Below are 56521 nucleotides of genomic sequence, written 5' to 3'. Positions count from 1 at the left end.
ATACAGGTTCATGATCTTGACGAGGCCGCGCGGCGTCACGCCTTCGCTCAGGCTGGTGAAGCCCTTCATGTCGCAGAACATCACCGTCATGATGCGGCGCTGGCCTTCGGTGGCGGCGATCGCCGGCTGATCGAGCAGGCCCTCGGCGATCCGCGGGTTGATGTAGCGGCCGAAGGTCTCGCGAATGCGCTGGTTGTGACGCAGCGTCTCGATCATGCGGTTGAAGGCGGCGGAGAGCTGGCCGATCTCGTCCTGGGTCGTGATCGCGATGGTGCCGTCGAGGCGGCCGGCCTCGACCTCGCGGGTCCCCTCCAACAGCCGCATCACCGGGCGCGTGATGCCGCTGCCGACCAGCATCGCGAACACGAAGCCGAGGATCGCGGCAATCGCAGTCACGACGCCGGAGATGATGATCGCCCGTTGCTGGGCACTCATCACCTTCGCGGCGGCCGAAGCGACCTGCGTCAGCATGTCGGTACGAATGCCTTCGATCTTGTTGCTGAAGTCGTCGCGCAGGACGTCGGCGCGGAGCGTGGTCGCTTTCGCGGCCGCAAAGTCCTGGGCGTCGAGCTGGTCGAGCAGCGTCTTGTTCTCGGCGTTCAGGCGCATCAAGAGGTCGTTGACGGCATTGTCGATGCGGTCATCGAGGCGCCCGAGGGCGGCATTGTCGGACGGGGTCGAGGGATCGGCGATGATCGAATCGATCAGCACGCGCGCCGCGTCGGCCTCGCGCTTGATCGTCGGCTCGATCTCGTCGAACGTCTTGCGCGCCGCGTCGTAGCCGCTGGCTTCCCCCGGCGCCTGCATCTTCGCCATCATCATCCGGCGCATCGCCAAGGATCGCTCCAGCGAGCGGATGTTGACGCGGGCGAGATGACCATAGGCGGGGATGTAGCGGTTGGTGAGCTCATCCAGGAGATGGCCGACCTGGCCCGCCATCACCATCGACAGCAACGAGGTGATCACCGCGAGGACGATGAGTCCCGCGGCGATGCCGACGATCTTCTGCCTGATCGAATTGCGAAACATGCCCAGCCCGGCCGCAGCTGCAATAAGCGGATCACCTCCGCCATGGCGGCGAAACAGCTAATAGAGTTCCGCGGCCCGCGGTGCAAGCGACCGGCGTGGTTGGTCTGGCCGCCGGACCGGGGCGGGCATCGCGGGCTAGCGCAGCCCTTCGTAGACCATCAGGCCGCGCGCGATGGCGAGCTTGCGCAGGGTCCGCGGCACCAGCCGCTCCTGGGGATGCAGGTAGCGCCACGAGGTCAGGACGAGGTCGTGCAGCCGGGTGACGTCATCCTCGAACGGGGCGAGCAGGCCGGTCAGGCTCGCCGGCATATGGACGCGGGCGGTGAAGGGCAGCAGCAGCAATTCAAGGTGCGCCTTGGAGCCGGTTTCGGTCGTGGCGGTGACACCGGCGATGGCCGGCAGGGTCTCTTCGACGACACAGGTGATGATGTCTTCGATCTCACCGCGGCTCTCGTCGGTGAAAAGGGCGGAAAAACTGCGGTTCTTGAGGTCGCAGCCGAGCAGGGCGGAGGTGCGGGTGCCGGCGACGCGGAACGGAAAGCGGGTCTCGCCGTCATAGGACAGCACGAAGATGTCGGACAGCAACTCGCGCACCGCGGACGGTTCGAATTCACTCCGGTCGGGTGCACGCGCAGTGCCGCGCTTCGCATTCCAATAGGCGAAGAAATCGCGGCTCGAGCTGTGTTTCATCTAAAGAACCTTGCCCGGCACCCGGCTCGGCGGGACACATCTGTCCCGGTTTTGCTCAGGCGCCTTCCCTTCTCTGTTGTGCAGGGAAGGCTGTGCAGCGTCCATGCCGTGGCCGCGGTTTGGGCGGCTTATCGGCAGCTTTGTGTTGTTAACGTAAATTTAACTATGTCCTTGGCGGCCGTGGAACCTGCGCGTAGGGTCCGCGCGTTCCCGTTCGCCGGCTGCCCCAAGCGCCGGCGTGGTTGGTACACAGGTGGCGTCAAACAGTTTGGTCACCGTGCGGGGAGGGGTGGGGATGTTCTCCCGATCCCTCTGGGGCACGAGAAGACCAGCCGAGCAGGGAGGGCGTTCTCAGCGCCCTCCCTATTCTTTTGTCCCGATCGCTTTGGTCTCGATCCCGTGCCGCGACACCCGGTGTCCGATTTCGGGATTGTGCACTTGCACAGCGGTGTGAAAGCCGCCTATCTCTGCTTCACAGCCGCATTCGAGGTCGTCGACCCCTTGGACTCACATTCCGAATCCCCGCTCGAGCCGCCGCCGGAGGCGCCGCGCGAGCCGATCCTGACCTTGCCGGCGGCGCTCACCGCCTACATCATCCTGATCGCGGTGATCCATCTGCGGGTGCTGTTGCCGCCGGAGATGGAAAACTGGACCATCGACGTCTTCGGCTTCATCCCGAAGCGCTACGATTCGACGCTGCTCGACATCACCTTCCCTGGCGGAGACGGCGCCAAGGTCTGGACCTTCGTCACCTATTCGCTGCTGCACGCCAACCTCACCCATATCGGCTTCAATGTGCTGTGGTTGCTGCCATTCGGCAGCGCGCTGGCGCGACGCTTCGGCGCGGTGCGCTTCTTTGTTTTCATGGCGGTGACGGCGGCCGCCGGCGCGCTCGCGCATCTGCTGACCCATGAGCACGCCATCGCGCCGATGATCGGCGCGTCGGCCTCGGTGTCGGGGACCATGGCGGCAGCGATCCGCTTCGCCTTCGTGAAGGGCAGCTTCCTGTCGTTCAGCCGGGGCGATGCCGATGCGGCCGCCAAGGTACCCGCGCTGTCGCTGTGGCGGGCGCTGCGCAACGGACGGGTGCTTGCGTTCCTGGCGATCTGGTTCGGCGTCAATATCCTGTTCGGCGCCACCTCGCTGACGCTTGGTGCTGAGGACGCGAGCGTCGCCTGGCAGGCGCATATCGGTGGCTTCCTCGCCGGGCTGTTGCTGTTCTCGCTGTTCGATCCTATCCCGCGCGCGCGAGACGATGCTGCGGATGCGTCGTCGATGGACCAGTCCGGCCGCGTCTGATCGCCGCTTGCGGCTCGGTTCGAATTCCTCCATCATCTTTGCGACACAGAACAAAGCGGGCCGACACATCGAGCCCAGCTACCGACCGCGCCCCGGAACCGAAATCGGCGCGGAACTGTTGATTGAAGACTCTGGCGAACAGGCTCGACTCCGCTGAAGCGGGCGCGAGCGGATTCAGGGAGGCGGCAATGACGGTACGTTCCATTCTCGATGCAAAAGGCCATCAGGTCATGAGCGTCGCGCCCGGCGCGAAGCTCTCGGCCGCGGTCAAACTGCTCGGCGAGCGCAAGATCGGCGCCGTGCTGGTGATGGAGCAGGGCCGGATGGAAGGCATCCTGTCGGAGCGCGACATCGTGCGCGTGCTCTCAGAGCGCGGCGCGGGCGCGCTGGACGAGCCGGTGAGCGCGGTGATGACCAGGAAGGTGGTGAGTTGCCGCGAGTCCGATACCGTCAGCGGCCTCATGGAGATGATGACCACCGGTAAGTTCCGCCATCTCCCTGTCGTCGAGGACGGCAAAGTGGTCGGACTGATCTCGATCGGCGACGTCGTCAAGCGCCGCGTGCAGGAATATGAGCACGAGCAGGAAGCGCTGCGCGATTACATCAAGACCGCCTGAGCAAGACCGCCTGAGCGCTACTTCCCGGTGGTGCCCGCGCCGTTGGGCGGCGGCGCCAGGATCTCGATCGCTTCCTCGATCGCGCCGATGGCGCGTTCGGCCGCGCGGATGCCGTGTGCGATCAGGTCGTCGGCGCGGTGGAAGTCGAACCAGCCGATCTGACCGACGCGCGGCGAGATCAGCATGTCAGGCGGATCGCCGGCGAGGCGCGCGCGGGTGATGCGGTCCTGCATGATGTTGAAGGCGTCGACCATGACGCTCGAGATCCCGGGCCGGCTGGCGCTGCCGAAAAACTCCCGCTTCACGGTCCGTTCGGCGGAGAAGAAGCGGCCGAACCGCCGCTTCGGAGCTTCCGGCTCAATCTCTGCCTCGGCGGTCACCGCGACCGTCACCTCGGGCGCGGCCGACGGCCCGTGATTGTAGATCGTGGTCGAATGCGCGAACACGTCGCTGGACAGGTTCGCCGCAATGACGATCTCGGCGCCGAGGGCGCGGGCGGCCGAAACCGGCACCGGATTGACCAGCGCGCCGTCGACCAGCCAGCGGTCGCCGATCAGCACCGGCGCGAAGATGCCGGGCAGGGCGTAGGAGGCGCGCATGGCGTCGACCACGCGGCCCTGGGTCAGCCAGATTTCGTGGCCGGTGCGCACTTCGGTTGCGACGCTGGCGAATTTGACCGCGAGGTCCTCGATCATGACCTGGCCCAGCGCCGCCTCGATCTCGGCGGCGAGCTTGGTGCCGCCGATCAGGCCGGAGCCGTTGAGGCGGATGTCGAGGTAGCCGAGCACGCTGCGCGGCTGCAGGCTGCGGGCCCACTGCTCCAGCTTGTCGATGTGGCCGGCCGCATAGGCGCCGCCGACCACGGAGCCGATCGAGGTGCCGACCACCACATTGGGGACGATGCCATGGGCGAGCAGGGTCTTGATGATGCCGATATGGGCAAAGCCGCGCGCGGCGCCGCCGCCAAGCGCAAGTCCGATCACCGGACGGCGAACCGGTCCCAGTCCTACCTTGTCGGGGCCGTCGGAGCTCTTTTGGCCTCGGCCCATCCAGCTATCCAACACGACAAATCTCCTGCCAGCACGAGACTAGGCCGCGCGGCACGGCTGCGCCAGCGTCGTCCGGTTTCATGGTTATTCCCCTCAAGGCATGATTCATGCCCCGGGTGGACCGCGGTAGGCAGGGAATGTGACTGGACCGCGACGACAGGGCTAACGCAGGGCTAACATCGGCTTGATCGAGCGGTTCCAAACCGGGATGACGCCTCCGGGACTGTGACAAAGCCTTGGAAGAAGGCTTGAATTTGCCGCGTTTTCGTTGAAAAGCATGATGATGACTTCGAGGGGCAACGGCATCGGCGGATGCGGACGGGGCATGCGGCTCCTTCCGCTATTGACGCTTGCGGCATTTTTGCTCGCCCTGGTCCCCACTTCCGTTTCTGCGCAGTTCTTCAGCGACCGGCCACCGCCAATCCCACCTGCCTCAGTGCCGGACGTACCGTCCGGCCCGGCGCTCAATTTGGCGCCGCCGTCCGGGCCCGGTTCGGGGCCCGTTCTGCCCGGTCCGCTGACCCAGCCGACCATCGTCCAGCCGTCGATCGCGACCGTGCCTCCGGTGACGCCACCGGCCGGCTCGCCGACCGCCGGGCAGGCGGTGCTGTCGCTGACGGCGCGATACGGCAAGGACCTGCCGGTGATCAATGCCGGGCTGGTCTGGCGGGTGTTCGCCGACAAGCCGGACGACAACGGCACCTACAAGCTGATCCGCGAGGAGCGCGGGGCGACGCCCAATGTGGTGCTGCCGCCCGGCAACTATGTCGTCCATGTCGCGCTCGGCCTCGTCAGCGCGGTCCGCGCCGTCAGCCTGAAGTCGGAGACCGATCGTGAGTCCTTCGTGCTGCCGGCCGGAGGCCTGCGGATCGAAGGCCGGGTCGGCACCAGCAAGATCCCGGCCAACCAGATTTCGTTCGCGATCTACAAGGGCAGCCAGTTCGACGGCTCGGACCGTGGCCCGCTGGTGCCCAACGTGTCCGCCGGCGACGTCGCGCTGCTGCCGGAGGGCACCTATTACATCGTCTCCAACTATGGTGACGCCAACTCGGTGGTGCGCTCCGACATTCGCGTCGGGGCGGGCAAGCTGACCGACGTCACAGTCACGCATCGCGCGGCCGTCATCACCCTTAAGCTGGTCAGCGAGAAGGGCGGCGAGGCACTCGCCAACACCGCATGGTCGGTGATCACGCCGGGCGGCGACGTCATCAAGGAATCGATCGGCGCGTTCCCGCGCGTCGTGCTCTCCGAAGGCGAGTATCGTGCGATCGCCAAGAACGAGGGCAAGGTGTTCGAGCGTCCCTTCAACGTCGTCAACGGCGTCGATGGCGAAGTCGAGGTCGTGGCGCGCTGACGTCGGACCGCGCTGCATTTCATGCAGCCGTCATAGTCTCTAACGTGAACTAACCATCGCGCGAATTTGAGCTGTCATAATCGCTGGCGGCGACGCACGGCATCGCTATTTTTACATGGCGTTAAGCCACGGCATGACTTGGATGCCACGGGGACTAAAGCGCGCTGAGTTCACGTCGTGTCGTCATCGCGCCTTGGCTTTTTGCCTGAGCATGATCTTTCGGAAACCGGCTTCGCACTTTTCCGGATCGTGCTCTGGCGTTTGCGTGAACGGGGCGTGCCATGATCATGGCCAACAACAAATCAGCAAAGACATCGGCCAAGTTCAATTCCGAGATGTTCGCCGACGTTCCGGTTCTGCAACGCAAGTGGCAGGCCGCGGTCCGTCCCGGTGAAAAGCTGCCGCATTATGAAGACGTGATGCTCGGCAGCCTCGGCCGGCTCGCCGATCACATCGTGCTGCTGCGCAACGTCGACGGCGTGCTCAGCGTCTCGCACACCGGCCGCTACGTCCAGACCTGGCTGAACGACGAGCGCTGGGACATTCCGCTCGGCGCGCTGCCGCCGGACTGCGCGACGGCATTGACCGAAGCTGCCGCGAATGCGCGCGAGAACTGCCGGCCCTATCTCGCGTCGGCGCATTGCGTGCGCGACGGTCTGGTGCGGACCTTTGACGTGCTGGCTCTGCCGACGCGATCGCGCTGGGGCGGCATCCTGGTGGGCGTCTATGTCAACGAGCGCAATGCGCAGTACAATCTTCTCGATACGATCTTCTCGGCCACCGACGAGGGCGTGCTGTCGCTCGCCGCGATCCGCGACGCGCGGGGCGAGGCGGCCGATTTCCAGATCGTGCATCTCAACCAGGGCGCCGCAAGGCTCCTGATGCAGCCCGCGACCGAATTGCTGTGGCGCCGGCTCAGCGCCGGCGGCAATCCGCTCGCGGCGCCGGCGGTGATGAACCGCCTGCGTGAATTCGTCGGAAGCGGTCCTGTCGGCCAATTCGAGATCGACAGCGGCGATCGCTGCCTGCGGCTCGGCGTCACGGCGTTCGGCGACATGCTGTCGCTGACCGTCTCCGACGTCACCGCGCTGAAGCAGCGCGAGCAGTCGTTCCGCCTGCTGTTCGAGAACAACCCGATGCCGATGTGGGTGTTCGACGCCGGCACGATGGAATTCCTCAGCGTCAACGACGCTGCCGTTCAGCACTATGGGTACAGCCGGGAGCGATTTCTCGGCATGACGCTGCGCGAGATCTGGCCACAGGATGAGTGGGCGATGCACAGCGCCGCCTTGCGCGAGGTCGGCGACGTCTATCAATCGAGCCGCGACTGGCGGCACATCAAGGCGGACGGCACCGAAATCCATGTGCTGACCTTCGGACGCAGGGTGGCCTTCGAGGGCCGCGACGGCTATCTGGTCGCGGTGGTCGACATCACCGAACGCCGTGCCGCCGAAGCGCGGATCGCGCACATGGCGCATCATGACGGTCTCACCAATCTGCCGAACCGCGACTTCTACCAGGAGCGTCTGCGCGAGGCGCTGGAGCGCAGCCGCTCCGGCAACAAGCGCGTCGCGGTGATGTGCATCGATCTCGATCTGTTCAAGAACGTCAACGACTCCTTCGGGCATCCGATGGGCGACCGGCTGCTCAAGCTGGTGGCGGAGCGGCTGCGCGAGGTGGTCCGCGACGACAATGTCGCGGCCCGTCTCGGTGGCGACGAGTTCGCGATCGTGCTTGCCGCGGACGTATCGCCGAACGAGGCGAGCGCTTTCGCGGAACGGCTGATCGACGCCCTGAGCGCGCCCTACAAGATCGACGGGCTCGAAGTCGTGGTCGGCGCCAGCGTCGGGATCGCGCTGTCGCCCGGCGACGGCACGACGTCGGAAGAATTGATGCGCAACGCCGACATGGCGTTGTATCGCGCCAAGTCCGAGGGCGGCGGTGTGCATCATTTCTTCGAGCCTGAGATGGATCAGCAGGCGCAGAAGCGCCGCGACATGGAGCGTGATCTGCGCGCGGCCTTCAGCAACGGCGAGTTCGAGCTGCACTACCAGCCGCTGGTCGATATTTCTGCCGACCGCATCAGTGGCTTCGAGTCGCTGCTGCGGTGGCAGCACCCGCAGAAGGGCATGATCTCGCCCGCGGAGTTCATCCCGGTTGCGGAAGACATCGGTCTGATCGTCGCGCTCGGCGAATGGGTGCTGCGCGAAGCCTGCGCCGAGGCGATGAAGTGGCCTGCCGACGTGAAGGTCGCGGTCAATCTGTCACCGGTGCAGTTCCGCAGCCGCAACCTGGTCCAGGCCGTGATCTCGGCGCTGGCGCATTCCGGCCTGTCGGCGCGCCGGCTCGAGCTCGAGATCACGGAATCGGTGTTTCTGGCAGAGACCGAAGCCAATCTCGCGATCCTGCATCAGCTGCGCGAACTCGGCGTCAGCATCTCGATGGACGATTTCGGCACCGGCTATTCCAGCCTGAGCTATCTGCGCAGCTTCCCGTTCGACAAGATCAAGATCGACCGCTCCTTCGTGAAGGACCTGGCGCGGCGCTCCGACTGCCTGGCGATCGTGCGTGCGATCTCGGGCCTTGGCCGCAGCCTCAAGATCACCACGACCGCGGAAGGGGTCGAGACGACGGACCAGCTCGACTGGCTGCGCGCCGAAGGCTGCAACGAGGTGCAGGGTTTCCTGTTCAGCGCGGCGCGGCCCGGGCACGAGATCGCAGCGTTGCTGACTGGTTTTGCGGCGCGCGCGTCGAAGGCGGCGTGAGCTTTGCCTGCTCGTCGTGGCCGGGCTTGACCCGGCCATCCATCCTCTTTCGAAAGAAATGATTTTTTCCTGATGGATTGCCGGGTCAAGCCCGGCAATGACAAGGTCTACGGTTTCAGAACCGCGTCACGATATCCGACAGCGCCGGACGCGGGCGGTCCTCGCTCGGCTTGGTGGGCGTCCCGATGTGAATGAGCCCGGCGAGCTTCTCGTCTGGTTTCAGGCCGAGACCGTCGAGCACGTCGCGGTCGAAGGCGAACCAGCCGGTCAGCCAGCAGGCGCCATAGCCGAGCGCGGTCGCCGCGGTGACGATGTTCATGGCGCTCGCGCCGGCCGACAGTTCCTGCTCCCACGGCGGCACCTTCGGGTGCGGCTTGGTAAAAGAGACCACGCCGATCACCAGCGGCGCATCGGTCAGGCGCTTCTTCTCGACCTCGATATCGGAGGCCGGCGCGCCGGGATTCTTGCGGGCAAACACCTTTGCGATCACGTCGCCGGCGCGGGCGCGGGCCTCACCCTCGAATACGATGAAGCGCCAGGGCGCCAGTTTGCCGTGGTCGGGTACGCGTGCGCCGATGGTCAGGATGGTCTCGAGCTCGGCCGCGGACGGGCCGGGGCCGGTCATCTCGCGCGGTTTCATCGAGCGGCGTGTCTTCAGGAGTTCAATGGCATCGGGCACAGAAATGTCCTTCAAGTGGAGTCGTGCCCCCAAGATGGGGGCACGACCAAGCCTGCGAAAGCCAGTTTAGACCGATTGTGAAGATCAGGCGACTGATCGCGCCCGCTTCACGTCCGGCGGCGTGGCCTCATCGACCAGCGCGGCGATCGCCTCATCGGTCGGCATCACGGTCTGGCGCTCGCTGCCGAGGCGGCGGACCGAGACCGAATGGGTCTCGGCTTCCTTCTTGCCGACGACGAGCAGGGCCGGGATCTTGGCCAGCGAGTGCTCGCGGACCTTGTAGTTGATCTTCTCGTTGCGCAGGTCGATCTCGACGCGGAGGCCAGCGCGGCGCGCCGCCGCCGCCACCACCTTGGCGTACTCGTCGCCTTCGGAGGTGATGGTCGTGACCACGAGCTGGGTCGGCGCCAGCCAGAGCGGGAAGTTGCCGGCGTAGTGCTCGATCAGGATGCCGATGAAGCGCTCCATCGAACCGCAGATCGCACGGTGCACCATGACCGGCGCCTTCTTCGAGCCGTCGTGGTCGATGTAGAACGCGCCGAAGCGTTCCGGCAGGTTGAAGTCGACCTGGGTCGTGCCGCACTGCCAGTCGCGGCCGATGGCATCGCGCAGCACGTACTCGAACTTCGGCCCGTAGAACGCGCCTTCACCCGGGTTGATCTCGGTCCGGATCCGGTTGCTGCCCTTGGCCTTGATCTCCGACAGCACGGTCGCCATCACGCGCTCGGCGTGATCCCACATCTCGTCGGTGCCGACCCGCTTCTCCGGCCGCGTCGAGAGTTTCACCGTGAGCTCGCCGTCGAAGCCGAAATCGGCGTAGGTCGACAGGATCAGCTCGTTGATCTTGAGACACTCATCGGCGAGCTGCTGTTCGGTGCAGAACACATGGGCGTCGTCCTGGGTGAAGCCACGCACCCGCATCAGGCCGTGCATCGCGCCCGACGGCTCGTAGCGATGCACGACGCCGAACTCGGCGAGCCGCAACGGCAGGTCGCGGTAGCTCTTCAGCCCGTGCTTGAAGATCTGCACATGGCCCGGGCAGTTCATCGGCTTCAGCGCGAACCAGCGCTTGTCCTCGGCCTCGTCGCCGGCGGACTGCGCCGCGAACATGTTCTCGCGGTACCAGTCCCAGTGGCCCGAGGTCTCCCACAGCACCTTGTCGAGGATCTGCGGCGCATTGACCTCACTGTAGTCGCCGAGCAGCCGGCGCCGCATATAGGCGATCAGCTGCTGGAAGATGGTCCAGCCCTTCGGGTGCCAGAACACCACGCCGGGGCCTTCTTCCTGGAAGTGGAACAGGTCGAGCTCGCGACCGAGCTTGCGGTGGTCGCGCTTCTCGGCTTCCTCGATCTGCTTGAGGTAAGCGTCGAGGTCTTCCTGCTTGGCGAACGCGGTGCCGTAGATGCGGGTCAGCATCGGATTGTTGGAATCGCCGCGCCAATAGGCGCCGGCCACCTTCATCAGCTTGAAGGCGTTGCCGATCTTGCCGGTCGAGGTCATGTGCGGGCCGCGGCAGAGATCGAACCAGTCGCCCTGGAAATAGATCTTGATCGGCTCGTTGCCGGGAATCGCGTCGACCAGCTCGACCTTGAAGGCCTCGCCCTTGTCGCGGAACACCTGCTTGGTCTTCTCGCGATCCCAGACTTCCTTGGTGAACGGCTTGTCGCGCGCGACGATCTCGCGCATCCGCTTCTCGATGGCGGCAAAATCTTCCGGGGTGAACGGCTCATTGCGGAAGAAGTCGTAGTAGAAGCCGTTCTCGATCACCGGGCCGATCGTGACCTGGGTGCCCGGCCACAGCGACTGCACGGCTTCGGCGAGCACATGCGCGGCATCGTGCCGGATCAGTTCCAGCGCGCGGGGGTCGTCGCGGCTGATCAACTCGATCTTGGCGTCGGTCTCGATCGGATCGTTGAGGTCGGCGAGCGTGCCGTCGAGCGCCATCGCGACGGTGCGCTTGGCGAGCGAGGGCGAAATGCCTTTGGCGATGTCGAGGCCGGTTGTCCCTCTCGGGAAATCGCGCCTCGCTCCATCAGGGAAGGTGAGGGCGATTTTGTTCACGGGTTCTGCGGGTTTGAGATTAGAGAGGCTGTACTGGAATCCGGATTCGGATTTAGGCGTTTCTGCCATCGATGTCTCCTGTAGCTCACTCCTGCGAACGAGCGCAGGTAAGCGGAAGCAGCGGTATAGCAGGGGATTTGACGCCTGCAATCCGGCAATATCAAGAAAATGGGCCTTCGGTCGCGCCGATTCGAGAGAAGCTCGCCTGCACCCGGCGGCACCAAGCGTTGCGACGCTGCCGATCATCGTTTAACGTCGAATGTCCACTTTCCCGCCATCGCGCTCCGCAAGGTTCATGTTTTCCCGTCTCCTGCTTTTCGTGGCGTTGCTTGTGATCCCGGGCATCTTGCGGGCGGAAGAAGCACCGGTCGAGAAGGCCGGGTTTGCGAAAAGGCTGACCATCTACCTCGCCAAGGGACCGGCGAATGCCTGCGGCGCCGGTTGCGATCGCTGGATCGCGATCGAAGGCGAGATCGACCGGAATGCCGCGTCGCGGATTCGCAGCTTCCTGCTTGCCGTCAAGGACCCGCAGCTTCCGATCTACCTCCATTCGCCGGGCGGAAACGTCGAGCAGTCCTATGCGATCGCGCGGTTCCTGCGCGCGCACAAGGCGATTGCCCGGGTCGGCCGCACCAGCGTGGGCGCCTGTTCCGCGGGCACGCAGATCGACGCCGCCTGCCTGAAGATCAAGGCTGCGAAGGGAGAGGTCGGGGCCGATCTCACCACGCGTAACGCGATGTGCGTTTCGGCCTGCGCCTATCTGTTCCTGGGCGCGACCAACCGCGAAGTGGCGCCCGACTCGGTGCTCGCGGTGCATAACTCCAAGCTGATGTTCGTGGTCCACGGCCATCCGCCGCCGCAGGTCATCGCCGACTTCAGGCGGCGCGAGATGGTCAGTGCCGATCGTGACCGCAACCTGTTCCTCGCGGCGATGGGAATCAGCCATGAGCTCAGCGAGCTGATCCGGACCGTGAAGTTCGAGAGCCTGCACGTGCTGACGCGGCCGGAGCTCTATCGATTTGGAATCGATACGCGGCCGTTGCCGGAGACGCTGTGGGCGGTGGAGAAGGAAACCCGGCCCTATGTCCGCAAGATCGCGCAGCAGAAGAAGGGCGACGGCAGCTCGTTCCGCATGATGGAGTGGCGCCTGTTCTGCGAGAACAGGGATCGCGGGCGGCTGATGTTCGTGCGCGAGTTCGACGAGGGCGCAGCCGGCAAGAGCACAGTGGTGATGATGGCCGGAGCCACCAGGGCGATCGCGTTCGGCAGGTTGCCCGCGCGGTTCGGCAAATACGAGGTCTGGAGCGACCCGGTGACCTCGGACATCGTCAAGGCGATGCTGGCGGTCCCGCATCTGCAGATCGGCGAAAGCACGCCGTCATCGGACGGCAAGTCCGATCCCAAAGCCGATCTCAAGCCTGACTTCGCGACATTCGATATCGATACGACCGGGCTGGAGCAGGGCTGGACGCAGCTATCGGCATCGTGTCCGGCAACAAGCGCCGGCCCGAAGCCTGCGAGCCCGCTGCCGGCCGCTGCGTCGCCGAGCGTCAACGCGGCGCCGGCCGCATCGCCATCGCCGTGAGCGCAAGCGGCGCCATCCGATCACGTGCTATGCATTTAGATGCAGTTGCATTGACTTCGGAGTCTGCTATCAACGCGGCGTGAAACGCTTCGCTCCCAGCGCATTGATGCTCGGCAACATCGTCACCGGCTGCTCGGTACTGGCGCCGGCCGGCATGCTGGTGGAGTTGTCGAACGGGCTCGGCGTCACGATCCACGCCGCCGGTCTGTTGATCACCTTCGGCGCCATCGTGCTGTGCGTCGGCTCGCCGGTGACGGCGTGGCTGACCAGCCGGTTCGAACGGCGCGCGCTGCTGACGGCGACGCTGCTGGTGCTGACGCTGACCAACGCGGCATCGGCCTTCTCGCCGGACTACGACAGTCTGTTGATCATCCGCCTGGTGATGCTCGCGGTCGGTGTCCTCTACACGCCGCAGGCGGCCGGTACCGCGGCGCTGATCGTGCCGGTGGAGAAGCGCGGCAGCACGATCGCCTATATTTTCCTCGGATGGTCGCTCGCCGCTGCGATCGGGCTGCCGTTGATCACCTTCATCGCAAGCCGCTACGGCTTTCGCGTGACCTATGGCGCGATCGCGCTGACCGGGCTCGCAAGCTGCCTGCTGCTGTGGTGGCGGCTGCCCGGCGGATTGCATGGCGCGCCGGTCGACTTGAGGACGTGGGCCGATCTCGGCCGCAATCCGACCGTCATCCTGCTGCTGTCGATCACGACGTTGCAGATGTCCGGCCAGTTCGTGGTGTTCACCTTCATGGGGCCGCTGCTCGGCAAATTGACCGGCGCCAACGCGGACGCCGTCGGCATCGTGTTCGCGCTCTATGGCATCTTCGGGTTCGTCGGTATTGCGATCGCGACTCGCATCGTGGATTCCTGGGGCGCCTGGAAGACGTCGGTGCTGTTCACCGTGTTGCTGCTCGCAGGCGTTGCCGGCTGGGCCCTGAGCGCCGGCGCCTATTCATTGATGGCGGCCTCGGTTGCGGTGTGGGGCCTCGGCTTTGCGTCGACCAATTCGATGCAGCAGGTGCGCCTGGTCGGCGCGGCGCCGACGCTCGCGTCGGCGTCGGTCTCGCTCAATACCTCGGTGCTGTATATCGGCCAGGCCATCGGCTCTGCGATCGGCGGGTTGCTGTTCGCGCGCGAATGGCTGTTTAGCGCGGGCTACGTCGCCACCGCCTTCGTCGCGGCGGCCCTTGCGGTCGTGGTCATGACGCGGCCGCGGCCGGCCGCGCGCGCTGCCGCCGAGTGAGTCAATCGGCGATCCGGGTCAGGAACGCCTTGAAGCTCACGCCCGGCAGCTGCAGTGCCTCACCCTCGAAATCGACCATGTCGCCGTTCGCGGTGCCCTTCAGCATCAGCGTGATCATGTCGGCCCCGAACAGCGGCCGGAAGGCAGGATCGGGATTGTGCCGCTGAGTCGAGACCTTGACGTGAATGCCGTCACCGCGGTCGGTGTAGTTGCCGACGAAGGCAAAGGCCGAGTTGCCGCCGCGCAGCTTGCCGCTGGTCGCGTAGAGCACACCGGTGCCGGTGCCGTGAACGGTATGAAATTCGAGCTTGTACAAGCCTTCCTGCAATGCCCATCTCCAAAAAATCTTTGTCTCAATGGCTGCAGCCTAAGGTGCAAGCGGAAGGCAGACAATGGCGAGCGCCGCCGATCGCCCGGTCGTCAACACCGCAATGCCTGCGGAACCGGGCGGAAGGTTCGCGCGCGATCGCCGGCCGGGCGGAGTTGGCAGGCCGGGCCACGGGTGCTGCGATGATCACGATCGCAATTTGCTACCTTTGATTGACGGGCACTGACCCCTATGCGAAACTGCTGGCGAAGATGTTTGCTCGGTCAGGGGTTACGATCGTGCATGTTGTTCTTTGCATCATATTGATTGTCTTTTTCATTACTTTTGACGGTTCGGCGGGCACCGCAAAGGCGGCCGAGACCCTGAAGGAGTGTTGGGTCTGTCCCACCATGGTCGTGCTGCCCCGTGGCAGTTTCCTGATGGGAACGAAGGAACCGGAGAGCAAAACGTCGGCAGGCAGCGACGCGGCCAATCGCCAGGACAAGAACGATGAGTTGCCCGACGAACACGGCGGGGATGAGCAGCCTCAGCACAAGGTGGAGTTCAAGAGGCCGTTCGCGATCGGACAATACGCGGTCACGCGCGGCGAGTTCGGTGCCTTTGTCAATGAAACCGGCTACCACCCTGCAGAATGCGCCAGTTTCAGCAGCGAGGACGTGCACAAGATCGACGTGTCCGGCATCAACTGGCGCAACCCGGGGTTCGCACAGACTGATCGCGATCCGGCGGTATGCGTGTCCTACGGTGACGCAAAGAAATATGCCGCATGGCTGAGCACGAAGACGGGCAAGCCGTACCGGCTGCCGACCGAGGCTGAATGGGAATATGCAGCCCGGGCCGGCACCAAGGCCCCACGCTATTGGGCCGGCAAACCGGCTGACGTCTGTGGTCACGCCAATGTCCTGGACCGGAGCGCGGCAAAACAATTCAAGGGGACAGGGGATTACGACGAGGTTTTCGTCGGATGCTCGGACGGTCACATCTTTACAGCGCCGTCCGGCTCATACCCACCGAATGCGTTCGGTCTCTACGACATGCTCGGGAATGTCTGGCAGTGGGTCGAGGATTGCTACATCGGGAGCTACGATAACGCGCCGGCCGACGGCAGGGCGGTGAAAACGGACAAGCGCGATGGTGGTTGCGAGCAGCGCGTCTTGCGCGGCGGTTCGTGGGCGTCCAACACGAGCAAGGCCCGCTCGGCCTACCGTCACGCCGACCGATTGCCGAACATCTATTACGGATTCCGGGTGGCCAGGCCGCTCTGAAATTTGTCGGAGCGGACCGGCGGGCGTTGTCTCCGTCGAGAAGTCGATTTGAACCGGCGCGGCTGATCCGCGAGAGCAGTGAACGCAATGCGATGAAGGAGACGATCGTTTCCAGGAACCGAAAAATGCGGCAGCGTGCCGGCCGGCGGAGGCTGGAATGCGCAAGCTGAGGATCTTCGTGAGCTACTCTCACGCCGATGCCAGGGCGCGTCCCGGATTCAACATCAGCCGGCTCGGCCGGATCATGGAAGAGCTCAAATACGACCTCGGCTGCCACTCCGAGCGCTCGCGGTTCGAGGTCTTGCGCGATGTCGAGATGACCCATGTGTCGGACAATTTCCGGGTGGAGATCGAGAGGGCCATCACCGCCTGTGACGTCGCGATCCTGTTTATCTCGGAGGAATTCAGCCGCTCCGAGGAGTGCGAGGCCGAATTCGCCCGACTGATCGATCTGGGAAAGCCGCTGTTTCTGGTGGAAATCGAGCCGATCCTGCTCAGCGACGAGGAAGACCGCATCAAGAAACATCGAAAGGCGGTCAAGGACATCATCTTCGTCAGGTTTTGGGGCCCGGACAACAATCAGAAATCGGTGCGATACGGCTATCCGTTGCCGGACAATGTCGCCACCAGGGATAAATACGACGAAGCGCTGGGGCAGGTCGTGGCAGGCCTCAAGGCGCGGGTCCTGATCCTGCCGCAGGCCGGCAATGGCCAGGAGGTCCGAACCAGCGACCAGCCGGTTCAGAACCGCGTGGCGGTGTTCGTTGCGTCCCCGGCAGCCGACGTCAAACCGGAAGCACAGCGGCTGGCGACCACGATGGAAGCCAAGAAACTCGTCGTTCGCGCATTCGATCCGGAACTGGACGTTCGCGCCGACGATGCGTTCTCCAGCGCGTTCTCGCGTGCGCTCGCCCAATGCGACGCTTACGTGCAACTGCTCGGGGCCAGTCCGGGAAAACCCGTAACCGGATCCGAGCTGCGGCTGGTGCGCGCCCAGTACGACCTGGCGAGGCAGGCCGGCAAGCCCATGTTCGTCTGGCGGGCAGCCGGCTTTGACGTCGACGATCTGGAGGCGCCTTACTGCGCCTTTCTCAAGGGCATCACGGATTGCCAGATCGGCAACTTCGTCGAGTTCGAGGACTATCTGATGAAGAAGCTCGACGACCTTGCCGCGCTGCGGCGCTCCGGCGAGCGACGGGCGGCAAAATCGCAGGGAAGGAACACGGCGCTGCCATTTGTCGTGATCGACGCGGCGCGGCCCGACAGCGAGCTCGCGCAGAAGATCGCGGACGCTCTGGCGGACCACGTCAATGTCGATCATCTCGACTACGATCTGACCGGACAGATGCTGACGAACGCGGTCGCCGACAACAATGCCCTGATCTTCGCCTACGGCAAGAGCACCGAGGGACAGAAGCGGACGCAGGCGCATTTCAGGCTCATTCGGCGTCCGACCGGAGAGCTCAACGTCAGCCAGCTCGAACTTGCGGTGGGAAATGGCGCGCCGCCGACCGCGCTGCCGTTTCCGCGCGGTCCGAACGTCCATGTGATCACGGTGACCGACGAAGTCGACCCGGCCGAGATTTCGAACTTCCTAGCGAAGCTCGGCGTCGTCGTCGAAAAGCGCGAGGCGCGATAACGTGGAACCGGGCGACACCAGCAGTCTCGAGCCTTATCCGGGATTGCGGCCGTTCCGGAAGGACGAGAGCGATATTTTCTTCGGTCGCGACGATCACATCAGCGAAATGATCGTCAAGCTTTCGAAAAGCCATTTCCTTTGCATCACGGGGTCCTCCGGTTGCGGCAAGTCGTCGTTGGCGCGCACCGGGCTGATGAACCATCTGGAGGCCGGCTTCCTGCCCGGACAGGGATCGGACTGGATTTTCTGCGACCTGCATCCCGGCGACCACCCGGTCGACAATCTGTTTCGCGGCATAGCCGATGCGATCGTCAGCGAAGTGCAGAAGGATGCCGAGGGCAGGGCGGAGGAACGCTCGGCGCAGATCCGGGAGTTTCTCAAGGACTATGTCATCACCCAGCGTCGCACCAGCGACCTGAACACGGTGCTGGACCTCGTGGCCGGGATCGGCACCCGGCCGATCATGATCCTCGTCGATCAGTTCGAGGAGCTGTTCCGCTATGCGCAATCGGACTCCGAAGCGGCGGTCAACCTGGTGGAGATATTGCTGAAGACCGCCGCGGCAAACGGCAAGATCTACATCGTCGTCACCATCCGCACGGATGAGCTGGAGAAGTGTTCGCGCTATCCCGGACTGGCGCACCTGATCAACGACAGCCAGTTTCTTACGCCCGTGCTCGATCGCTACCAGATCCAGCAGGCGATCGAAGGCCCGATCACGCTGTGGGGCGGGCAGATCCTGCCGGACCTTTCCACCTGGTTGCTGAATTGCCTGGAGGACGAACTCGACAAGCTTCCGCTGATGCAGCACGCGTTGCGGCTGCTCTACGCAGCGAAGACGTCGGCTGACGGCCGCAAGGAAGTCACCATCGGACTTGCGGACTTCACCCGCGTCTTCGGGCTTCCCGAGAAGCTCGACCTGACCTCGGGGGAGGGACGGCTCGCGTTGCGGCAGACATTATCGGATCGGCTGACGCAGCGTTACGCCAAGCTGCCGAGCCACCTGAAGCCGGCGGCAAGGCTGACGTTCTGTGCCCTGACGGCGGTCGACAGCCGGAATCGCGATATCCGCCAGCCGCAAAAGCTTGGCACGCTCGCAAAGATCATCGGTGCGTCGGAGGAGGATACCCGCGCCGTCGTTCGTGCGTTCGTCACCCGCGAGGAAGCCTATCTTCGCTATGATCCTCATCTGGCCAGGGACGACACGGTCGACGTCACGCATGAGTGCATCCTGCGTCTGTGGCAGCCATTGCAGGCGGAATGGATGGCTGACGAGAAGCGATCCGGCGAGAACATCGTTTCGCTCGCCCGTCTGGCGCGGGACTGGAAGGGCGGGTCGGAGAAGCGATCGATCTTCGACCGCCTGTTCGCCGGTATAGCCCTGAAATGGGTCGCTCGCGACCAGTACCAGTCGTGGTTCGACAAGGCCCGCCCGAGTTCGGATTGGGCGGCGCGCTATCTCTCCAACGTTGATTGGCCGGCTCAACCCGATAGCGGCGCGCGGAGGGCGACGGCCGATGCGATCTTCAGGTCCATCGTCGCGCTGCTGGACGCCTCAAGACGGCAGCAGTGGTTGTTCGTGGTGGCCTCGATCGTCCTTGCCGTTGGCCTGATCGCAACCGTTTCGATGGTGTCGATCTATTTTGCGAATTCGAAGGCCCTCCAGGCGCGGCGGCTGGATGATTTGATAACCATCTCCGGTCTCCACGCCGAACAGACCCGCGTATCCCAGGTGGAATCGGCGCTGGAGGCGATGAATGAAGGGCTGGCCAATTTCGGGGCGGTATGGGCCAAATTGCAGCAAGTGAATGAACTCTATCGCTTCAATGCCAAGGAGGAGATTCACGCCGCCGATTTCGTATCCAACGGCAAATCGGTGCTGGCGATCGACAAGGCGGGGATACTGCACCAATGGGCCATCGCCACGGCGCGCAACGTGGTGCGGGAGGTTGATTTCGGTCTGCGGGACCCGAACGGCGACCGCGCGGAAGGTCGCTCGCTCATCGTGTCGCCTGTCGGGGATGTCGCGGCGATCGGCTTCAACCAGGGCTCGGTAATCCTGCTGGACATGACGCGCCCCGAGAGCCGGTTCAAGGCGCTCCAGATCGATGGCGCCAACCCGCATGGCAGCGACAGCGTGTTCAAGGTCGCTTTCTCCATCGACGGCGCGTTGCTGGTGACGTCCTCGCGTGCGGGAAACATCGCGATCTGGGAGCGATCCTTGCCGGAGCCGTCCGGCGGCGCGCGCCGCGATCCGCTGCAATGGACATTGAAGGCCAACGTCAATCTGAGGAAAAGCCGGCCGCGCGCGGATATCTGGGCGGTCGATATCGATCGTGCCAAACAGATGATCGCGGTCGGGCTCCGCGACGGAGCCATTTGCCTCTTGCGCCTCGACGACCTGAGCCGCCCGTTTTGTCCTGATGTGCGCAGTGAGGGCGCCGTGAAGGCGGTCAGGTTCCTGCCGGACAGCCCGATGCTGGTATCTGCGGGCAACGATGCCAAGGTCTCGATATGGGAGATCGACGGATCGGCGCGGATCGCCAAGCCCTTGCCCTTTACGCTTGAGCACAACAACGCGATCTGGGACATCGATCTGAGCCGTGACGGCAGTCTGCTCGCGACTGCAGACTTCGACGGCTCCGTCCGGGTCTATCAGACCGGCTCCTGGCGCCTGCTCAGCACGGTCGCGGCGGACACCGTGGTATCGAGTCGCCGGCATCAGCCGGGAGATACGGTCGACAACGCACTCGCACTTCGCACGGTTCGGTTCGATCCCACGTCCACCATGCTCGTGACGTCGTCGCTCGACCACACCGCGCGGGTGTGGACGCCACTCACCGATCGAGCCGGTCTGCGTGAGCTGAGCTACCGGCTGCCTCCCGCGGAGAACAAACGTTTTCGCAGCATCTATTCGGTGGCCGTCAGTCCGACCGGCGACGAGGTTGCGTTCAGCGACCAGGCCGCGGTCTACATACAGTCCGTCGGGCAGATGCCGAAGGCGCTTCCGCTGGCGACCGGAAAGCCAGCTCCGGGATCGCCCTCGGGAAGCAATCAGCCGCAACGAACCTTCGGCCAGGTCCTGATGCGGACGCCAAACGAAATCGTCGCGAGCAATGTGGAGCCGATGCTCACGATCTGGACAAGGCCGGACAACGGCGAATGGGCGGTGCGAACGGTCGCTTTGCCGGGCGACACGATTCCGTCGGGGCGGGGCGCGACGATCAGTGCGTCCGGCGCTCTGCTGGCGGTCGAAGTCAGGGACGGGGACACCGCGAGCATCCTGCTATGTCCGTTGCGCGGAGGCGAACAATGGAGCTGTTCGCCGTCCGACAACTCGCAGGTCACGGTGCTTCCACTCAGCGCAAAGCTGCCGTCCAGCGCGAGCGATCAGGATTGCGCTTCCCGCGATTCGGAGATTCACACGGCACTCTCCAGGAGCGAGCGATTGCTCGCCGTCAGCGTCGGCAAATGCCCGATCCAGATCTTCAATCTTCGCAATCAGAATCAATCTCGCTCCTACAGCGGCCATCATGGCGACGTGAACACGCTTGATTTCTCCCCGGACGAGGCGTCACTGCTGGCCTCGTCGCAAGCAGCCGACGTCAGGATCTGGGACATTGGGAGCGGGACCTCAAAGAACATCAACTACCACGTGTCGCCGTTTGTCACTGCGGCGCGATACTCGCCGTCGGGCGCGTGGATCGCCAGCACCTCAAACGACAATTCGGTCATCGTGAGCTCGGCTGAAACCGGAAAGCGGCTGGTCATCCTGCCTTACCGCAACAGCCTGTTCGACCTCTCGATCGTCAAGACCGGACGCGGGACCTTGATGGTCACCGGGTCCGAGGCCGGCGACGTCAATGTTGGAAGGTTCTTCGAGGATGGAACTGGCGTCGGTGCATATGCGCAGTCGGTGCTGCGCGATGTTTCGCCGCAATAGCACGCTCGTCTTCTGCCGCCGAAGGCTCAATGCGCCTCGATCTGGCGCGCCAGCTCGTCATATTGGTCGGTGTCTCCGACACTCTGGTCATAGCAGGACGAGCTGATCACCGGTTCGCCCGCCTTGAGCAACTCCGTCACGGTGACGAAGTCGTAACCTTGCTTCCTCAAGCTCGAGATGATGTCCGGAAGCGCGTCGTCGGTGTACCAGCCCCGTCCGTTCGCATGAAACAGTACGATCGATCCCGGGTGCACGTTGTCCAGCACTCTCTTCGCCATGGCATCCGGGCGCTCTCTCCAGTCGGGATCGTCTGAGGACACATCCCACTGGATCGGCACCAGGCCCTGCTGGCTGACGGTCGCAAGGGCTCCGGAATCGCAGGCCCCGTACGGAAAGCGGAACAGGCGCATCGATTTCGGAGCGGTCTGACCGGTCATCGCTTCGCGCCCGGGCACGGCGCATTTGCGCTCTTCAAGCTCTCGACGCAGTTCGTCGTAGGCCTGATCGGCCTTCCTGATCTCGTCCGCCGCAGCCGGGCTGGACAGCAGGCGCAGATTGCGGTGCTCCCATGTATGATTGCCGATCTCGAAACGGGCGTCCGCGATCAGTTGCTGGGCACGAATCTTGTGCGTCATCATCCATTTGCCGCCCATGAAGAAGGTCGCCTTGACCGAATGTGCGCGCAGGATGTCGACGATCTTGCCCTGATAGCCTGCGACCTCATTGGGGCCCTCGCACAGGTCGAAGGTCAGTGCGATCAGCCTTTTGCCGGGTGGCAGTCGGACGCTGCGAACGGTGCCGGGCGTGCGCGGTCCGGCCGCCGTGGCGTCCACCATGGCAGACTGGGGAAGCGGGGGCTCGAGCTTCTCCTTCACGATGTTGTCCTCGCCGTCCCGGGCGGCCAGCTCCGTGGCGGCCCAGCACGCCTGCGGAGAGCGCGTCGAGACCTCGCCGTCTTCGGCGCGCAATGTTGGCGAGGCGACCAGAATGCAGGACGTCACCAGGCAAGTCGCGATCAAGCTCTTCGTGCACATGGCGTCGCGCATTCGAAACGATGTCCGGGCAATGAAGGCCTTGCGTGCAGCCGAGGCCGGCCGCGAGCAGAAACAGACGAATTCGTGATGGCTCGATCTGGATTTTAGAGCAACCTGCGGTATAAGCCAACACCAAATCACTCGTTGCCAGCGTGCGCGTGCGTGCGCTCCGGAGACCGGGCTGCAATGGAGACGAAATGAAAATATCGTTGTCCGTTGCGATGCTGGCACTGGCGCTTGTGCTGTTTGCGCCGGCGGCGCGCGCCGCCGACGTCACGGCGGATGACACCGCGCGCTTTCTCGCCGGACTGCAGCCGTCGGCCGGTTCGCCGCTGCTGCCGTTGACGACGAATCCCGCCTGGCAGCGCCACGCCAAGTTCTTCGACGCTGCGTTCGCCGAGCTCGAGCAGCAGCAATTGTCGAAGGTTCGTAACTGGTCCGCTGCCAACCTCGCCGCGCCAAAGTCGACCATGTTCTACATGTTCGCAGGCCCGGACTTCCTCTATGCCAATGCATTCCATTCCAGGGCGACGACCTATGTGCTCAGTGGGCTGGAACCGACCGGCGGGGTGTCCGATCTGACCGCGTTGCAGCCCGAGGCCGTCGCGGTCGCGCTTGACAATATCGAGCGTTCACTGTGGTCGCTGCTGAACTTCTCTTTCTTCAACACCAGGCAGATGAAGGCAGATCTCGATGTCAGCGAGGTCAACGGGACGTTACCGATCCTCTATGTGTTTCTCGCGCGATCCGGCATGACGATCCGCGACGTCAAGCCGGTGACGCTCGATGGCAATGGAGCGCTCTACGTCGGTGTGGACGTGTCGGCGTGGAGCAATGCGCGCGGCACCCGCATCGTATTTGCCGGCGCCGACGGCGTCGAGAAGATGCTGTATTATTTCTCGACCGATCTCTCCAATTCCGGCCTGAAGACCAGCGGCTTCCTGAAGTTCTGCGCAACGCTCGCGCCCGGTGACAGCCTGATCAAGAGTGCATCCTATCTCATGCACCTCCGCGATTTCTCGGCGGTGCGCAACTTCATCCTCGCCAACAGTGCCACCATCGTCCAGGACGATTCCGGGATCCCGCTGGCGCAATACGACCCGCGGAAATGGCGCTTCTTTCCGTTCGGTCGCTATCTTGGTCCGATCGAAAGGCTATTTCCCGGTCTCTATCAGCCGTCTTATGCCGAGCTGTTTGCGCGCGCCCGGCCGATCGATTTCGGCATCGGCTACCGCTGGCGGCCGAATGAATCGAACGTGCTGTTGTCGGTGAGATTGCCCAGCGAACGTACTGCGGCGGCAGAGGCGGGGCCCTCGTCCGCGACGCAGCCGGAGAGGACGCGCCCGCGCAAGCCTCGCGCGTCGTCACCGCCCAGCGGCTCTTGGCGTTAGAGTGTGGTCCGTCACCACTTCACGCTCTGGCTGGGCACGATGAATGCCGTCGTGCTCGGCTTGTTCGGACTGTGGGTGAAGTAACCGCAGGCGGCAACGATCACGACGAGCAGGGCAAGCACGGCCAGTAGATCAATCTGCCGGGGATCGTGACCGTTGTGGCTGAGTTTCCAGCGCATTGTTGTTTCCTCCCCGAGGGGATCCCATGCGGGCAACGACACAATACGCCAGGTATCGCCACAGTTCCGCCGGAACAGCTATGCGCGCCGCGCTTGGAAGCGCCGCAGCAATTGATCAGGCGTCGTTGACGCCGCGTCAACCCTCGTTGACGCCGCGCCAGCGACCGTAGCGCCAGGGCAGATACCAGTGTGCCCCAAGCGGCCTTGTCTGCGGGACATTATCGATGCCGGAGGTTCCCCAGGGCTGGCAGCGCAGCAATCTTGCCAGCGTCATCCATCCCCCGGCCCATAGTCCGAAGCGCTCGATCGCCTCATCGCCGTAGACCGAGCAGGTCGGCAAATGCCGGCAGTTGTAACCGACCAGCGGCGACAGCGTGTGCCGGTAGATCCAGATCAGGGCGCGCCCGAAATTGCGCGGCATGCGGCGCATGGTGCTGGCACAGTCCGTGCATCGCGGATGGTGTGTCATTGAATGATCGGTCGGTGACATACGCAAGTATGTACGTAATCTTGCGGGGGTTCCAAGCGAAGGAACTGTTCAATTGCAGATATTTACGCCACAGTTGGCCACTATCGCACAGCACCGGTGGCGCTGCAGCACGGGCTCTATGGACGGTCCAGGTCAGCAACGCTACCGTTCCCATTACGCGCCGATGACAGATTCGTGGCGCATTGCCATGGGGCCATTGCCACCGCTCGCATCACCACCGAGGGCTTGGGGGAAGGAACCAAATTGAGGCTCGCGAACTCGCTTTCGTTGCGCAGTTGGGTGCTCACCGGCGCCGTTGCCCTTTGCTTCGCGGTTTCCGGCACCGCCGCATGGGCGGGTAACTCCGCGCAGACCAGCTCGACCCTCGAAGAACGCAAGCTGCCGATGAAGTTCAGCTGGATCGCCTGTCAGCCGAATTGCCGCGGCTGGGTGTCGGCGGTCGGCATCATCACGGCCGACAGCCCCAAGGAATTCGACGAGTTCGCGCGCAGCCGCCAGCTCAACGGCGCCACCATCGTGCTCGACTCCAGCGGCGGCTCGGTCAACGACGCGATCGCGCTCGGCCGCCGCTTCCGCGGTCTCGGCGCGCTGACCACGGTCGGCACCAGCGTCGTCAATCAGGCCGCGCAGGGCGATCGCGCCAGCGTGCTGCCGGATGCCTATTGCGAGTCGATGTGCGTGTTCCTGCTGCTGTCGGGCAAGACGCGTTATGTGCCACCGGCCGCGCACATCCGGGTGCATCAGATCTGGATGGGCGACCGCGCCGATGACGCCAAGGCGGCGAGCTACACCGCGCAGGACCTGATGATCGTCGAGCGCGATATCGGCCGTCTTGCCAAATACACTTTCGATATGGGTGGCGCTGGTGAGCTGTTGTCGCTCGCACTCAGCGTACCGCCGTGGGAAGATTTGCACGAATTGTCGGCGGCCGAATTGCGGCTAACCAATCTCGTCACCACGGATGCAGTCGCCGACGTGCTGCCGCGGCAGGACAACGCAATTCCAGTCGCCGAGGCGAAGCCGAAGAACGGCGATCGCTTCGCGAGCAGCGCGATGGAAGGTGAGGCGCTGCCGCAGGCGGCGAAGGCGACCAAGACTGCCGAGGCCGTGGTGCCGACCGGCGGCACCGCGGCGCCGGCGCCGGTCCAGCCTTCGCAGTAGTCTAGGTTGGCAGTAAGGTTCAGGCTGGCGGCGGGGCTTACGCCGGCTGCTTTGCCTTGGCCTCGATCTGGCCGATCGCATCGACCACGGCGTCGAAGGTCAGTAGCGTCGAGGCATGGCGGGCTTTGTAGTCGCGCACCGGCTCGAGCAGCGCGATGTCGGCCCATTTGCCGCCCTGCGGAGGCTGGCCATTTTCCTTCAGCATCTTGCGGACGGTCTCGCGCAATTCGCGCAGTTCGTCGGCGGTCGACCCCACCACATGGCTCGCCATGATCGAGGAGGAAGCCTGGCCGAGCGCGCAGGCCTTCACGTCATGGGCGAAGTCCGTCACGACCGGGCCGTCCATCTTGAGGTCGACTTTCACGGTCGAACCGCACAATTTCGAGTGGGCCGTGGCAGTGGCGTCCGGCTCGGCCAGCCGTCCGAGGCGCGGAATATTGCCGGCCAACTCAATGATCCGCTTGTTATAAATGTCGTTCAGCATGGGGGCAGATGCCTGGTTCCGTCGGTGCCGGGCGCTCTTGGCGGCTGGGTCTCACCGTCCTATATATGAACGGCATCGTCCGAAACATAGCCCGGCTATGCTTCCACCGCGGGCCACTTGCGCCGCGGCGGTGCTACAAAGATGGGACTCAGGCGCCCGGCGGTTCGACGATCCGCCCCGTCTGCCCGGTGACACATCCGGCCCAAAGGCGAATGCCTGGCCGGTCGAACGGAGAAGACATGGACGCCTTGATCAAACCGATTCGCCCCAACAAGCCGGCCGATGCGAAGGCCAGCGAGCTCGACCCTGCAGAATTCCTAGCGGCGGCCGTCCGTGCCGACCAGCCGCGCCCGTCGCGGGCGGAGGCCGAGGACGCCGTGAAGACGCTGCTCGCCTATATCGGCGAGAACACCGGCCGCGAGGGCCTGCTCGACACGCCGCGCCGCGTCGTCGAGGCCTATGACGAGCTCTATCAGGGCTATCATCAGTGCCCGGCCGAAGTGCTCAACCGCACCTTCGGCGAGACCGCCGGCTACGACGATTTCGTCCTGGTCCGCGACATCGAATTCACCTCGCAGTGCGAGCATCACATGATGCCGTTCTACGGTAAGGCGCATATCGCCTACACGCCGGTCGAGCGCGTCGTGGGCCTCTCCAAGCTGGCGCGGCTGACCGACATCTTCGCCCGCCGCCTGCAGACCCAGGAGCATCTTACCGCGCAGGTCGCGGCCGCGATTGACGAGGTGCTGAAGCCCCGTGGCGTTGCCGTGCTGATCGAGGCGGAGCATACCTGCATGTCGGTGCGCGGCGTCGCCAAGCATGGCGCCTCGACCTTCACCAGCCGCTTCACCGGCATGTTCCGCGACAATCCAGCGGAGCAGCAACGCTTCCTGTCCCTGGTGCGAGGACCGAGCCGGTAACCTCGCATTTTCTTTAAGCGAGGTTTTCCGTGTCCGCATCGACCCACGATCACGACCGCGAAGAAGGGCTGGCCTTCCAGCCCAAATTCGACGCGACAGGTCTTGTGACCTGCGTCGCGACCGATGCCGCGACCGGCGACGTGCTGATGGTCGCGCATATGAACGACGAAGCCCTGCGCAAGACGATCGCGACCGGCGAGGGCTGGTACTTCAGCCGCTCGCGCAATGCGCTGTGGCGCAAGGGCGAGAGCTCAGGCCAGACCCAGCGCGTAATCGAGATCCGGATGGATTGCGATCAGGACGCGGTGTGGATCAAGGTCGAGCAGATCGGCGCGGCCTGCCACACCGGGCGGCGTTCCTGCTTCTATCGCGCGGTGAAGGACGAGGGCGGCAATGTCAGCCTGTTGTTCGTCGACGCCGGGCGGCTGTTCGATCCGGCACAGGTCTATCGCAAATAGATCATTGATCTGAATCAAGTACAACGCGCCGAAGTCGTGTACTTCGTGGCCTCCTGTTACGCCATGCGCAAGCCGTTGCGCATCGTCGTCACCGGGGGTGAACTGTGGCGCATCGCCTGATACCGCTTCTTGGGTTTCTTGCCTGGGCTGTGTGGCCGATCGGCGCAGCGCAATCGCAAACGACCGAGCGTGCGCCCGATACGATGGCCGCGCGCGTCCTCGCCTGCGCGCCTTGTCACGGCGCCAAAGGCGAGGGCACCAGCGACGTCTATTTTCCGCGCCTTGCCGGCAAGCCGGCCGGCTACCTCTACAACCAGCTGATCGCGTTCAGGGATGGCCGGCGGAAATATCCGCCGATGAACTACCTGCTGGAATTTCAGACCGACGACTACCTGAAGAAGATCGCCGAGTATTTCGCGTCGCTCCGGCCGGCATTTCCGCCGCCGGTCCCGCCGGTCGACAGCAAGGAGATCCTGGCGCGCGGCGAAGCGATCGTGAAGAACGGCGATCCGCAGCACGGCATTCCGCCCTGTTCGGCCTGTCATGGTCCGGCTCTGGGCGGCATGGAGCCCGGCATTCCCGGCCTGCTTGGCCTGCGCGCGGCCTATATCAGCGGACAACTCGGCGGCTGGCGCTACGGCACGCGGACCGCGCTCGCCCCCGATTGCATGCAGGTCGTCGCGGGCCTGCTGACGGAGGACGACGTGAAGGCCGTGGCTGCCTATTTGTCGTCGCGCCCGGCGCCGGCTGATCCGTCCTTCGCGCCGCGAGGCAGCCTGCCGATGCCGCTGGAATGCGGCAGCGAACCGCACTGAAGGGATGGTGCAGATGTCGCGAACCTCGACAGGACTGCTGGTCGGATTGATGCTCGCATTCGCGCCGGTTGCCGCTCTCGCGCAGCAGAAGGCGGCCGATCCTGCCGTCATCGCCAAGGGCGAGTATCTTGCGCGCGCTGGCGATTGCATCGCCTGCCACACGGCGCGCGAAGGCAAGACCTTCGCCGGCGGCCTTCCGATGAAGACGCCGTTCGGCACGCTCTACACGTCGAACATCACGCCCGATCCGCAGACCGGGATCGGCACGTGGACGTCGGATCAGTTCTACCAGATGATGCACAATGGCCGCTTCCCCGATGGCGGCCTGGTCTATCCGGCGATGCCGTTCGCCTCCTACACCCAGGTGACGCGCGAGGACAGCGACGCGATCTACGCCTATTTGCGCACCGTGCCGCCGGTTAGGCAGCTCAACAAGCCGCACGAGCTGACATTCCCGTTCAACAACCGCTCGCTGATTCTCGGCTGGCGCACGCTGTTCTTCAGGGAAGGCGAGTTCAAGCCGGATCCGGGCAAGTCCGCCGAGTGGAACCGGGGCGCCTATCTGGTCGAAGGGCTCGGCCATTGCGGCATGTGCCATACCCCGATCAACGCGCTCGGCGGCAGCTCGCAGTCGCAGGCCTTCGAGGGCGGCCTGATCCCGATGCAGAACTGGTACGCGCCCTCCTTGACCTCGAACAAGGAGACGGGCCTCGGCGATTGGACGATCGAGGAGATCGTCGACTATCTGCGCAAGGGCGTCTCCGCCAAGGGCGCCGTGTACGGGCCGATGGCCGAGGTCGTCTACAACAGCCTGCAATATCTCAATGACGACGACGTGCGCGCGATGGCGGTCTATCTGAAGGGCCTTGCGCAGCGCGGCTCGCCTGAGAAGCCGTCGACGCCGCTGCCGTCGGCCGAGAGCAGCCTGCTGCTCTCCTTCGGCAAGCCGATCTATGACCGTGAGTGCGCGAGCTGCCATGGCGCGACCGGGCAGGGCATGCCGCCGGACTATCCGCCGCTCGCCGGCAACCAGTCGATCCAGATGGTTTCCGCCGTCAACCCCATCCGCATGGTGCTCAATGGCGGCTATCCGCCGGGCACATCAGGCAATCCGATGCCCCACGGCATGCCGCCATTCGCGCAGAAGCTGTCGGACGACGAGGTCGCGGCTGTTGTGACCTACATTCGAACGGCGTGGGGCAACCGCGGCGAGCCGGTGTCGGCGCGGCAGGCCAACGAATTGCGTGCAGCAACGCTGAACTAAAGCATGATCCGGAAAAGTGCGAAGCGGTTTTCCGAAGAGATCATGCTCAAACAAGGAGCCAGGGCGTGATGACGATTCAATCTGATTCCATCGCGCTCTAGGGGAACGCGGTCATGATCAACTCATCTTCGCCGCAACCACCCACCTCCGTCTCGGAAGACGAGGCGGTCGAGACCATCGTTCGCGCGGGGCCGAGCGGCGCGGTCGCGGTCGCAGGCGTTGCGACGGCCATCGTGGTCGGCTTGTGGTTTGCGTTCTATCTGCTCGTCTTCCTGCCGCGGAGCGCGCCCTGATGGCGACCGAGACGGACCATAGCCTCGGCGAAGCGGTTGCCGCACGGATCGAGCGGCGCTGGGCGACGCTGTCGATCGTCATCGTCGGTCTGCTGGTTGGCATGGCGGCCTATATCGGCATTCATCAGGCGACGATGCCGCAGGGCCGGGTCGAAACCGCCGATCCCAAGACGTTGCATCTGTCCGGCGAATTCATCGAGAGCAATCTCGGTAGCGAAATGGAGGCCGACGGCTCGGTCACCGTGCGCGCCATCGGCCAGCAATATTCCTTCACGCCGCAATGCGTTGTGGTGCCCGCGGAGACCCCGATCACGTTCCGCGCCACCAGCGCCGATGTCGTCCACGGATTCCTGATCGAGGGCACCAACATCAACACGATGCTGGTGCCGGGCTACGTCACGGCGCTGCCGGTGCGCTTCAAGGCGCCGGGCGATCACGTGATGCCATGCCAGGAATTCTGCGGCATCGGCCACCAGGGCATGTGGGGCAAGGTCAAGGTGATCGACAAGGCCGCGTTCCGCGACATGGCCGCAGCGAAGCGGAGGCTGACCTGTGTTGACTAACAAGCGGCTGATAGCGGCGCATTTCTGGCTCGCCTTCATCGTGTTCGGCGTCGCACTGGTGCTCGGCGCCTGGCAGATGTTCGTGCGCAGCCCGTTGAATGCCTGGCATTTCAACCCGGAGTTCTACTATCGCTCGGTCACCGCGCACGGCTCGGCGATGGGCTACGTATTCCCGACGCTGATCGCGATGGGCTTCGGCTACGCGATCACCGAAGCCTCGCTGGAGAAGGCGCTGATTGGACGGCGCTGGGCCTGGGCCGGCTTCTTCCTGGTCGCCGTCGGCGCCGTTGTCGCGATGATCCCGGTGTCGCTCGGGCTCGCATCGGTGCTCTACACCTTCTATCCGCCGATGGTCGGCAATCCCTTCTATTACATCGGCGTCGTCATGGTCGTGGTCGGCTCATGGATCTGGGTCGCGCTGGTGGTCACCAATTTCGTGATCTGGAAGCGCGAGAACCCGGGCAAGCCGGTGCCGCTTGCGATGTACGCCAATGTCGCGGGCTCATTGCTCTGGGGCTGGACCGCGGTGGGTGCGGCGCTGGAAATCCTGTTCCAGATCCTGCCCGTCGCGCTCGGGCTCAAGTCCACGATCGATGCGGGGCTGGCGCGCGTCTTCTTCTCGTGGACCCTGCACGCCATCGTCTATTTCTGGCTGATCCCGACCTACATCGCCTATTACACGATCTTCCCGCGCGCGATCGGCGGCCGGCTCTTTAGCGACGCGATGGCGCGGATTTCGTTCATCCTGTTCGTCGTGGTGGCGATGCCGATCGGCGTGCACCATCTGTTTGCCGACCCGCAGGTCGGCGCGGGATTCAAGTTCATGCACTCGGTGTTCACCGGCCTGGTCGCGCTGCCGACATTGCTCACGGTGTTCACGATTTGCGCGTCGGCGGAGATCGCCAGCCGCCTGCGCGGTGGCCGCGGCGCATTCGGCTGGGTCGGCGCGCTGCCGTGGTCCAATCCGATCATGCTGGCGACGGCGCTGTCGCTGGTCATGCTCGGTTTCGGCGGCGCCGGCGGCCTGATCAACATGAGCTATCAGCTCGATGCCGCCGTGCACAACACGCAGTGGATCACCGGCCATTTTCACCTGATCTTCGGCGGCGCCATCGTGATCATGTATTTTGCCATCGCCTATGATCTGTGGCCGCATCTGACCGGCCGGGCGCTGGACAGTTTCGGCCTGATGCGCACGCAGCTCTGGCTGTGGTTCATCGGCATGATCGTGACCACCTTCCCATGGCACTATGTCGGTATTCTCGGCATGCCGCGCCGCATGGCATTTTATGACTACGCCAACCCGGCGATCTCGCCGCAGGCCTTCTCGGTTGCGATGTCGGCGATCGGTGGGTTCATCCTGCTGCTGTCGGGGCTGCTGTTCCTGCTGGTGCTGATCCGCGGCCAATTCGGCGTGCGGGGCGAGGCGGGTGCTTACCGTTTCGCGGTGCCGCTGCACATGCCGGCGCGGATTCCGGTCGCGCTCAACTCGTTCGGTCTCTGGCTCGCATTGATGGTCGGTCTCACCGTGGTGAACTATGGCTTCCCGATAGCGCAGCTGATGGCGCTGAAGGAGACCAGCGTGCCTGCGGTCTATGTCGGAGCAGGCCGATGAGTGATCAGCCGCTGTTCTCCCCGCGCAATCCCTGGTTCGGCATCAGCGTCGGCGTCACGGCCGCCATTGCCGTGTTGTCGGCCATCGCTGGCCTGATCTGGTTGCCGCTGGCGCAACCCAACCTCAAGCTTGCAGGCGTCTGGGACGCGATCTGCAGCGCAGCCGGCGTGCCGCGTGCCGCCGTGCAGGAGGCTGGTGTCAAGCCGGATTTCAAGACCTCCAATGTTGTCATGACGTCGGAGATGCTGACCAAGGTCGATCAGATCTCGATCGGGCGGGGCGCGACGCTGGCGCAGCGTTGCGCGATCTGCCACGGACCGCAGGGCGTCAGCGATGCCCATTCACCCAACCTCGCCGGGCAGTTTGCCGCGGTGACGTATAAGGAGCTCAACGACTTCAAGTCCGGCGCGCGGGTCAGCGTCGTGATGAGCCCGTTCGCGGCAGCGATGAGCGATCAGGACATGAAGGATGTTGCGGCCTATTACGCCTACCTGCCGCGGGTGCCTTCGGACAATCTGGATACCGGGCGTGCCGCGCCGGCGGTCGTGGTGACGGGGGCCCCGATGCGCAACATCCCGCCTTGCGGCTCCTGCCACGGCGATATCGACAACAAGGCGGGAAGCCCCTGGCTCGGCGGCCAGTCGGCGGTCTACATCAAGGCGCAGCTCGAGGCGTTTGCGTCGGGGGCCCGCCGCAACGACATCAGTCAGCAGATGCGCAACATCGCCCGCCGGATGACGCCCGAGGAGATCGACCAGGTTGCGCACTACTACGAGGCCCAGCCCTGAGCCAGAAGTCTTAACGTGCCGTTAACCATAATTACGGCAAGTTGAACGGACATGGGCGCCGATTGCCGGCGCCCGGCAAGGCACCCGATAGATGGCGGTCGACCTCTTCAATGCGACGGCTTCGGCAGGTGTCGATGCTTCGCGCCTGAAGGTCGCCGGTTCGATCAAGCAGGCGGCCGCGACCACCGGCACCAGCTTCGAATATTTGCTCACGACCGCGAAGATGGAATCCAATTTCAATCCGCGGGCCGGTGCCACGACCTCGTCGGCGCATGGACTCTATCAGTTCATCGACCAGACCTGGCTCGGCACCGTCAAGGAGGCCGGAAGCCAGCTCGGCTACGGTCAGTATGCCGACGCCATCACCAAGAATTCCGACGGCAGCTATTCGGTCAGCGATCCATCCGCGCGAAGCGCGGTCATGAAGCTGCGCGACGATCCCGATGCGGCTTCCTCGATGGCGGCGGTGCTGACGCAATCCAACAGCTTCAAGCTCACCGGCACGCTCGGCCGTCGTCCGACCGATGCCGAGCTCTATATGGCGCATTTCATGGGCGTCGGCGGCGCCGGCAAGCTGATCTCGAGCGCCGAGGACAGTCCGAGCGCCAATGCGGCTGCGATGTTTCCGAAGGCGGCGGCCGCCAACCAGTCGATCTTCTATGACAAGTCGGGCAGCGCGCGCAGCGTCAGCCAGGTCTATTCGGTGCTGACCACACGCTACGCCGCGGCTGCGAATTCAAGCGACACGCGCACGGCGTTTGCCGCGGCGGGCGGCGGCACCATGAGCCCCAATGCGATCGCAAGCGCTGCGCCGACACAGGCGCTGACCATGGACACCGCGTCCTATCTTTCGACCTTCCCGAATGTCCGCGCGGCCTCATCGGCCGGTGCGACCTCGGCCGTCGCATCGTCACAGCCGGCGCCGGCCTTTCGCTCGCTCTACCAGGGCGGCGACCGTGCGGAGCCGATCTCGCCCGCGGTGCAGGAGCTGTGGGGCAATTCCGGCTCGCTGACCACATCGGCGACGCCAAAGGTCCGCGCGCCCGGGCGGCTTGATCTGTTCAGCGACCCGAACGGTACCTACAGCAGCGGCTAGCGCCCGCCTTGCTGCATGCGCGAAACCCTGCGCCGTGGTCGTATTAACGAAACGTCAATAATCCCAAACGTTTATGGTGAACCCTTTGTTAAGCGTCATGGTTTATTTTTCCTTGTAGTGGCGTCGTATGTCGATGCCGTCTCGTTGCGTAAGCCGGCAGGACCATGATCGTTCGGCAGTTCATTAGTTGGATTAGGACCGCTCCAGCAGGCGAGCGGGCAGAGGCGACACGGGCGTTGGCCCGCGCGTGGCTCATTTCGGATCTCACCGAGGACGACCGCATCGCAGCCGAGGGCGCGCTGCTGATGCTGCTCGACGATCCGTCGCCACTGGTGCGACAGGCGATGGCCGAGGTGTTCGCATATAGCGCGGAGGCGCCGGCCACGATCGTGCAGGCGCTGTCGGCCGACCAGCCGGCGATCGCGTTGCCGGTGCTGGAGCATTCACCGCTGCTGATCGATGCCGACCTTGTCGACATCGTCGCGACCGGCTCCGACGAGATGCAGTGCGCGATCGCGCGCCGCGCCAATCTGCCGGCCTCGGTCGCTGCGGCGATCGCCGAGGTCGGTTCGGCGGCGGCCGCGCTCGAGCTGATCGAGAACCCCTACGCCGGGCTTGCGCCATTCTCCTGGGACCGCATCGTCGAGCGCCACGGCCATCTTGCCGCCATCCGGGAATCGATGCTGCAGCTGGAAGATTTGCCGTCCGCGACACGGCTGGCGCTGGTCGCAAAACTCTCCGACACGCTGGCGCAATTCGTCGTGGCGCGGAACTGGCTCGGCGCCGACCGTGCCGACCGCATTGCCGGCGAGGCGAAGGAGCGCTACACGGTGAACATCGCCGCGCGTGCCTTCGGCGACGACATGCAGAACCTGATCACCCATCTGCGCGCCACCGGCCAGCTCACCGCCGGGCTGATCCTGCGCGCGCTGCTGTCGGGAAATCTCGATTTGTTCGGCGCCGCGCTCGCCGAACTGTCCGGGCTGCCCTATGGCCGGGTTTCCGCGCTGTTGAACGACCGCGGCGGCAACGGCTTGCAGGCGCTGCTGCGGCGCGCCGGCCTGCCGGAATCCACCTACGCGGCGTTCCGCGTCGCGCTCGAAGCCAGCCACGAGGTCGGTTATGTCGACAGCGGCGACGGTGCGGCGCGGCTGCATCGCCGCATGGTCGAGCGCGTGCTGACCCATTGCGAGACCGATCATTCGGCCGCCGAGCCGCTGCTGATCCTGCTGCGCCGCTTTGCGACCGAATCGGCCCGCGAGGATGCGCGCATGTTCTGCGAGGAGCTCGCCGCGGAAGACGCGATCGCGGTGCTGCCTTACGACGACGATCTGATCGCGGCCTGAAGGCCGCGTTTCCCATATTGACGATGATTGAAGCCGTGGCCGCCGCCGCGGCGCGCTGCTATTCGCTCGGTGCGATGCTCGGCGCGAGGATGGCCTCGAGATGCTCGGGGCGATCGCGGTTGGCGTGGGTCAGGAATTCATCGGCGATGCCGCGGAGCTGCTTGCTCAGCACGCCGGCCACGACGGCAGTGTCGAGCTTTGTGCGGTTCCGCACGATCGCCTGAACGGCGTTGATGTGGTGGGCAATCAGCTGCTGCGGCACCGCGGCGAGGTCGGGCGCGTGCTCGATGATGCGGCACAGGCTCTCGGCCGCCGCCGCAGCCGAGGGATAACCGAACGTTGCGGCATCGCCCTTGATGTCGTGCGCGGCGCGGAACAACTCCTCGCGCGTCTTGTCGTTGAAGCCCTCGCGTTGCACCGTGTCGTGCGCGGCGGAGAGGCGGTCGGCCTCGATCGTCATCCATTCCTTGAATTCGCCCGATAGCCCGGCGAGCGCCTTTTCGGCGCGGCCGACCGGATCGTCGAGATCGCTCTCGGGGACGCGCAGCAGCACCTTGCGCAGCGGGTTCGGCTGCGTGATGACATGGTGAGTGCCGAAGCTCTTGACCTCGATCGTCCCGGGTTTGTCTTTCGCCATGGCGATATCCTAAATGCTCGAGCGCGCCTTCTCGAGCAGCGACGGCTGTTGCAGAATTTCGACCTCGCCGCTGCCGCGGCGTTCGGGGCCGATATAGGTGTTGGTGGTGTTGCGGCGGCGGTCGGGGCCGAAATAGGTCTTGGTCTTGATGAACGGACGCGGATTGGCGACCACGTTCATGATGCGCTGGTAGAGGCCCTTGGCCGAGATCGGTTTGGCCAGGAATTCGGTGACGCCGGCATCGCGCGCCACGGTGACGCGGCGCTTCTCGGAATGGCCGGTCAGCATGATGATCGGCGCGTAGGGATTGCCCTTGGATTCCGGCTGCCGGATCATCTGCGCGAGCTCGAGGCCGTCGAAGATCGGCATCGACCAGTCGGTGATGACGATGTCGGGCACGTAATGGGTGTACATCTCGAGCGCGGTGGCGCCGTCCTCGGCCTCATACACCTCGCGCGCGCCGAACGAATGCAGCAGCGTCCGCAGGATGCGGCGCATGTGCGGATTGTCGTCGCAAATCAAAAATCGCAGCTTGTTGAAATCGATGCGATACATGGTCCGGTCCCGATCGGGCATACCGGGCCAATGCGGTATTACCCGACGTTAACCATATCCCGCCCGGAGTTAATGATTGGTTGCCGGGCAAGGGGCGGCGGGATGCGGCGCGCCGTCAGTAGCCGAACTGCTCGCGCAGGATGCGCTCTTCCAGCGAATGGCCGGGATCGAACAGCATCCGCATCGCGATCGTCTTGTCGGAGAGCACCTCGACCCGGCGGACGTCGCGGACCTCGTCATGGTCGGCGACCGCGGCCACCGGGCGCTTCTCGTCCTCGATCACCTCGATCACCACGAAGGCGGAATTCGGCAGCAGCGCGCCGCGCCAGCGCCGCGGCCGGAACGCGCTGATCGGGGTCAGTGCCAGCAGCGCCGCGTTGATCGGCAGGATCGGCCCCTGGGCGGAGAGATTGTAGGCGGTCGATCCGGCGGGCGTCGCCACCAGGATGCCGTCGGCCATCAGCTCGGGCATCCGCTCATGCTCGTCGATCAGGATGCGCAGCTTGGCGACCTGGTAGGTCTGCCGGAACAGCGCGACCTCGTTGATGGCGTGATGCAGATGCACCGCGCCGTGGATGTCGGTCGCGCGCATCAAGAGCGGATTGATCAGTGACTCCCGCGAGGCCGCAAGCCGCGCGCGCAGATCGTGCGTCGAATATTCGTTCATCAGGAAGCCGACGGTGCCGCGGTGCATGCCGTAGATCGGCTTGCCGCTGCGCATGTTGGCGTGCAGCGTCTGCAGCATCAATCCGTCGCCGCCGAGCGCAACCACGACGTCGGCATCGGCCGCTGAATGGTTGCCGTACATCGCCGTCAGCTGCTCAAGCGCCGTCTGCGCTTCCGAGCTCGCGCTGGCGACGAAGGCGATCTTGTCATACCGCTTGGAGCTAGCCATCGCTCACGAACTCGTTTGGCACGGAACACGCCGCGCTCGTCTATACATCCCGGGCGGCCTTGTCGAGATGGTCCGGGAACGGACCGCATGCCTTGCGGGTGCAGCCAAGCTAGCGCAGTTTGCGGATGAAATGCGTAAATGTCGGCCCAGGGAGTGAACGGCATGGCTAACAGTTTTGCGACACGGCTCACCGCGGCGTTGCTGGTGGCCTGCCTCGCAACCGCGGCGCGGGCCGACGACGAGGCCCCGCAGCCATCGCCATCGCCGAGCGCACAGGCCCCAAGCGGCCAGAACCCAGGCGGCCAGAAGGGACGGGCAGGGCGCGGCGAGACCGGCTCCGGCGCGAACGCCGCGGCCAACACGCCTGCCGCCGAGCAGCACCGCCTGCCGCCGGATTCCACGACCAAGCAATCGGTCGCACTGCCTGGCCGTACGCTCGCCTTCAGCGCGACCGCGGGCTCGATCCGCGTGTTCGACGACAAGGGCGAGCCGCTCGCCGACATCGCCTATACTTCCTATCAGCTCGACGGCGCCGAGAAGGCGAGCCGCCCGGTGACGTTCCTGTTCAACGGCGGGCCGGGCTCCGCGTCGGCCTGGCTGCAATTCGGCAATGTCGGGCCGTGGCGACTGCCGTTCGACGGCGCGGTGTCGTCGGCCTCGCCGGAGCTGCAGCCGAATGCCGACACCTGGCTCGATTTCACCGATCTTGTCTTCATCGATCCGGTCGGCACCGGCTACAGCCGTTTCGTCACCACCTCGGAGGATGCCCGCAAGCGCTTCTTCACCGTCGATGGTGATGCCAATTCGGTTGCGCTGGTAATCCGCCGCTGGCTGGAGAAACACGACCGGCTGACCTCACCGAAATATGTCGCCGGCGAAAGCTATGGCGGCATTCGCGGACCCAAGGTGGTGCGCAATCTGCAAATGCAGCAGGGGGTCGGCGTGCGCGGCCTGATCCTGATCTCGCCGGTGCTCGATTTCCGCGACTATACCGGCTCCAGCGTCCTGCAATATGTCGCGAGCCTGCCGACCATGACGGCGGTCGCGCGACAGGCGAAGGGGCCGGTGACGCGCGAGGACCTTGCCGACGTCGAGAGCTACGCGCGCGGCGACTTCCTGCTCGATCTCGTTAAGGGGCAGGCCGATACCGAGGCCACCGCGCGGCTCGCCGACAAGGTCGCGAGCCTGACCGGCATCGATCCGGCGGTGAGCCGCAGGCTCGCCGGCCGCTTCGAGATCGGCGAATTCCGCCGCGAGTTCGATCGCAAGAGCGGCAAGGTGACCGGCCGCTACGATGCCTCGGTCGAAGGCTTCGATCCCTATCCGGACTCCAGCTACTTCCACTTCAACGATCCGTCCGGCGATCCCCTGATGGCGCCCTTGACCAGCGCGGCCGTCGACCTCACCACGCGCAGACTGAACTGGCGGCCGGACGGTTCGTATCATCTGCTCAGCGAAAGCGTGAGCAAGGGCTGGGAGTTCGGCCACGGCATCAGCCCGCCGGAATCGGTGACGCAGCTGCGCCAGATGCTGGCGCTCGACCCCAAGCTGAAGCTCCTGATCGGTCACGGCCTGTTCGACCTTGCGACGCCGTACTTCGCCTCGAAGATCATCCTCGACCAGCTGCCGGCCTTCGCGGCTCCGAGCCGCACCAGGCTCGTGGTCTATCCCGGCGGCCACATGTTCTACTCCCGCGACGGCTCGCGCCAGGCGTTCCGCAAGGAGGTCGAGGCGTTGGTGAAGTGAGGGGCGGCGTGGATTGCGTCGCCTGCCGCAAATGTCGCGTCGTCCTGGCGAAAGCCAGGACCCATAACCACCGAATTCGGTGATGAACGGGATCGCGGCCCCAGCGTCGCGCAACAATTGCCGTTTGGGGTAATGGGTCCTGGCTTTCGCCAGGACGACATCGAATAGGTGGCGCGATCTCGGGCAAGTTCAGTGTCATCACCGGCGCATTGAATCAGAACCGAAGCTCTCGATTCTTGTCTTGACGCGTTTTCTGCACGCGAACCGGTGTCCATCTCGCTCGAAAACGCTCTAGCCCTCGCGCCGGAACTGGCCGAGCTCGTGCAACAATGCAGCCCCGGTCCGCACGCCGCTGTAGAAGCAGTCCAGTGTCATGTTCTCGTTCGGCGCATGGTTGGCTTCGTCCGGATTGGCATAGGGCGTGACGAAGGCCGGGATGCCCAGGAGCTTGGTGAAGACGTAGTTGGGCAGACTGCCGAAGCCGGCCGGTATCAGCAGCGGCTCCTGGCCATGGGCGGCAACGAAGGCGCGGCGCAGCGGCGCGGTGTAGGGCGAGGCGATCGGCGTCTTCGAGGGCTGCATGCCCATGTCCGCAGCGACGAACTCGACCTTGGGCGCGTGTTTGGCGACGTGAGCCCGGACCTTGCGCAGGATGTCCTCGGCGTCCTGCGCCTCGACGAGACGGATGTCGCATTTGACGAAGGCCTCGTTCGGCAGCACGGTCTTGCTGCCGGGGCCGCCATAGCCGCCGTGGAAACCGTTGATGGTCAGCGTCGGCTGGAAGCAGAGACGGTCGTAGAACGGGCGGTCCGCAGGCGCGTCGAGGCGTTTCAGTCCAAGGCTCGCTTTGACGGCCTCGATATCGAGCGGCAGGCGCTCGATCGCCGCCAGTTCCTCGGGTGCCGGCGGCTCGACGGCATCATGCAGCCCCTCGATGGTGATCTCTCCGGCCGGGTTCTTCATCGTGCCGAGCAGGTGGACCAGCGTCCAGATCGGGTTCGGCACGACGCCGCCGAAGTTGCCGGAATGGACGTCGCGGCTGGCATGGCGGCAGCGCAGCTCGAAGGAGACGACGCCGCGCGAGCCGAACTTGATCGTCGGTGCGCCGCTGGCATGGCGCGGGCCGTCGGCGGTGACGGCGAGATCGGCCTTCAGGAGATGCGCCTTGGCGCGCACGAAACCGGCGATGTGCGGGCTGCCGATCTCTTCCTCGCCCTCCAGCAGCAGGATGACGTTGCAGGGCAGTTCGCCGTGCACCTTGAGATGGGATTCGATCGCCAGGATCTGGGCGAAGTGCTGGCCCTTGTTGTCACCGACGCCGCGTGCATAAAGCCGGCCGTCTCGGATCGTCGGCTCGAAGGGCGGTGATAGCCATTTCTCGAGCGGGTCGGCCGGCTGCACGTCATAGTGTCCGTAGAGCAGGACGGTCGGCTTGCCCGGTGCCTTCTCCCAGCGTGCCACCACCATCGGATAACCCTCCGTAGTGACAAGGCCGGCTTCGAGGCCGATCCCTGTGAGCATCTCGAGCAGCAGGGCGCCGACCTCGGCGATGCCGATGTTCTCGGCACTGATGCTCGGATGGCGCAGATAGGCGATCAGGTGTTGCAGGAAGCTGTCGCGGTTGGCTTCGATATGAGTGAAGACGGCTGCCAATGCGTCGGAAGAAGCCATGATGAGCACCAGACAATGCAGCGGTCGTCGCACCGAAAGACTTCGGCGCGATCGCGTCGGATTGCGTGAGTGCTTTACCTCCGGCTGAAGTGACAATCAACGGCGGGACGTCAAGCGCCATTGTCGACAGCGATCGGCACCGAACGTTGCCGGCTTGCTCCCGCCCGGGCAAATCAATGGCAGGCGTTCAGGCCGGCCCTGATCCGCCACAGCATTCGCCGCGCGTCTGCACCGGAGGGCAGGGGACCGTCCCGTAAGAGCAGAACACACAGCAATCGCCGGCAAGCGGCTTGAGGCGGGTGCCGCAGCCGCGGCAGTCGTAGAAGAACTGGCAGGCGTCGGTCGGCATCGTTTCGGTCGCGGCAAATCCGCAAGCCGGACAGGTCAAGGTCGACACGAGTTGCATGAGCGCGGGTCCGTTGGTCAGTCCCTCATGTCATTTCGGCGATCGCACAGGTCAAGTGGCAAGATTGTGATCGGCGGTCGCTAAGACGGGCTTATCCAGCCGGGATGAAGCCGCAATCTGGCATCGATGATGCGTGAACCCGTCGCGGCATCGAAAATATTCGTGATCTGGCCGATCGGCGTGTAACCAAACCGGTCGCTTGAGCGAACCAGACCATAGAAGCGCTGCATGACGACCGCGGAACACGAGCTCAAGCAACTGATGCTTGCCAGCCAGGATGGCGATGCGGCGGCCCACCGGGCATTGCTGGAGCGCCTGAGCCGGCATTTGCGTGCCTACTACAAGAGCAAGCTTGCGAGGAGTGGCCGCGGCGCGGCCGAGGCGGAGGACCTGGTGCAGGAGGCCGTGTTGGCAATCCACCTGCAGCGGCACACCTACGATCCGGCTCAGCCGCTGACGCCCTGGGTGCACGCGGTCGCGCGCTACAAGCTGATCGATTTCCTGCGCCGCACGCGGGCCTCGCGCGCCGACGTGCCGATCGATGCGGCCGACGACATCACAGCCCATGACGATCATATCGGCGCCGAGAGCAGCTTTGACGTCAGGCGATTGCTCAAGCAATTGCCTGATAACATGCAGTGCGCGATTGGGGCCGTAAAGCTCGATGGATTGAGCGTCGCGGAGGCGGCGCAACGCTGCGACATGTCGGAATCCAGCGTGAAGGTCAGCATTCATCGCGGGCTGAAGGCCTTGGCCGCGTTGATCGCCGGGAGGACGAAGCCATGAAGACCGATGAACTGATCGCGGCGCTCAGCAACAATGTCGAGCCGGTCGATCGCCGGCTGGTCGGCCGGACCGTCGCGATCGCGCTCGGCCTAGGGCTGGTTGCCGCGCTTGGCCTCGTGTTTGCCGGGCTTGGCGTTCGCGCAGACCTCGCCACGCCGCGCGCCGTGATCTTCCTCTCTCTGAAGCTCGCATTCGCGCTCGGCACCGTCGGTGCAGCGTCGGTCTATCTGACCCGGCTGGCGCGACCGGGCGGCGAGCGAAAGATCTCGCTTCGACTGGCCGCACTCCCGTTCGGGGCGATCATGCTGCTTGCCGCCATCAGCCTCGGACAGGCGCCGAGCTCGCATTGGGACAGGATGGTCATGGGAGACCAATGGCTCGAATGTCTGATCTCCGTTCCGATCATCGCGATCGTGCCGTTTGCCGTGGTGATCTGGGCAGTCAGAAAGGCGGCGCCGACCAATCTGGTGCAGGCGGGCGCATTCGCCGGCCTCGTCGCGGGTGGTGTGAGCGCGGTCGGCTATGCACTGCACTGCACCGACGACTCGTTGCCCTTTGTCGCGCTGTGGTACGGCGGCACGATCGTGCTGTGCACACTTGCGGGTGCGCTACTAGGACCGCGGCTGCTGCGCTGGTGAGAGGCCGCGATCGGACCTCTCACGTCGGCGTGAGCGTGTAACCGGGGAAACATTGGCTCCGAACTCATGATCGGAAGCGCAAATCAATGCGCTTCAGGAAAATCATGGAGCCGATGATGTCGATCAACAAATGCCTTCTTGCCTTCTCAATCCTCGCGCCGCTTGTCGTGGCATCGGCAACCGCGCAGGCGGGCCTGACGGCCTCCGACAGGAGATATTTGCCCAATGAGGCCGCAGAAGCCGCAGCAGCGGGTACGGTTGCCGTGCAACGCGATCCGATGTCTGCATTCGGCTACGATCAGGGAGCGATGCGGGCGCAGCCGACGAGTGTTCCGGATGCTGCCCGGACGCCGTGGCGCTATCACGGCGGCCCGAAGTCTCCGTATCAATAACCGCTCGATGCAGGGCACCAGGCCGGGATGAACGATTAACCACCCAATCCGCCGCTGGTGCAGTTGTGAACAGGGTGACCTTTTCAGCACCCGTCCTTTGTGAGACTGTCGCGAGATGAATGTTCACCAATTGTTCAGATTGCTGCTCGCCGTCCTCGTGACGGCAGGCCTGACAATTGCGCCGCTGGCTGTGCCCGCGGCGGCCGGATCTGCGCTGACCGGTATGAGCCAGATGGCGGACATGTCTGACATGGCGGCCGATATGCCGTGCTGCCCCGACAAGCAGAACAGCAATGACTGCCGGGATTGTCCGCTGGTCGCGATCTGCATGTTGAAGGTCCTGCACGCGGGACCATCGACCCTCGGTCTCGCGGTGCGACCGTCGACACAGCTGCAATTGCATCCACACGACGATCTAGTCGCTGACGGGCTGGTCCGTCCGCCGCCCGACCATCCTCCTCGACATTTGGTCTGACTGGCGCCGCAAGCGCCGGTTGCTGCTGCGCGACCTTTCGGGCGCGTGGACGTCGCATGCCGCGCAAGCGGCAGACCAAATCCAATCGAGGAATGAAACGCAATGACGTTGTTCAATACGTCGCGTGCCGTAGCGGCCACACTCATCGGTATGGCGCTGGCAGGTACTGCCACTGTCGCGCTCGCCGACATCAAGGACTACGAATTCCAGCTCGTCGACCAGACTGTCCAGGCCGGTCCGGACAAGGTCGTTACCGTCCGGCTGATGAACATGAAGACCGGCAAGGCCGTGCCTGACGCCGTGATCTTCACGACGCGGCTCGACATGGCCCCGGACGGCATGCAGGAGATGGCCACCAAGGTCACGCCGATGCCGGGGACCGAACCCGGCACCTATCGGTTCAAGGCGAATTTCGGCATGGCCGGGCGCTGGCAGCTGTCGCTGGGTGCGAAAGTGCAGGGTGAGACCGGCACGGTCGAAAGCAAGCTCGTTGTCACGGCCGGAAAATGAACCGGCTCGCTCTCACAGGCGCTGCCGCTGCGATCGCTGCAGCGGCAGGCGTCGCATATCTTGGTCGCGGCCTGCCGCCGTGGCCGGGCGCAAATCTTGCCGCCTCTGCCGCGCATGCGGCGGAAGCCGGCGCGCCGATCTATTTCCGCGATCCGGACGGCAAGCCGTCTTACTCGCTGACGCCAAAGAAGACGCCTGACGGCCGCGACTACCAGCCGGTTGCCGCCGGCGCCGATCTCAGCTTCGACGAGCCGGACGCGCCGTTGGCGGCGCCGGCGGACAGCAATGCCATGGCCGCCAAGGGCGAGCGCAAGGTCAAATATTATCGCAATCCGATGGGCCTTCCCGACACCTCACCGGTGCCGAAGAAGGATTCCATGGGGATGGATTACATCGCCGTCTATGACGGCGAAGACAGCGACGACGGCTCGATCACGCTGTCGCCGGGAAAAATCCAGCGCACCGGCGTCAAATCCGAAGCGGCACAGATGCGCCGCATCCGCACGCTGGTGCGCGCGCCCGGCACGATCCAGCTCGACGAGCGGCGGGTCTCCGTCATCGCAATGCGTGCCGAGAGCTACGTGCAGAAAGTCGCCGACATCACGACCGGGAGCCGGGTGATCAAGGGGCAGCCGTTGATGGAGATCTACAGCCCGGCGGTGTCGTCCGCGGCGGCCGAATATGTCGCGACCATGACCTCGAAGGCGATCGCGAATATTGAGCCTTACGGACGAGGCTCCAAGCAGCGGCTGACCAATCTCGACGTTCCCGAGACCGTCATCGCCGAGATGGAAAAGAGCCACACGGTACCGCTCGCGTTCCAGTGGTTGTCGCCGCGCGACGGCATCGTGTTGCAGCGTGCCGCGATCGAGGGCATGCGCGCGCAGCCCGGCGACGTGCTGTTCCGGATCGCCGACGTCTCCATCGTGTGGGCACTGGTCGATGTCGCCGAGCGCGATCTCGGCAACATCGTGGTCGGACAGAAAGTCGAGGTGCGGGCCCGCAGCTATCCCGGCCGCGCGTTCATGGGCCAGATCAGCGTGATCTATCCGCAGGTCAACAAGGACACGCGCACCGCGCGGGTGCGGATCGAATTGCAGAATGCCGATCTCGCGCTGCTGCCGGACATGTATGTCGACGCCGAGATCGACATCGGCAGCGCAGCGCCGGTGCTGACGGTGGCTGACAACGCGATCCTCGACACCGGGAGCCGCCAGACCGTGCTGATCGACCGCGGCAACGGCCGGTTCGAGCCGCGCGAGGTCAAGCTCGGGCGGCGCGGCGACGGCTATGTCGAGATCCGCGACGGCATCGCCGAGGGCGATGCGGTGGTGACCTCGGCGACCTTCCTGATCGATGCCGAAAGCAACCTGAAGGCCGCGATCAAGGGCTTTGCCGAGGCCGGTGCTGCGCAAGCGGCCGCGGCCGACGGCCAGACGACGGACGGAGGCCGGCCATGATTGCCCGTGTCATCGCCTGGTCGGCGCGCAATTTGCTGCTGGTGCTGTTCGGCACCGGCTTTGCGGCCGCCGCGGGCCTCTACGCGTTGCTGCATCTGCCGCTCGATGCGATCCCCGATCTCTCCGACACCCAGGTCATCGTCTACACGGAGTATCCCGGTCAGGCGCCGCAGGTGATCGAGGACCAGGTCACCTATCCCCTGACCACGGCGATGTTGACGGTGCCGAAGTCGAAGGTCGTGCGCGGCTTCTCGTTCTTCGGCGTCTCCTTCGTCTACGTCATCTTCGAGGACGGCACCGACATCTACTGGGCGCGCTCGCGCGTGCTCGAATTCCTCAACGGCGCGGCGTCGCGGCTGCCGGCCGGCGTATCGCCGACGATCGGTCCGGATGCGACCGGGGTCGGCTGGGTCTACCAGTATGCCGTGATGTCGAAGCAGCTCAATCTTGCAGACACCCGCACCATCCAGGACTGGAACCTGAAATTCGCGCTGGCGCGGGCCGAAGGTGTCGCCGAGGTTGCGAGCGTCGGCGGTTTCGTCAAGCAGTACAATGTGGTCCTCGATCCGCAGCGGATGCGCGACCGCGGCATCACCATACAACGGATGCGCGACGCGATCCGCGCCAGCAATGCCGACGTCGGCGGCCGTACCGTCGAGCTCTCCGAGTTCGAATATGTCATTCGCGGCAAGGGCTATCTCAGGGATATCAACGATCTCGGCAACATCGTGCTGAAGACCGACAACGGCACGCCGGTGCTGCTGCGCGACGTTGCCCGCGTCGAGCTCGGCCCCGACGAGCGGCGCGGCATCGCAGAACTGAACGGCGAGGGTGAGGTGGCGAGCGGCATCGTGCTGCAACGCTTCGGCGTCAATGCCCTCGACGTGATCGAGAACGTCAAGAAGCGCTTCAAGGAGATCGCGACCAGCCTGCCGAAGTCGGTCGAGATCGTACCGGTCTATGACCGGTCCAACCTGATCTATGCGGCGATCGACACGCTCAAGCGCACGCTGTTCGAGGAGAGCGTCGTGGTCGCGTTGGTCTGCTTCGTGTTCCTGCTGCATGTCCGCAGCGCGCTGGTCGCGATCCTGATGCTGCCGGTCGGCGTGTTGATGGCGTTCGGCGCGATGAAGCTGCTCGGGATCGGCTCCAACATCATGAGCCTCGGCGGCATCGCGATCGCGATCGGCGCCATGATCGATGCGGCGATCGTGATGATCGAGAATGCGCACAAGCATCTGGAGCGGGCCGAGCCCGGCCGATCGCGGGTCGCGATCCTGATCGAGGCCGCAGCGGAGGTGGGACCGGCGCTGTTCTTCAGCCTGCTCATCATCACCGTGTCGTTCATGCCGATCTTCACGCTGGAGTCGCAGGAGGGGCGGCTGTTCTCGCCGCTCGCCTTCACCAAGACGTTTGCGATGGCGGCAGCCGCGCTGCTGTCGGTGACGCTGGTGCCGGCATTGATGGTGATCTTCGTTCGCGGCCGGATCGTCCCCGAGCACAAGAATCCGATCAATCGCTTCCTGATCTGGATCTACCGTCCCGTCATCAACGGCGTGCTGCGGGCCAAGACGCTGGTGATCCTGCTGGCGCTCGCAGCGATCGCCGTCACGGTCTGGCCGGCGCGGCAGCTCGGCACCGAGTTCATGCCCGACCTCAACGAGGGCACGCTGCTCTACATGCCGACCACGCTGCCGGGGATCTCGGTGACCAAGGCGGCCGAACTGCTGCAGATGCAGGACCGCATCATCCGCAGCTTTCCGGAGGTCGTCTCGGTCTACGGCAAGGCCGGCCGCGCCGCCACCGCGACCGACCCGGCGCCGTCGGAGATGTTCGAGACCGTGGTCAACCTCAAGCCGAAGGAACAATGGCGCAAGGGCCTCACGCTCGACCGCCTGATCGCCGAGATGGACAAGGCGCTGCAATTCCCCGGCGTCTCCAATGCATGGACCATGCCGATCAAAGCGCGGATCGACATGCTGTCGACCGGGATCCGCACCCCCGTCGGCGTCAAGGTGATCGGTCCCGATCTCGCCGTGATCGACAAGCTCGCCCGCCAGGTCGAGCAGGTCGTGAAGGGCGTGCCCGGCACCTCGTCGGCCTATGCCGAACGCAGCCTCGGCGGCTACTATCTCGAGATCACGCCGAAGCGCGAAGCGCTGTCGCGCTACGGCATCGCGGTGCAGGACGTGCAGGACACGATCGCGACCGCGCTCGGCGGTCAGACCGTGACCACGACTGTGGAGGGGCGCCAGCGCTTCACCGTCAACATGCGCTATCCGCGCGACCTGCGCGACAATCCGGGCGCGATCGCCAGCGACATCCTGGTGCCGATGCCGGCGGGCGGCGCGGTGCCGCTCGGCGAGGTCGCCGATATCACGCCGGCGCGCGGGCCGACCACGATCCGTACCGAGAACGGGCAACTCGCGACCTACGTCTATGTCGATATCCGCGATCGCGATCTCGGCGGCTATGTCGCGGATGCGCAGCGCGCGGTGCAGGCCGCCGTGCAGTTTCCGCCCGGCACCTACGTGATCTGGAGCGGGCAGTACGAATATCTGGAGCGCGCCGCGGCACGGCTCAGGATCGTGGTGCCGGTGACGCTTCTGATCATCTTCCTGCTGCTGTACCTCAACTTCCGCTCGGTGGCCGAGACCATGATCGTGATGCTGTCGCTGCCGTTCGCACTGGTCGGCGGGCTCTGGCTGATGTGGGCGCTCGGCTTCAACCTGTCGGTTGCGGTCGCTGTCGGCTTCATCGCGCTCGCCGGCGTCGCCGCCGAGACCGGCGTCGTGATGTTGATGTATCTCAACCAGGCGCTGGCCGAGGTCACCGCGCGTTGCGTCGCCGAGGGCCGCACGATCTGTCGCGACGATCTCAACCACGCTATCATCGAGGGCGCGGTCGAGCGTGTCCGGCCGAAGATGATGACGGTGGTTGCGATCATGGCCGGGCTATTGCCGATCATGTGGAGCACCGGCACCGGCTCCGAGATCATGCAGCGCATCGCGGTGCCGATGATCGGTGGTATGATCTCGTCGACCTTGCTGACGCTGATTGTGATTCCCGCGATCTTCGCCGTCGTGAAGGGCTTCGCGCTTCGCGCGAGGATGCCGGAGGCGGATGTCGTTGCGCCTGTCATGCGACAGCGTGTAGCAGAGGCAGGAAATCCGTTGGCCGGTTCAAACCGGATTGAATGATACCCTGCGGGGGTATATACGATAGCGGTTCGCTGCCGACTGATTTGCAGTCGGGGTGCGGGCGAGGTGAGTTCGGGGCGATCACGCAGGTGCTGGTGCGGTTGACGAGGTCGGGACGGGTGCGGGCGGGATGTTCCATCATCCTGGCCTATCTGTTCTGTGTCCTCGCGCCGTCCGTCGCACTCGCGTTCGGGGCGCCGTTTCCGTGCCTGACCGATGAGGTCCAGCCATCCGTCGCGGTGCACGTGCATGATGCCTCGATGGCGCATGCTGATAACGCCGCGCACGATTATGCCGGCCACGATCATGGCGGCATGCATATCCATCACGCAGCCGATGGTGCTGAACCGCCGGTCAAGCACAGCCACGACGGCAAGAATTCGTCGGGGTCGTGCTGCGCGATGATGTGCGTGTCGGCGCTGCCCGCTGACCTTCCGTCGGTTGCCGCTCCTTTGCATCCGATTGCAATCCGTCTCGCCGAGGCCTTCGAGAGCCTGCACAGCAAGGCGCCCGCACGGCTTTACCGTCCCCCCATCGCCTGATCCTCAGCTGACATCGTGGCTGCGCGGCGCGCTCGCGTGCGCATGCCTGTGATTCATCTCTCGATCGGGACAGACCCATGTTTTCGCATTTCGGGGCGAGGCTCGCCGCCGTTGCCACACGACGTGGCAACCGGCTTGGCCGCCGCGCGCCATCCACATTCGTGTTGCGGATCGCCGCCGCTATCCTCGCAGTCGCGCCACTCACTGGCTGCATGGCCGACGGCCGGCCGCTCGCAGTCGCAGGCGATCCGGCCAACCCGTCGGCGCGCAGCGCTGGCGTCGGCTACCGCTCGACCATCGCGCCCTACAGCAGCATGCGTCCGGCGACGCCGCTGCCCTGGCGCGAGCGTAACGATGGCGTGACGCCGCAAACCAATTCCGATCACAAATCGGATCGGTAGGAACACACCATGCGACATCTGGCCATTGCGCCGATCCTGCTGCTGACGTCCGCGCTCGCGGGATGCGCCTCGTTCTCGCCCGACAGCGGCATGGGCGTCGTCTCCGACGTGACCGAAAAGGCGATCGGCAAGGACGTCGCCTTCGTTCGCTCGGCGGACGAAGCCGCGACCGTCGATGCCGCGGTGAAGCGGCTGCTGGCGCGCAACCTGACCGCGGATGCCGCCGTGCAGGTCGCGCTATTGAACAACAAGGGCTTGCAGGCCGCCTATAACGAACTAGCACTGGCGGAGACCGATCTCGTTGCCGATAGTCTGCCGCCGAATCCGACCTTCTCGGTCTCCCGCATCACCGGCAACGGTGCCAGCGAGGTCGAACGCCAGGTGGTCGGCGACATCCTGGCGCTGGCGACCTTGCCGGCGCGCTCCGAGATCGCGCGCGAACGCTTTCGTCAGGCACAGCTCAGGGCCGCGCTCGCCACCTTGCGGCTCGCCGTCGAGGTGCGTCGCAGCCATGTCGCGGCTGTTGCCACGAACGAGATGGTCGCGCTGCTGACCGACGCGAAGGCGACCGCGGAATCGACGGCCCAACTCGCCAAGAAACTCGGCGAGACCGGCGGCATGAACAAGCTCGATCAGGCCCGCGAGCAGGTGTTCTACGCCGAGATCACGGCCGACCTCGCCAGCGCGCTGCAGAACGCGGCGAGCTCGCGCGAGCGGCTGGCGCGTCTGTTGGGATTGTGGGACGGCGATCTCGGCTTCCGGATTCCGAACAAGCTGCCGGCGCTGCCGAAGCGGCCGCTGGAACAGCCGTCGATCGAGGTCGCGGCGGTCGGTCATCGCGTCGATCTGCAGATCGCACGGATGGAGATCGTAGCTCTTGCCAAGGCGCTCGACCTCACCGAGGCGACGCGGTTCGTCACACTGCTCGACGTCGCCGGCATCGATAGGCGGATGCGCGATCCGGAAGGCCCACCGTTCAAGGAGCGCGGCTTCGACGTCCAGTTCCAGATTCCGATCTTCGATGGCGGCGAGGTGCGGGTCCGTCAGGCGGCCGAGACCTACCGGCAGGCGATCAACCGCCTGACCGAGAAGGCGATCAACGTCCGCTCCGAGGCGCGCGACGCCTACCGCGTCTACCGCTCGACCTACGACATCGCGAGCCACTACCAGCGCGAAGTGTTGCCGCTGCGGCAGATCATCACCGAGGAGATGCAGCTGCGCTTCTCCAGCATGCAGGTCGACGTGTTCGCGCTGCTGACCGAAGCGCGGCAGCGGCTCGGCTCGCTGCGCGCGGCGATTGATGCCAGGCGCGACTTCTGGCTGGCGCAATCCGACCTGCAGACCGCGATCAACGGCGGCGGCGCGGCGGCCGCGCTATCGACACCATCCGCCATCGCCTCGACCGCAGCCGCGGCCGGCGATCATTGAGAGGAGACGTAGATGTTTTCACGTCGAGGATTTTTGGGGAGCGCGGCGCTGGTCACGGCAGGCGCGGTCAGCGGCCGCGTGCAGGCCGCCGCGATTCCGGAAGCGCCGACCATGGACAAGGCCGTGATGCAGCCGCCGCTGCATCCGACCAGCGGGCCCGACTACCGGCCGGTGGTCACGCTCAACGGCTGGTCGCTGCCGTGGCGGATGAACGGCGACTGGAAGGAATTCCATCTCGTCGCCGAGCCGGTGGTGCGCGAATTCGCCGACGGCATGAAAGCCAATCTGTGGGGCTATAACGGCCAGGTGCCGGGACCGACGATCGAGGCGGTCGAGGGCGACAAGGTCCGCATCTTCGTCACCAACAAATTGCCCGAGCATACCACGGTGCACTGGCACGGCATGATCGTGCCGTCAGGCATGGACGGCGTCGGCGGCCTCAACCAGCCGCACATCAAGCCGGGCAAGACCTTCGTCTACGAGTTCGAGCTGAAGCACAGCGGGACCTTCATGTACCACCCGCATTCCGACGAGATGGTGCAGATGGCGATGGGCATGATGGGGATGTTCATCGTGCATCCGCGCGATCCGGCATTTCGCCCGGTCGACCGCGACTTCGTCTTCATCATGAGCAGCTACCTGATCGAGCCCGGCACCTATCTGCCGAAGGTCAACGAGATGACCGACTTCAACATGTGGACCTGGAACAGCCGCGTCTATCCCGGCATCGATCCGATGCCGATCCGGCTCGGCGACCGGATCCGGGTGCGGATCGGCAACCTGACCATGACCAACCATCCGATCCATGTGCATGGGCACAATTTCGCGGTGACCTGCACCGACGGCGGCTGGGTGCCGCAGAGCGCGCAATATCCGGAGACCACGACCGACGTGCCCGTCGGCGCCGTCAGGGCGTTCGACATGCTCGCCGACAATCCCGGCGACTGGGCGTTTCACTGCCACAAGTCGCACCACACCATGAATGCGATGGGCCACGACGTCAGAAATTTCATCGGTGTGTCGCGCCAGGATCTGGCGAAGGCGGTCGGCAAGCTCGCGCCCGACGCGATGGTGATGGGATCGACCGGCATGGCGATGGGCAACATGGAGATGCCCGCACCCGACAACACGCTGCCGATGATGACCGGGACCGGACAATTCGGGCCGATCGAGATGGGCGGCATGTTCACGGTGATGAAGATCCGCGAGGGTCTCGGTCGCGACGATTACGCCGACCCCGGTCCCTACAACTATCCGCCGGGCACCGTCGCCTACGAGGTCGACGCGCCCGCCGCAGAGCCCGCGCGTCAGCCGCCGGCGGCTCCAGAGCGAAAAGCCAAGCCATCGATGAAGGGAATGAAGATGTAGCGGATCAACGCGCCTTCCCACGACACCAACCATCAAAAACAAAATGGAGAATCCAATGAAGCATGTCACCACTATCGGCATCGCCCTTGTTGCGCTGTCGATCACCGCGGCGCCGTCGCGCGGTCACGAAAAACACGGTCACCAATCCTATTCGGCCGGCGAGCCCGGTGATCCCAGCAAGCCGTCGCGCACGGTCGAGGTCGAGATGAAGGAGATGGAGTTCACGCCGTTCCGCATCGAGGTCCAGCGCGGCGAGCAGATTCGTTTCGTGATCAAGAATGCCGGCACCGAGGATCACGAATTCCTGCTCGCGACCACCGAGGAGAATCTCAGGCATGCCGAGGTGATGAAGAAGCATCCGCATATGGAGCATGACGATCCGAACGGCGTCCGCCTCGCGCCCAAGAAGACGGCGGAGATCGTCTGGAAGTTCACCAAGGTCGGAACCTTCGAATATTCCTGCCTGATCCCCGATCACCGCGACTACGGGATGACCGGCCGCGTCATCGTGAAATGAAATTACAAAAAGAAAGGACGACGACGATGAACAGGATGATCCGGATTGCAGCCGCAGCTGCGCTGGCGTTGACACTGGGCGGCGCTTTCGCGCAGGCCGCAGCCATCAACGGCGAGGTCAAGAAGATCGACGAGGGCGCAGGCAAGATCACGCTCAAGCACGGCCCGGCCAAGAGCCTCGGCATGGATGAGCCGATGACGATGGTCTACCGGGTCAAGGATCCCGCGCTGCTCAAGCAGGTCAAGGTCGGCGACAAGGTCAAGTTCGAAGCCCAGGAGGGCGACGGCGGCTACACCGTCACCACGATCCAGAAGGCGAAGTGAGGCGACATCCGTCTCGTCTCTCCGCGCACATTGGGCTGTCGGCTGAAATGCAGCCGGCAGCCCCAGCAATCGCGGGACATCATCGTCAAAGCAGAGCTGTTCCAGGCGGATCGGCTTGAATGCGTGATGCGTGCGGCCTTATCCTGTGGTCTGGAAGGACAAGCGATGAGCGATTGCTGCGAGCAGAAGACGTCTGAATGCTGTACGCCACCGGCGCTGATACTGCCGGCGAAGGCCGGCGCGCCGGCATCGGATCGTCATCACACGGCTGATGCGTGCGGCTGCTCGGGCGGCGTTCCCGTATTTGACGGCCTCGATCCGCGCTACAAGCGCGTGCTCTGGACCGTCATTGCCATCAATGGCGCGATGTTCCTGACCGAGATGATCGCAGGTCAGCTTGCCGGATCGCAGGCGCTCAAGGCGGATGCGCTCGACTTCCTTGCCGACACCGTCACCTATGGACTGAGCCTTGCGGTGATCGGCGCGAGCCTGCGCATGCGTGCGTCGGCGGCGCTGCTGAAGGGTGCTTCGCTGAGCCTGATGGCGCTGTGGGTCGTCGGCTCGACGGTCTACCAAACCCTCATTCTCGGTATTCCGAAGGCCGAGGTGATGGGCGCGATAGGGACGTTGGCGCTTGCAGCGAATCTGTCGTCCGTTCTGCTTCTGCTGCCCTACAAGAACGGCGATGCCAATGTCCGCTCGGTCTGGCTCTGTTCGCGCAACGATGCGATCGGAAATCTCATCGTGATGGTGGCCGCGCTCGGCGTGTGGGGAACCGCCACCGCCTGGCCCGATCTCGCGGTCGCCGCGGTCATGGCGATGATATTCCTCACCTCGTCGGTGCAAATCCCGCGGCAGGCCTGGGCCGAGTATCGCGAGACGGCGCTGCGCAGCCCGACGGCGGCGCATGGTTGATTGAGCCGCACCCGCCCGTGTGCTGCTGCCGGAGGCGTGCGCGGGCATTCGCCTTGCATTTACCTTAAATGATGGTCCCGGGGGAACGACCGTTGCAGCGGCGCGTTGCTGTGCATCATTCGTGCGCAGAAGGCCCCTCCATGACAATCAACGCGGCAATACTGATGGCGGCACTGGTGCTATCGGGAACCGTGTTGGCGCAGAGCTCCGGTCCGTCGGCCGGCTCAGCGGGAGCCGAGCAGGCCGCCAACGTCGCCACCGGCCAAGCGATCAACACCGGCAAGCAGACCGGTGACGGCGGCCCGCCGATCGCGAAGGCCGCGCACCCGGCGAAGCCGGCGGAAAGCGCTGATGGCAGCACGGTCGGCGCGAGCCGTCCGAAAAAGCCCGACCGGCGCCTCGAGCACTACCCGTAGGCTCCGCTCGACCCATCCAGCGGCTAGGGATCAGCAAAAAAGCCGGCGCAGTCGTCGCGACCACGCCGGCTCGATGTTTGAACGGTTCGTTTGCTCAGTAAACCAGGCCGGTGCCCGGGGGCTTCTCCAGCGCGGCGGCGAGCGAGCGATATTCGTCGCTGCTGGTGCCGGCGAGCTGGGCGATGCGGTTCAGGTGGTATTGCGCCTGATCGCGGTTGCCCTGTTCGACCTGCCAGAGACCATAATACTGCCAAGTGCGCACATGGGCCGGGTCGGCCTTGAGCGCGCGCTCGTACCAGACCTGCGAGACCTTGTAGTCGCCGAGCTTGCGATAGGAATAGCCGATCAGGTTCGCGACGTCGGCACGGTCATCCTGGCCGAGCGCCTTCAGCTGCTCGATCGCGGCGGTATAGTCGTGCTTGTCGTAGATCGTGGCATAGGCGGCGTGATAGCCGGCCAGGAACTTCTGATCGTCGATCGCGGAGCTCTTGTCCTTCTTCGCCTTCTTGCCCTTGCTGCCGCTGTCGGAAGCCGGCGGGGAGGGATTGTCGCCACCTGCGGCGTAGGCCGAGATGACCGGCCCGGCGGCGAGGGTCATCGAGAGCACTGCGAGGCCCAAAAACTTCGTCGTCCTGCTCATTCGTGGTTGCTCCTGATCGTTCCTGATCGTGCTCGGTAATCCTACACCCAAGCCTGCTGACTTGAACACCCGAGGGTGCAGAACATTCCCGGCCGATGCCACGATTGCGTGATCCCTGCGATCGGCCGGCAGGGGCAGGCCAACATGACCAAGATGTCATTCACATGAATGAATTCCGTCCATGCCCTTCAGAACGGGTTCAGTGCGCGGCCCATAAGGTCACGTGCATTGATCGGTGAGGCCGACCATCCGGCCGGAGACCTCTCGATCCCGTAGAGGAGACCACCATGCTGAAGACGATTTCCGCCGCGCTGCTCGCCATGTCCGTGATCGCAGCGCCCGCGCTCGCCGCCGAGGCCGGCAAGACCGCAACTCCGGCGCCGGTGACCACGACCGCTCCGGCGACCAAGGCCGCTCCCGTCATCAAGAGCGAGCAGCTGCCGTCGAAGGTGCGCAACGCCAACGCCAAGATGCACCACAAGCACTATCGCCATCACCGCCACCACGAGCACATGGGCATGCTGAAGGTGAAGGCGCCGAAGCATGCGACCAAGCACGTCCACGCCAAGGTCGCCACCAAGCACGTCGTGCCGGCCAAGCGCGGCTGATCAAGCGCGACTGAACCTGATCCGAAGGGCGTCGTTCGATCCACATTGCCCCGCTGCGCCCTTGGGATGCAGAACCGGCCCGCCCGTCCATTGCTTCCCCAATGGCGGCGGGCCGGAGTGCGTCCGGGCCGCGGTTGAGACCCGGACGGCGCCGTTGCGGGCAGGAACAACCGAGTTGCGAATTCCCCGCCTGGCGGTTTATGAGACGCCACCGGGGCAACATGAAACAGCTGACTTTGCGGACTTCATCAAGACTGGCGGCGATCCTGCTGCTCTCGATCCCGCTTGCCGGCTGCCTCACCAGCGATGACGGCGGCAGCTCGACCACTTTCACCGACGATCGCGGCGTCGCCAACCAGCCGTTCCCGGACCGGTACCGCGACCAGATCCTGGCCTTCATGCGGACCTATCTGAACAATCCGGTTGGGGTCCGCGAAGGCGGGATCGCCGAGCCGGTGCAGCGCACGGTCGGCGGCCGGCTGCGCTACGTGGTCTGCCTGCGCTACAGCGCAAAGGAGACCGACGGCAATTACCGCCCGGCCCGGGAGCGCG

56 protein-coding genes (2 of these 56 cut by a window edge) are annotated in these 56521 nt (G+C 64.7%); 38 read left to right on the top strand and 18 right to left on the bottom strand.

Features of this window, described 5'->3' with window-relative positions; translation table 11 throughout:
* Together ACE103_RS25965 and ACE103_RS25960 are read right to left on the bottom strand one after the other, a co-directional pair.
* Positions 1–1029, bottom strand: partial view of an adenylate/guanylate cyclase domain-containing protein gene (locus ACE103_RS25965; protein ID WP_375775407.1) — the 5' portion only. 705 nt of this gene lie to the left of the window's left edge; the window shows 1029 of its 1734 coding nt (coding positions 1–1029); its start codon is at positions 1027–1029; its stop codon lies beyond the left edge, outside the window.
* A gap of 135 nt (positions 1030–1164) precedes the next feature.
* Positions 1165–1719, bottom strand: coding sequence for a PAS domain-containing protein (locus ACE103_RS25960; protein WP_375775406.1), 555 nt, complete (start codon positions 1717–1719; stop codon positions 1165–1167).
* 501 nt (positions 1720–2220) lie between these two features.
* Here ACE103_RS25960 and ACE103_RS25955 point away from each other — a divergent pair.
* Together ACE103_RS25955 and ACE103_RS25950 are read left to right on the top strand one after the other, a co-directional pair.
* On the top strand, positions 2221–3018 hold the full coding sequence (locus tag ACE103_RS25955; RefSeq protein WP_375781181.1) for a rhomboid family intramembrane serine protease: 798 nt from the start codon (positions 2221–2223) through the stop codon (positions 3016–3018).
* A 188-nt stretch (positions 3019–3206) separates the two neighbouring features.
* The gene (locus tag ACE103_RS25950) at positions 3207–3635 is read left to right on the top strand and encodes a CBS domain-containing protein (RefSeq protein WP_223976474.1); all 429 of its coding nucleotides are present in this window, start codon (positions 3207–3209) and stop codon (positions 3633–3635) included.
* A 17-nt stretch (positions 3636–3652) separates the two neighbouring features.
* Here the strand turns inward: ACE103_RS25950 and ACE103_RS25945 are convergent, their stop codons facing one another.
* Positions 3653–4684: a patatin-like phospholipase family protein gene (locus ACE103_RS25945; protein WP_375775405.1), complete on the bottom strand. Its 1032-nt coding sequence runs from the start codon at positions 4682–4684 to the stop codon at positions 3653–3655.
* A gap of 283 nt (positions 4685–4967) precedes the next feature.
* Here ACE103_RS25945 and ACE103_RS25940 point away from each other — a divergent pair, with 283 nt between their 5' ends.
* Both ACE103_RS25940 and ACE103_RS25935 read left to right on the top strand, forming a co-directional pair.
* Positions 4968–6038: a hypothetical protein gene (locus tag ACE103_RS25940; RefSeq protein WP_223976677.1), complete on the top strand. Its 1071-nt coding sequence runs from the start codon at positions 4968–4970 to the stop codon at positions 6036–6038.
* Between the two features lie 281 nt (positions 6039–6319).
* Positions 6320–8803, top strand: coding sequence for a putative bifunctional diguanylate cyclase/phosphodiesterase (locus tag ACE103_RS25935; protein ID WP_375775404.1), 2484 nt, complete (start codon positions 6320–6322; stop codon positions 8801–8803).
* A gap of 115 nt (positions 8804–8918) precedes the next feature.
* Here the strand turns inward: ACE103_RS25935 and ACE103_RS25930 are convergent, their stop codons facing one another.
* Entirely contained in the window at positions 8919–9482 is a 564-nt protein-coding gene (locus tag ACE103_RS25930) for a nitroreductase (RefSeq protein ID WP_223976480.1), read from the bottom strand.
* Between the two features lie 84 nt (positions 9483–9566).
* Positions 9567–11612: a threonine--tRNA ligase gene (gene thrS / locus ACE103_RS25925; RefSeq protein WP_375775403.1), complete on the bottom strand. Its 2046-nt coding sequence runs from the start codon at positions 11610–11612 to the stop codon at positions 9567–9569.
* A gap of 226 nt (positions 11613–11838) precedes the next feature.
* Between thrS and ACE103_RS25920 the strand changes: the two genes are divergently transcribed.
* Together ACE103_RS25920 and ACE103_RS25915 are read left to right on the top strand one after the other, a co-directional pair.
* Positions 11839–13128, top strand: coding sequence for an ATP-dependent Clp protease proteolytic subunit (locus ACE103_RS25920; protein ID WP_375775402.1), 1290 nt, complete (start codon positions 11839–11841; stop codon positions 13126–13128).
* 106 nt (positions 13129–13234) lie between these two features.
* Positions 13235–14368 carry an MFS transporter gene (locus ACE103_RS25915; RefSeq protein ID WP_375781180.1) on the top strand — a complete coding sequence of 378 codons (1134 nt, stop codon included), beginning with the start codon at positions 13235–13237 and terminating at the stop codon, positions 14366–14368.
* A 1-nt stretch (position 14369) separates the two neighbouring features.
* Here ACE103_RS25915 and ACE103_RS25910 read toward each other — a convergent pair whose 3' ends face one another.
* Positions 14370–14696, bottom strand: coding sequence for a GrlR family regulatory protein (locus tag ACE103_RS25910; RefSeq protein ID WP_223976486.1), 327 nt, complete (start codon positions 14694–14696; stop codon positions 14370–14372).
* A 212-nt stretch (positions 14697–14908) separates the two neighbouring features.
* Between ACE103_RS25910 and ACE103_RS25905 the strand changes: the two genes are divergently transcribed.
* The 3 genes from ACE103_RS25905 (at position 14909) to ACE103_RS25895 (ending at position 21543) form a co-directional block, all read left to right on the top strand.
* Complete coding sequence (locus ACE103_RS25905) at positions 14909–15961, top strand: formylglycine-generating enzyme family protein (RefSeq protein WP_375775401.1); 1053 nt, start codon at positions 14909–14911, stop codon at positions 15959–15961.
* 157 nt (positions 15962–16118) lie between these two features.
* Complete coding sequence (locus tag ACE103_RS25900; RefSeq protein WP_375775400.1) at positions 16119–17600, top strand: toll/interleukin-1 receptor domain-containing protein; 1482 nt, start codon at positions 16119–16121, stop codon at positions 17598–17600.
* Between the two features lies 1 nt (position 17601).
* A complete protein-coding gene (locus ACE103_RS25895; protein WP_375775399.1) occupies positions 17602–21543 on the top strand; it encodes a hypothetical protein in 3942 nt (1313 codons plus the stop codon).
* 26 nt (positions 21544–21569) lie between these two features.
* Here ACE103_RS25895 and ACE103_RS25890 read toward each other — a convergent pair whose 3' ends face one another.
* Positions 21570–22589 carry a polysaccharide deacetylase family protein gene (locus ACE103_RS25890; protein ID WP_375775398.1) on the bottom strand — a complete coding sequence of 340 codons (1020 nt, stop codon included), beginning with the start codon at positions 22587–22589 and terminating at the stop codon, positions 21570–21572.
* A 185-nt stretch (positions 22590–22774) separates the two neighbouring features.
* Between ACE103_RS25890 and ACE103_RS25885 the strand changes: the two genes are divergently transcribed.
* The gene (locus tag ACE103_RS25885) at positions 22775–23968 is read left to right on the top strand and encodes a hypothetical protein (protein WP_375775397.1); all 1194 of its coding nucleotides are present in this window, start codon (positions 22775–22777) and stop codon (positions 23966–23968) included.
* Positions 23969–23979: 11 nt separating this feature from the next.
* Here ACE103_RS25885 and ACE103_RS25880 read toward each other — a convergent pair whose 3' ends face one another.
* Both ACE103_RS25880 and yidD read right to left on the bottom strand, forming a co-directional pair.
* Positions 23980–24147 carry a hypothetical protein gene (locus tag ACE103_RS25880; RefSeq protein WP_223976497.1) on the bottom strand — a complete coding sequence of 56 codons (168 nt, stop codon included), beginning with the start codon at positions 24145–24147 and terminating at the stop codon, positions 23980–23982.
* 136 nt (positions 24148–24283) lie between these two features.
* Entirely contained in the window at positions 24284–24616 is a 333-nt protein-coding gene (gene yidD, locus ACE103_RS25875; RefSeq protein ID WP_375775396.1) for a membrane protein insertion efficiency factor YidD, read from the bottom strand.
* 264 nt (positions 24617–24880) lie between these two features.
* Here yidD and ACE103_RS25870 point away from each other — a divergent pair, with 264 nt between their 5' ends.
* Complete coding sequence (locus ACE103_RS25870; RefSeq protein WP_375775395.1) at positions 24881–25798, top strand: hypothetical protein; 918 nt, start codon at positions 24881–24883, stop codon at positions 25796–25798.
* A gap of 37 nt (positions 25799–25835) precedes the next feature.
* Here ACE103_RS25870 and ACE103_RS25865 read toward each other — a convergent pair whose 3' ends face one another.
* Complete coding sequence (locus ACE103_RS25865) at positions 25836–26282, bottom strand: iron-sulfur cluster assembly scaffold protein (protein WP_375775394.1); 447 nt, start codon at positions 26280–26282, stop codon at positions 25836–25838.
* A 239-nt stretch (positions 26283–26521) separates the two neighbouring features.
* Here ACE103_RS25865 and folE point away from each other — a divergent pair, with 239 nt between their 5' ends.
* From folE to ACE103_RS25815, 10 genes are all read left to right on the top strand, one after another.
* A complete protein-coding gene (gene folE, locus ACE103_RS25860) occupies positions 26522–27202 on the top strand; it encodes a GTP cyclohydrolase I FolE (RefSeq protein ID WP_223976503.1) in 681 nt (226 codons plus the stop codon).
* Positions 27203–27231: 29 nt separating this feature from the next.
* Positions 27232–27660, top strand: coding sequence for a phosphoribosyl-AMP cyclohydrolase (hisI, locus tag ACE103_RS25855; protein ID WP_375775393.1), 429 nt, complete (start codon positions 27232–27234; stop codon positions 27658–27660).
* 203 nt (positions 27661–27863) lie between these two features.
* Positions 27864–28475, top strand: a complete 612-nt coding sequence (locus tag ACE103_RS25850; protein WP_375775392.1) for a c-type cytochrome — start codon at positions 27864–27866, stop codon at positions 28473–28475.
* Between the two features lie 49 nt (positions 28476–28524).
* Positions 28525–29739 carry a c-type cytochrome gene (locus ACE103_RS25845; protein ID WP_375781179.1) on the top strand — a complete coding sequence of 405 codons (1215 nt, stop codon included), beginning with the start codon at positions 28525–28527 and terminating at the stop codon, positions 29737–29739.
* Between the two features lie 113 nt (positions 29740–29852).
* The gene (locus ACE103_RS25840; protein ID WP_223976508.1) at positions 29853–30032 is read left to right on the top strand and encodes a hypothetical protein; all 180 of its coding nucleotides are present in this window, start codon (positions 29853–29855) and stop codon (positions 30030–30032) included.
* On the top strand, positions 30032–30595 hold the full coding sequence (locus tag ACE103_RS25835) for a cytochrome C oxidase subunit II (RefSeq protein ID WP_375775391.1): 564 nt from the start codon (positions 30032–30034) through the stop codon (positions 30593–30595). The genes ACE103_RS25840 and ACE103_RS25835 overlap by 1 nt, the downstream gene beginning before the upstream one ends.
* Positions 30585–32210: a b(o/a)3-type cytochrome-c oxidase subunit 1 gene (locus ACE103_RS25830; protein WP_375775390.1), complete on the top strand. Its 1626-nt coding sequence runs from the start codon at positions 30585–30587 to the stop codon at positions 32208–32210. The genes ACE103_RS25835 and ACE103_RS25830 overlap by 11 nt, the downstream gene beginning before the upstream one ends.
* A complete protein-coding gene (locus ACE103_RS25825; protein WP_375775389.1) occupies positions 32207–32998 on the top strand; it encodes a c-type cytochrome in 792 nt (263 codons plus the stop codon). Before ACE103_RS25830 ends, ACE103_RS25825 begins: the two co-directional genes overlap by 4 nt.
* 91 nt (positions 32999–33089) lie before the next feature.
* Positions 33090–34094, top strand: a complete 1005-nt coding sequence (locus ACE103_RS25820; RefSeq protein ID WP_375775388.1) for a transglycosylase SLT domain-containing protein — start codon at positions 33090–33092, stop codon at positions 34092–34094.
* Between the two features lie 164 nt (positions 34095–34258).
* On the top strand, positions 34259–35440 hold the full coding sequence (locus tag ACE103_RS25815) for a DUF2336 domain-containing protein (protein WP_375775387.1): 1182 nt from the start codon (positions 34259–34261) through the stop codon (positions 35438–35440).
* 58 nt (positions 35441–35498) lie between these two features.
* On the opposite strand, the gene ACE103_RS25810 is transcribed toward ACE103_RS25815, so the two are convergent.
* The 3 genes from ACE103_RS25810 to ACE103_RS25800 form a co-directional block, all read right to left on the bottom strand.
* Complete coding sequence (locus tag ACE103_RS25810; protein ID WP_375775386.1) at positions 35499–36077, bottom strand: Hpt domain-containing protein; 579 nt, start codon at positions 36075–36077, stop codon at positions 35499–35501.
* A gap of 9 nt (positions 36078–36086) precedes the next feature.
* Complete coding sequence (locus ACE103_RS25805; RefSeq protein WP_194460645.1) at positions 36087–36632, bottom strand: response regulator; 546 nt, start codon at positions 36630–36632, stop codon at positions 36087–36089.
* Between the two features lie 115 nt (positions 36633–36747).
* Positions 36748–37527, bottom strand: coding sequence for an NAD kinase (locus ACE103_RS25800; RefSeq protein WP_375775385.1), 780 nt, complete (start codon positions 37525–37527; stop codon positions 36748–36750).
* Positions 37528–37689: 162 nt separating this feature from the next.
* Here ACE103_RS25800 and ACE103_RS25795 point away from each other — a divergent pair, with 162 nt between their 5' ends.
* Positions 37690–39273 (top strand): S10 family peptidase, encoded by a 1584-nt coding sequence (locus ACE103_RS25795; RefSeq protein ID WP_375775384.1) that lies wholly within the window; start codon positions 37690–37692, stop codon positions 39271–39273.
* Between the two features lie 291 nt (positions 39274–39564).
* Here ACE103_RS25795 and ACE103_RS25790 read toward each other — a convergent pair whose 3' ends face one another.
* From ACE103_RS25790 to ACE103_RS25780, 3 genes are all read right to left on the bottom strand, one after another.
* Positions 39565–40944: a M20/M25/M40 family metallo-hydrolase gene (locus ACE103_RS25790; RefSeq protein ID WP_375775383.1), complete on the bottom strand. Its 1380-nt coding sequence runs from the start codon at positions 40942–40944 to the stop codon at positions 39565–39567.
* A 187-nt stretch (positions 40945–41131) separates the two neighbouring features.
* Entirely contained in the window at positions 41132–41350 is a 219-nt protein-coding gene (locus tag ACE103_RS25785) for a GDCCVxC domain-containing (seleno)protein (RefSeq protein ID WP_097674195.1), read from the bottom strand.
* An 80-nt stretch (positions 41351–41430) separates the two neighbouring features.
* Entirely contained in the window at positions 41431–41580 is a 150-nt protein-coding gene (locus ACE103_RS25780; RefSeq protein WP_375775382.1) for a hypothetical protein, read from the bottom strand.
* On the opposite strand from ACE103_RS25780, the gene ACE103_RS25775 reads away from it, so the two are divergent.
* From ACE103_RS25775 to ACE103_RS25765, 3 genes are all read left to right on the top strand, one after another.
* Entirely contained in the window at positions 41579–42136 is a 558-nt protein-coding gene (locus ACE103_RS25775; RefSeq protein ID WP_375775381.1) for a sigma-70 family RNA polymerase sigma factor, read from the top strand. The genes ACE103_RS25780 and ACE103_RS25775 overlap by 2 nt on opposite strands.
* Complete coding sequence (locus tag ACE103_RS25770) at positions 42133–42774, top strand: NrsF family protein (protein ID WP_375775380.1); 642 nt, start codon at positions 42133–42135, stop codon at positions 42772–42774. Before ACE103_RS25775 ends, ACE103_RS25770 begins: the two co-directional genes overlap by 4 nt.
* A gap of 116 nt (positions 42775–42890) precedes the next feature.
* A complete protein-coding gene (locus tag ACE103_RS25765; protein WP_375775379.1) occupies positions 42891–43166 on the top strand; it encodes a hypothetical protein in 276 nt (91 codons plus the stop codon).
* Positions 43167–43289: 123 nt separating this feature from the next.
* Here the strand turns inward: ACE103_RS25765 and ACE103_RS25760 are convergent, their stop codons facing one another.
* Entirely contained in the window at positions 43290–43496 is a 207-nt protein-coding gene (locus ACE103_RS25760; protein ID WP_375775378.1) for a hypothetical protein, read from the bottom strand.
* Between the two features lie 247 nt (positions 43497–43743).
* On the opposite strand from ACE103_RS25760, the gene ACE103_RS25755 reads away from it, so the two are divergent.
* The 11 genes from ACE103_RS25755 (at position 43744) to ACE103_RS25705 (ending at position 54721) form a co-directional block, all read left to right on the top strand.
* Complete coding sequence (locus ACE103_RS25755) at positions 43744–44151, top strand: FixH family protein (RefSeq protein WP_375775377.1); 408 nt, start codon at positions 43744–43746, stop codon at positions 44149–44151.
* The gene (locus ACE103_RS25750) at positions 44148–45611 is read left to right on the top strand and encodes an efflux RND transporter periplasmic adaptor subunit (protein ID WP_375775376.1); all 1464 of its coding nucleotides are present in this window, start codon (positions 44148–44150) and stop codon (positions 45609–45611) included. The genes ACE103_RS25755 and ACE103_RS25750 overlap by 4 nt, the downstream gene beginning before the upstream one ends.
* Entirely contained in the window at positions 45608–48811 is a 3204-nt protein-coding gene (locus ACE103_RS25745) for an efflux RND transporter permease subunit (RefSeq protein WP_375775375.1), read from the top strand. Before ACE103_RS25750 ends, ACE103_RS25745 begins: the two co-directional genes overlap by 4 nt.
* A gap of 89 nt (positions 48812–48900) precedes the next feature.
* Complete coding sequence (locus tag ACE103_RS25740) at positions 48901–49353, top strand: hypothetical protein (protein ID WP_375775374.1); 453 nt, start codon at positions 48901–48903, stop codon at positions 49351–49353.
* Between the two features lie 77 nt (positions 49354–49430).
* Complete coding sequence (locus tag ACE103_RS25735; protein WP_375775373.1) at positions 49431–49754, top strand: hypothetical protein; 324 nt, start codon at positions 49431–49433, stop codon at positions 49752–49754.
* A gap of 9 nt (positions 49755–49763) precedes the next feature.
* Positions 49764–51182: a TolC family protein gene (locus ACE103_RS25730; RefSeq protein WP_375775372.1), complete on the top strand. Its 1419-nt coding sequence runs from the start codon at positions 49764–49766 to the stop codon at positions 51180–51182.
* Positions 51183–51194: 12 nt separating this feature from the next.
* A complete protein-coding gene (locus ACE103_RS25725; RefSeq protein WP_375775371.1) occupies positions 51195–52550 on the top strand; it encodes a multicopper oxidase family protein in 1356 nt (451 codons plus the stop codon).
* A 55-nt stretch (positions 52551–52605) separates the two neighbouring features.
* The gene (locus tag ACE103_RS25720) at positions 52606–53067 is read left to right on the top strand and encodes a cupredoxin domain-containing protein (RefSeq protein WP_375775370.1); all 462 of its coding nucleotides are present in this window, start codon (positions 52606–52608) and stop codon (positions 53065–53067) included.
* 26 nt (positions 53068–53093) lie between these two features.
* Entirely contained in the window at positions 53094–53390 is a 297-nt protein-coding gene (locus tag ACE103_RS25715) for a copper-binding protein (RefSeq protein ID WP_375775369.1), read from the top strand.
* Between the two features lie 165 nt (positions 53391–53555).
* The gene (locus ACE103_RS25710) at positions 53556–54305 is read left to right on the top strand and encodes a cation transporter (protein ID WP_375775368.1); all 750 of its coding nucleotides are present in this window, start codon (positions 53556–53558) and stop codon (positions 54303–54305) included.
* Positions 54306–54445: 140 nt separating this feature from the next.
* Positions 54446–54721 carry a hypothetical protein gene (locus tag ACE103_RS25705; RefSeq protein WP_375775367.1) on the top strand — a complete coding sequence of 92 codons (276 nt, stop codon included), beginning with the start codon at positions 54446–54448 and terminating at the stop codon, positions 54719–54721.
* 94 nt (positions 54722–54815) lie between these two features.
* Here ACE103_RS25705 and ACE103_RS25700 read toward each other — a convergent pair whose 3' ends face one another.
* Positions 54816–55361: a tetratricopeptide repeat protein gene (locus ACE103_RS25700; protein ID WP_375775366.1), complete on the bottom strand. Its 546-nt coding sequence runs from the start codon at positions 55359–55361 to the stop codon at positions 54816–54818.
* A gap of 287 nt (positions 55362–55648) precedes the next feature.
* On the opposite strand from ACE103_RS25700, the gene ACE103_RS25695 reads away from it, so the two are divergent.
* On the top strand, positions 55649–55969 hold the full coding sequence (locus ACE103_RS25695; RefSeq protein WP_375775365.1) for a His-rich protein BRANT: 321 nt from the start codon (positions 55649–55651) through the stop codon (positions 55967–55969).
* A 221-nt stretch (positions 55970–56190) separates the two neighbouring features.
* On the top strand, positions 56191–56521 hold the 5' portion of the coding sequence (locus ACE103_RS25690) for a hypothetical protein (RefSeq protein ID WP_223976563.1). It continues 110 nt past the right edge of the window; 331 of the gene's 441 nt are visible here — the first part of the coding sequence; its start codon is at positions 56191–56193; its stop codon lies beyond the right edge, outside the window.

The sequence above is a fragment of the Bradyrhizobium sp. ma5 genome, from assembly GCF_042258955.1.
GTDB lineage: Bacteria > Pseudomonadota > Alphaproteobacteria > Rhizobiales > Xanthobacteraceae > Bradyrhizobium.
The sequence above is the reverse complement of the archived record's forward strand: the minus strand, read 5'-3'. Positions and strand labels throughout refer to the sequence as shown.

Coding starts and splice junctions, on each gene's coding strand:
- ACE103_RS25785 (WP_097674195.1), bottom strand. CDS start 41,350: ATGCAACTCGTGTCGACCTTGACCTGTCCGGCTTGCGGATTTGCCGCG.
- ACE103_RS25940 (WP_223976677.1), top strand. CDS start 4,968: ATGACTTCGAGGGGCAACGGCATCGGCGGATGCGGACGGGGCATGCGG.
- ACE103_RS25745 (WP_375775375.1), top strand. CDS start 45,608: ATGATTGCCCGTGTCATCGCCTGGTCGGCGCGCAATTTGCTGCTGGTG.
- ACE103_RS25795 (WP_375775384.1), top strand. CDS start 37,690: ATGGCTAACAGTTTTGCGACACGGCTCACCGCGGCGTTGCTGGTGGCC.
- ACE103_RS25800 (WP_375775385.1), bottom strand. CDS start 37,527: ATGGCTAGCTCCAAGCGGTATGACAAGATCGCCTTCGTCGCCAGCGCG.
- ACE103_RS25755 (WP_375775377.1), top strand. CDS start 43,744: ATGACGTTGTTCAATACGTCGCGTGCCGTAGCGGCCACACTCATCGGT.
- ACE103_RS25710 (WP_375775368.1), top strand. CDS start 53,556: ATGAGCGATTGCTGCGAGCAGAAGACGTCTGAATGCTGTACGCCACCG.
- ACE103_RS25720 (WP_375775370.1), top strand. CDS start 52,606: ATGAAGCATGTCACCACTATCGGCATCGCCCTTGTTGCGCTGTCGATC.
- ACE103_RS25700 (WP_375775366.1), bottom strand. CDS start 55,361: ATGAGCAGGACGACGAAGTTTTTGGGCCTCGCAGTGCTCTCGATGACC.
- ACE103_RS25865 (WP_375775394.1), bottom strand. CDS start 26,282: ATGCTGAACGACATTTATAACAAGCGGATCATTGAGTTGGCCGGCAAT.
- ACE103_RS25805 (WP_194460645.1), bottom strand. CDS start 36,632: ATGTATCGCATCGATTTCAACAAGCTGCGATTTTTGATTTGCGACGAC.
- ACE103_RS25825 (WP_375775389.1), top strand. CDS start 32,207: ATGAGTGATCAGCCGCTGTTCTCCCCGCGCAATCCCTGGTTCGGCATC.
- ACE103_RS25945 (WP_375775405.1), bottom strand. CDS start 4,684: ATGGGCCGAGGCCAAAAGAGCTCCGACGGCCCCGACAAGGTAGGACTG.
- ACE103_RS25845 (WP_375781179.1), top strand. CDS start 28,525: ATGCTCGCATTCGCGCCGGTTGCCGCTCTCGCGCAGCAGAAGGCGGCC.
- ACE103_RS25900 (WP_375775400.1), top strand. CDS start 16,119: ATGCGCAAGCTGAGGATCTTCGTGAGCTACTCTCACGCCGATGCCAGG.
- ACE103_RS25840 (WP_223976508.1), top strand. CDS start 29,853: ATGATCAACTCATCTTCGCCGCAACCACCCACCTCCGTCTCGGAAGAC.
- ACE103_RS25915 (WP_375781180.1), top strand. CDS start 13,235: ATGCTCGGCAACATCGTCACCGGCTGCTCGGTACTGGCGCCGGCCGGC.
- ACE103_RS25790 (WP_375775383.1), bottom strand. CDS start 40,944: ATGGCTTCTTCCGACGCATTGGCAGCCGTCTTCACTCATATCGAAGCC.
- ACE103_RS25750 (WP_375775376.1), top strand. CDS start 44,148: ATGAACCGGCTCGCTCTCACAGGCGCTGCCGCTGCGATCGCTGCAGCG.
- ACE103_RS25725 (WP_375775371.1), top strand. CDS start 51,195: ATGTTTTCACGTCGAGGATTTTTGGGGAGCGCGGCGCTGGTCACGGCA.
- ACE103_RS25835 (WP_375775391.1), top strand. CDS start 30,032: ATGGCGACCGAGACGGACCATAGCCTCGGCGAAGCGGTTGCCGCACGG.
- ACE103_RS25715 (WP_375775369.1), top strand. CDS start 53,094: ATGAACAGGATGATCCGGATTGCAGCCGCAGCTGCGCTGGCGTTGACA.
- ACE103_RS25960 (WP_375775406.1), bottom strand. CDS start 1,719: ATGAAACACAGCTCGAGCCGCGATTTCTTCGCCTATTGGAATGCGAAG.
- ACE103_RS25820 (WP_375775388.1), top strand. CDS start 33,090: ATGGCGGTCGACCTCTTCAATGCGACGGCTTCGGCAGGTGTCGATGCT.
- ACE103_RS25880 (WP_223976497.1), bottom strand. CDS start 24,147: ATGCGCTGGAAACTCAGCCACAACGGTCACGATCCCCGGCAGATTGAT.
- ACE103_RS25920 (WP_375775402.1), top strand. CDS start 11,839: ATGTTTTCCCGTCTCCTGCTTTTCGTGGCGTTGCTTGTGATCCCGGGC.
- ACE103_RS25950 (WP_223976474.1), top strand. CDS start 3,207: ATGACGGTACGTTCCATTCTCGATGCAAAAGGCCATCAGGTCATGAGC.
- folE (WP_223976503.1), top strand. CDS start 26,522: ATGGACGCCTTGATCAAACCGATTCGCCCCAACAAGCCGGCCGATGCG.
- ACE103_RS25705 (WP_375775367.1), top strand. CDS start 54,446: ATGACAATCAACGCGGCAATACTGATGGCGGCACTGGTGCTATCGGGA.
- yidD (WP_375775396.1), bottom strand. CDS start 24,616: ATGACACACCATCCGCGATGCACGGACTGTGCCAGCACCATGCGCCGC.
- ACE103_RS25765 (WP_375775379.1), top strand. CDS start 42,891: ATGTCGATCAACAAATGCCTTCTTGCCTTCTCAATCCTCGCGCCGCTT.
- thrS (WP_375775403.1), bottom strand. CDS start 11,612: ATGGCAGAAACGCCTAAATCCGAATCCGGATTCCAGTACAGCCTCTCT.
- ACE103_RS25770 (WP_375775380.1), top strand. CDS start 42,133: ATGAAGACCGATGAACTGATCGCGGCGCTCAGCAACAATGTCGAGCCG.
- ACE103_RS25885 (WP_375775397.1), top strand. CDS start 22,775: ATGAAAATATCGTTGTCCGTTGCGATGCTGGCACTGGCGCTTGTGCTG.
- ACE103_RS25695 (WP_375775365.1), top strand. CDS start 55,649: ATGCTGAAGACGATTTCCGCCGCGCTGCTCGCCATGTCCGTGATCGCA.
- ACE103_RS25815 (WP_375775387.1), top strand. CDS start 34,259: ATGATCGTTCGGCAGTTCATTAGTTGGATTAGGACCGCTCCAGCAGGC.
- ACE103_RS25735 (WP_375775373.1), top strand. CDS start 49,431: ATGTTTTCGCATTTCGGGGCGAGGCTCGCCGCCGTTGCCACACGACGT.
- ACE103_RS25780 (WP_375775382.1), bottom strand. CDS start 41,580: ATGCAGCGCTTCTATGGTCTGGTTCGCTCAAGCGACCGGTTTGGTTAC.
- ACE103_RS25775 (WP_375775381.1), top strand. CDS start 41,579: ATGACGACCGCGGAACACGAGCTCAAGCAACTGATGCTTGCCAGCCAG.
- ACE103_RS25850 (WP_375775392.1), top strand. CDS start 27,864: ATGGCCGCGCGCGTCCTCGCCTGCGCGCCTTGTCACGGCGCCAAAGGC.
- ACE103_RS25760 (WP_375775378.1), bottom strand. CDS start 43,496: ATGCAGATCGCGACCAGCGGACAATCCCGGCAGTCATTGCTGTTCTGC.
- ACE103_RS25730 (WP_375775372.1), top strand. CDS start 49,764: ATGCGACATCTGGCCATTGCGCCGATCCTGCTGCTGACGTCCGCGCTC.
- ACE103_RS25890 (WP_375775398.1), bottom strand. CDS start 22,589: ATGCGCGACGCCATGTGCACGAAGAGCTTGATCGCGACTTGCCTGGTG.
- ACE103_RS25810 (WP_375775386.1), bottom strand. CDS start 36,077: ATGGCGAAAGACAAACCCGGGACGATCGAGGTCAAGAGCTTCGGCACT.
- ACE103_RS25935 (WP_375775404.1), top strand. CDS start 6,320: ATGATCATGGCCAACAACAAATCAGCAAAGACATCGGCCAAGTTCAAT.